Below are 56,543 nucleotides of genomic sequence, written 5' to 3'. Positions count from 1 at the left end.
GGCACGCGATGCAGATTGCGTGCGGCCCGCTCTTCGAGGCCACGCGAGAGGTTGTCGAGCCGTTCGCGGTCGAACGTGGGCCCGAAGGTCCGGCGGCCGCCCCGGATCAGCGCATAGGCCAGGAACGACCAGTACAGCAGGAAGTCGTCGATGAACCGTGCCGGAATGGGGTTGTCGATGACCTCGATGCGGTGGCCGAGACCCTCAAGCAGGGACGCGGTCTGGAGCGTCAGATCGCAAATCTCCGGACTCGACTCCCGCGAAATTGAGCTGGTGCACACCGCGATGCGCAACCGCTGTCGGCCGGGGGCTGCGATGTCCCCCATCGGTGGCAATTTCGGGTTGGCCGACACCTTCTCCATCTCGCGATAGAACGCCGCGGTGTCGCGGACCGACCGCGTCACCACACCGTTGGCGACGATCCGCAGTGGCATCTGGCGCATGTCCCTGTCCAGCGGAAGCCTGCCCCGTGAGGGCTTGAGGCCGACGAGTCCGTTGCAGGAGGCCGGGATTCGGATCGACCCTCCCCCGTCGTTGGCGTGGGCGATCGGCACGACGCCCGCCGCCACGAACGCGCCGGAACCCGAGGACGACGCTCCGGCAGTGTGTCCGGTGTTCCAGGGGTTGCGCACCGCGCCGAGCCGCGGATGTTCGGCGACGGCACTGAACCCGAACTCCGACATTCGCGTCTTACCAAGGGGCGCAAGGCCGGTCGCGAGAAAGGAGCGCGCAAAGTCACCGTCGCCTGTCGCGTGTACCGGGTCCCATGCGTCGGTGCCGTTCATCGTGGGCATTCCGGCGACGGCGACATTGTCTTTGAGGAACGACGGCACCCCGTCGAAGAAGCCGCCATAGGAATGACGAAGGTCGCCGCGTTCCCGGGCCCGGTCGTAGGCTTCGTAGGCCAATCCGTTCAGCGCGGGGTTGACCTTCTCGGTGCGGGCGATCGCGGCCTCGACAACCTCGGCCGCCGAGACCGTCCCGGCACGCATCGCGGCTGCGAGGCCTACCGCGTCGAGATCTCCGAGGGCGTCGTCGGCAAAGGCATCAATGCGATCCATCCGTCCGACGGTACCAAAGCGTACCGGCCGACAGGCGGCTCTTCAGCAGGGGATTCACTCCGCGCGACGCAGTACCGCGCCGACGGTCATCGCCAGGATCTTCCAGTCGAGCCACAGCGACCAGTTCTCGATGTAGAAGTTGTCCCATTCGGCGCGGTCGGCGATCGATGTCTGCCCACGAAGGCCGTGGACCTGAGCCCATCCGGTGATCCCGGCTTTCACGCGGTGGCGGTCGCCGTAGCGCGCGATTTGGACGTTGAACAGATCGACGTATTCGGGCCGTTCCGGGCGCGGGCCGACCAGGCTCATCTCTCCTCGGACCACATTGATCAGCTGAGGGAGTTCGTCCATCGAGGTGGCCCGCATGATCTTGCCGATCGGTGTGCGGCGGTCTTCCCCTTCCACGCCGCCTGGGGCCGAGTCGTCGGTCCGCACGAAAGTGGCATCGGTATCCCGCGGCGGACGCATCGAGCGGAATTTCAGGCAGCCGAACTCGCGCCCGTCGCGGCCGATTCGCGGCTGACTGAAGAAGATCGGCCCGGGGGAACTGAGCCGCACGAGCAGCATGAGAGTGAGGAAGAACGGCGAGATCAGGAGCAGGCCAAGAGCGGCGAAGAAACGATCGGACAGATGCTTCGCGGTGAACTGCCAACTCCGCGGGTCGGTCCGCGGCACCGCGATCAGAGGGAGGCCACCGATGTGCTCGATGTGCGCGTGCACTCCCACGGTGTCGTAGATGCGCGGAACGATCCACACCGCCACACCGCGCTGGTGGGCAGTCTTGACGGCGGCTGTCATCGCCTCGTCCCGGGTGCGTGAGAAGGCGACGATCAGGCATTCCGCACCTGTACGGGTGATGACCTCGTCGAGCATCTCGAGCCTGCCCAGGTACGGAATGGTGGCCGGCTGATCGCGGTCGATGCCCATCATGGGGATCTCGTCGTCGATGATCCCGACGGGACGCAGCCCGTACTCCGGCGTGATCTCGAGTCGATCGACGACCTTCGCGGCGACGCGGCCGTTGCCCACGATCAGCGTCGGGGCGGTCATCCGGTCGTGACGAAAGTGGTGGTTCTTGATAGCGATCCACAGCAATCGTCCCGCTGGGATCAACACCGCGGCGCACATCCACACTTTCGCGACGGCGCTGCCCCGCGGCGCGGTGATTCCGGTATTGAGGACGAGCCCGCTCAGAAGAAGCATCGCCGCCACCGCGGTGATCGCTTCGACCGTCGGGAGCTCGTCTAGGAAGGTCCGCTTCAATGTCCGCCGATACATTCCGCGGAGGGCGCTCAGCGCGACGACGGTCGGCGCGAAGAAGCACAGCATCCACGTCGGTGGCAGATCGGGGTTCGACTGGCTCGCCCACGTCATGCCCAGCGCTACCGCGAGCGACGCCGTCGACAAATCGATCAGCGCGCCCAGGTACGGCTCCCAGGCCTTGTGCTTATGTAGCTGAACGTTCTCGACCGGAGCTACCGCCGGCGTTTCCCCGCTGACATGTGCGTTTGCCGTGCGGGCCGTATCAACCGTGTCGGTCACCGTGACCTGAACCGTTCGCGCAACCCGTCATGGACAGAGATTAACTCGGCAGGTCGTCCGCGGTCGGCAAATGTCTGTTTCAGGTCATGACGGTTGGGCGATATTGATTAGCTGTAAAATTTGCCAGCATTATCACCGGCAGTATCCGGCAAACATCTTCAGCTCATCAACACAACGTCTTACGGCGCGATACGACACTCCTCGGCACTCAAGCAAATAATCATGGCGCCGTGCGTCATTTTCCTGATCTGCCGAACGCGTCATTGTCCGGTTCGCGCACGAAATGCCGGCCGATAAACGAAGCCCCCGAGACCGAGGTCTCGGGGGCTTCGCGACGGGTGTAGATCAGGCCTGGCCGACCTCGAAGCGGGCGAACCGCGTCACGGTGACACCGGCCTCATCGAGGAGAGCCTTGACGGTCTTCTTGTTGTCGGACACCGAAGGCTGATCGAGCAGCACGACATCCTTGTAGAAGCCCGTAACCCGGCCTTCGACGATCTTGGTGAGCGCCTGCTCCGGCTTGCCCTCGGCGCGGGCGGTCTCCTCGGCGATGCGCCGCTCGTTGGCGACGATGTCCTCGGGCACGTCCTCTCGGGTGAGGTACTTGGCCTTGAGCGCGGCGATCTGCAGAGCGACCGCGTGCGCGGCCTGCTTGTCGTCACCGGTGTACTCGACGAGAACACCCACCGCGGGCGGGAGATCCGCCGCGCGCTTGTGCAGGTAGGTCTCGACCTGGCCATCGAAGTACGCGGCGCGACGAAGCTCGAGCTTCTCGCCGATCTTCGCCGACAGGTCGGCCACGAGCTGCTCGACCGTGGACACGCCGACGTGGGCCGCCTTGAGTGATTCGACATCACCGGCCTTGGCGGTCGCGGCGGCGGCCACGATCTCCTCGGCGAGCGCCTGGAACTCGGCGTTCTTGGCGACGAAGTCCGTCTCGGAGTTCAGCTCGATGAGAGCCCCGTCCTTGGCGGCGACCAGGCCCTCGGCGGTGGCGCGCTCGGCGCGCTTGCCGACATCCTTGGCACCTTTGATGCGCAGCAGTTCGACGGCCTTGTCGAAGTCACCCTCGGCTTCGACCAGTGCGTTCTTCGAGTCCAGCATTCCGGCGCCGGTCAGTTCGCGCAGGCGCTTGACGTCGGCAGCGGTGTAGTTAGCCATGAAGCCTTTCCTTTAAAAGACGTCGCGAAAACGGATTAGGAGGACTGCTCGGTGGTGGCAGCCTCGGGCGCAGCAGCTTCGGGTGCGGCGGTGGTGGCACCTGCCAGCAGCTCCTGCTCCCACTCGGCGAGCGGCTCGGCGGCTTCGGACTCCGATTTGTCGGAACCCGCGCCGGCACGGGCCTGCAGACCCTCGGCGACGGCAGAGGCCACCACCTTGGTGAGCAGCGCAGCCGAACGGATGGCGTCATCGTTACCCGGGATCGGGTAGTCGACGAGGTCCGGGTCGCAGTTGGTGTCCAAGATCGCGATGATCGGGATGTTCAGCTTACGAGCCTCGGCGACGGCGAGGTGCTCCTTGTTGGTGTCGACGACCCAGATCGCCGATGGCACCTTCTGCATGTCGCGGATACCACCGAGGCTGCGCTCGAGCTTGTTCTTCTCGCGGGTCAGCATCAGGATTTCTTTCTTGGTGCGACCCTCGAAACCACCGGTCTGCTCCATGGCCTCGAGTTCCTTGAGACGCTGCAGGCGCTTGTGCACGGTGGAGAAGTTGGTGAGCATGCCGCCCAGCCAGCGCTGGTTGACATACGGCATGCCGACGCGGGTCGCCTCTTCGGCGATGGATTCCTGCGCCTGCTTCTTGGTGCCGACGAACATGATGGTGCCGCCGTGCGCGACGGTCTCCTTCACGAACTCGTAGGCCTTGTCGATGTAGGTCAGCGTCTGCTGCAGATCGATGATGTAGATGCCGTTGCGGTCGGTGAAGATGAACCGCTTCATCTTGGGGTTCCAGCGACGGGTCTGATGCCCGAAGTGGGTGCCGCTGTCGAGCAGCTGCTTCATGGTTACAACAGCCATGGTGGTGTGGCCAGCCTCTTTTATTGTCGGTTGTCGCGCGGCGTCGGGTGACGCCGAGCCCTGGCGACTGCTTCGATGCCGGACCCGATTTGGGATCGGGACCGCCCGGCATGCGAGGTGACGGTGCGCCTCAACAGAGGACATCCGTGACGCAGACGCGCGAAGTCAGCCCGCGCAAGCGAGCTGCGGGTAGGAGTTTACACGCTCACAACAGGTGCTTTTACCACCGCGTACAGCCATCCACAGGCGGAGTTCCCCTTCTTCTGCCCGGTCCACAAAATCCGCTGAACTGGGCTAATGCGGATTTTCGCGCTGGTGGTGATGCTGACGCTGGCCGCCGCTGCTCCGGCATCGGCAGACAGCAGACTCACCTGGCCGTTGCATCCCCGTCCTGCGGTGTTGCGTCATTTCGACGCCCCGTCCCCCAACTGGCAACCCGGTCATCGCGGGGTCGATCTGGCTGGAACCATCGGTCAGACGGTCCATGCGGCGGGCCCGGGCACGGTGGTGTTCGCCGGCGAGCTGGCCGGGCGGCCGCTGGTGTCGGTGGCGCACCCTGGCGGCCTGCGCACCACCTACGAACCCGTCCGCCCCGTGGTCGGCCGGGGTCAGTCGGTGGCGGCCGGGACGCCGATCGGGACACTGATGGCCGGGCATGTGGGCTGCGCGGCGACGGCCTGCCTGCACTGGGGTGCGATGTGGGGACCGGCGTCGCGGGCCGATTATGTCGACCCCCTGGGGTTGGTGACGACGACGCCGATTCGCCTGAAGCCGGTGGGATGACCGCGGGTCCCGGGGCCGAACGCCAATTCCGCTCCGCCGCATCACATTGGCGCGTGAAGCGTTGAGGCGCGGTAACTTGACCGGGTGAATCTTTCGGGGGGACGTATTCGCTGGTCGGTCCTCGTCGCGGCCGCGTTCACGGCGTTGTCGGCGGGCGTCGCGGGTGCGCAACCTGTGGACACCGGGCCTTACCCCACCGTGCCCTCGCCGCCGCTGGGAGCAGCCGGCTCCTTGCAAGCCGGAGCACGTGTCGAGGGGCAGCGGATGGCGGATTTCGTCGTAGGTCCGTGGGAAGTCGATCCGACTCTGGTCGGCAAGTTCGACACGAGCGCCGTGGTGATCGACGGTCCGGAGGCCCTGCGCGTGGAGTTGCCCACCGAACTGGCCGACGCCGCAGCGCGTCACAACGCGATCGACGGATTCGGATCCGCGCGGTGGGCCGACGATATCGAGTTGCAGCACATCGTGATTCGTTTCGCCGACGCCGACACCGCGTCGGCGGCAGCGCGCGATCTTGCCAGTGCGCTTGCCGCGCGGACTGTGCCGGGCGGCCCCGTCGTGGCTGCGATCGTTCCCGGGCACCCGGATACCGCGGCGTTCGCCAACCCCGTCGACGAAGAAGATGGCCGGCAGGTGACGTACGTGCGGGCGATCACCGCCCACGGGCCGTATGTCTTCTCGCAGCGGGCGATGGCCGCCGACGGAGTCGACGAGGCTGCGCGACTGATCGCGGGGATGCTGGACCGGCAGCCGGCCCGGATCGACCGGTTCCAGACGACACCGCCCGCCCTGCTCGGCACGCTCGCCGTCGATCCGACCGGATTACTGGCGCGTACTTTGGCACCAGATGCCGCCGATGCCACCGCCGCGGTCCCGGGCAGCTACGGCACCCACGGCGCCCTGCACTTCCAGGACGATCCGGTGCAGTCCGGGCAGGCGTTCGGTAAATATGGAGTCGGCACAGTCGCGTACGGGCAGGCTGCGATCTACCAAGGGCGCGACGTGGGTGCCGCCTCACTGCTGAGGGACCACCTCTTCGAGGAATATGCTCCTTTCGGCGACGAGGCGACGGCGGTGAGCGGGGTTCCGGGCAGCCGCTGCGCCGGGCTCACGTTTCCGACGACGGGGAATTTTCGCGGTTACTGCCTTGCTGCCACCGGTCCCTACGTGGTCGAGGCAGAAGGCGCCACACTCATCGATGCTCAACAGCGGCTGGCGGCGCAGTTCCTCTTGCTGACCCGCTGAGCGATTTAGGCGCGCGGGTGGGCCTGGTCGTGCACCGCGCGCAACCGCGCCACCGTGACATGGGTGTAGAGCTGGGTGGTCGCGAGGGTGGAATGGCCCAGCAGTTCCTGCACCACACGGAGGTCGGCGCCGCCCTCGAGTAGGTGCGTGGCGGCGCTGTGGCGCAGTCCGTGCGGACCGATGTCAGGTGCCCCGGCGACCGCGGCCATCGTCTGGTGCACCACGGTGCGCGCCTGGCGGGGATCGAGTCGCCCGCCGCGGGCGCCGAGTAGCAGCGCGGCCTCCGAGGTGGCCGTGACGAGTTCGGTCCTTCCGTGGGTCAGCCACGCGGTCAGGGCGGCCTGGGCGGGTTGGCCGTAGGGCACGGTGCGCTGCTTGTTGCCCTTGCCCAGCACTCGCAGAAGTCGGCGCGAGGTGTCGACGTCGTCGACGTCGAGTCCGCACAGCTCGCTGACGCGAATGCCGGTCGCATAGAGCATCTCGACGATCAAGCGGTCCCGCAGGGCAAGTGGATCACCCTCCTGCGCACCGCTTTTCGCGGCGTCCATGGCATCGATCGCCTGATCCTGCCGCAGCACCGCGGGCAGGGTGCGACGCGCTTTGGGTACCTGCAGCCGGGCCGCGGGATCGTTGTCGATGAGCCCGCGGCGAAGCGCCCATGCGGTGAAGGTCTTGACCGAAGAGGTGCGGCGGGCCAGCGTGGATCGGGCGGCCCCGGCGCCGGCCTGGCCGGCCAACCAGGACCGCAGCACCGGAAGCGTCAGGCCGCGCAAGCTGGCGGCCGCATCCCGCGCGGCGACGAAGTCGAGCAGAGATCGCAGATCACCCAGATAGGCACGGCGCGTGTGCTCCGAGCGGCCGCGTTCCAGCTCGAGGTACTGGTCGAACTCCTCAAGCAGGGTCTCCACCGACCCACCGTCGCAGACCGTGCCGCAGTGTTCTACAGGACGCGCCGCACCGTGTCCGGAGTGAGATCCGCCAGCGATCGATACCCGTCCACGGCCATGATGAGGTCGGTCTCGGCCAGCAACGACCGCAACACGTGGACGAGTCCGTCCTCGCCGCCCATGGCCAGTCCATAGGCGTAGGGCCTCCCGATGCCGACCGCGGTCGCGCCCAGCGCGAGCGCCTTGACGATGTCGGCGCCGCTGCGGATGCCGGAGTCGAACAGCACGGGCAGGCCGTCGGCGGCCTCGACCACGTCGGGCAGACAGTCGATCGCGGGCAGTCCGCCGTTGGCCTGGCGGCCGCCGTGGGTGGAGCAGTAGATGCCGTCGACCCCACCGTCTTTGGCGCGCCGAACGTCATCGGGGTGACAGAGGCCTTTGAGCAGCAGCGGAAGGTCGGTCAGCGACCGCAGCCACGGCAGGTCGTCCCAGGTCAGAGGATTGCCGAAGAGTCCGGCCCATTGCAGGACCGCAGCCTGCGGGTTCTCCTCGGGCGTCTGGGCGAGCAAGCCACGGAACACCGGGTCGCTCAGGTAGTTCGACAGGCAGCGGCCGCGCAATTGAGGAAAGTTCGCGGTGGACAGGTCGCGGGGACGCCAGCCCGGGATCCAGGTATCGAGGGTGACGACGATCCCCTTGTAGCCCGCGGCTTCGGCGCGGTGGACGAAACTCGCCGCCAGGTCGCGGTCGGTGGGGGTGTACAGCTGGAAGAAACCCGGCGTCTCGCCGAATTCGGTGGCGATGTCCTCGATGGGGTCCTCGGTCAGCGTCGACACCATCATCGGAACGCCGGTGCGGGCGGAGGCGCGCGCCGCCTCCAGGTCGCCGTGCCCGCTCTGCGAACAGATGCCCGCGACGCCTATCGGCGCCATGAAAACCGGCGACGGCAGCGTCAGGCCGAACAGGTCGACGGTCAGATCGCGCTCCTTGGCGCCGACCATCATCCGCGGCATCAGACCCCAGCGATCGAAGGCGGTGCGGTTGGCGCGCTGAGTGTTCTCGTCCCCCGAGCCGCCGGCGACGTACGACCAGACCGACGGAGCCATCGCCGCCTCGGCTTTGGCTTCCCAACTCGCATAGTCCATGGGAAATGTCGGCATGATGCCGGACAGGCCCTGCAGGTAGATCTCGAGCTGATAGTTACCGAAGGTCATGACGTAAGCCTGCCATCGACCGGCCGCGCATCCGTGTTATTTCGACTCTGCCTCAGCGAGTTCCCGCTTCCATTCGCGGAACGTCTCCTCGGTGCGGCCGCGCCGCCAATAACCCGAGATCGACGATGCCCACCGGGCATCGACTCCGCGTTCCTTGCGGATGTAGGGCCGCAGGTTGTGCATCACGGCCTGGGCTTCGCCGTGGATGAATACCTGCACCTGACCGGGAAGCCACGCCGCTTCCTTGACCGCGGTGATCAACGGCGCGTGGTCACCCGCATTGTCTTCGGCCACCAAATCGGCACGGCCGCCGCGATAGATCCACGACACTTCGACACCTGCGGGCGCCTTGAGCTCGACCTGGTCTTCGGGGCCGGCGACCTCGATGAACACCTTACCGATCGCGTTGTCCGGCAGGGCTTCCAGCGCGGTGCTGATCGCCGGCACGGCTGATTCGTCACCGGCGAGCAGATGCCAGTCGGCCTGCGGGTCGGGCGAGTAGGCCCCGCTGGGACCCATGACGAACAACCGTCGACCCGGCGTTGCCGACGCCGCCCACGGACCGGCGATGCCGTGCTCCCCGTGGACGACGAAGTCGATGGTGATCTCCCGCCGGTCCGTATCGGCGTCGCGCACCGTGTACGTGCGCACGGTGGGGCGCTTCTCGGGGGGCAGCTTGGTGAAACTGTCGAGTGTCAGCTGACCGCCGAACGACGTCAACGAGCTGACGTCGATATCGTCGTCCACGAAGACCAGCTTGACATACGAGTCAGTGTTGTCGCTGGGCTTGAATGTGTCGAATCCGTTGCCGCCGAGCACAACTCGAACAACATGCGGGGTCAGCTGCTCGGTGCGCACAACCTCGAAGGTGTGCACGGGACGTCCTGCCACTTCGTTTCCTCCACTGCTTAGCTCTCGTCTCGACTATACGAGCGCCCAGCCCGCCGCAGGCTCCTAGCGTTTTGCCAGCTTCCAACAGCCGTTCTCCTGGATCGCGAGGCCACGCACGTTCAGCATGGTCAGCGGCCCGAGCACCTGCGTCGCGGGTTTTCCGGCAGTGACGGCGATCTCTTCCACGCTGCGCGTGCCACGCCCTGGCAGCGCCTCGTAGACGGCGAGTTCGTCGTCGCTGAGGCCGTCCAGGTCGCTGACCGGGCGTTCATGTTCGGGTGCGAACTCACCGATTCTGCCCACCAGCTCCACGACCTCGGCGGCACGGCTGACGAGGATGGCCTTGCGATCGCGGATCAGGACGTGGCAGCCGATCGACGACGACGACGTGATCGGGCCGGGTACCGCACATACGATTCGCCCCAGCGCGTCGGCCCATCCCGCGGTGTTGGCTGCGCCGCTGCGGATCCCGGCCTCGACGACGACGGTTGCCTTGCCGAGTGCTGCCACCAACCGGTTGCGCGTGAGGAACTGCCTGCGGGTGGGCCGTGTCCCCGGCGGATACTCGCTGACGAGCAGCCCCTGTTTGCCCACCCTGTGCAGCAGCGCGGAATGCCCTGCCGGATAGGGCACGTCGAGGCCTGCGGCGAGCACTGCGACGGTCTCGCCGTCGGATGCCAGCGCGGCGCGATGCGCCGCTCCGTCGATGCCGTAAGCCCCACCCGACACGACCGCGACATCCTTTTCGACCAGACCCGCGGTGAGGTCGGCGGTGGCGTACTCGCCGTAATTGGTCGCCGCACGGGTCCCGACGATGGCGGCGCTGCGATCCTGGATGTCGCTCAGCCTCGACGGTCCGAGAACCCAGAGCACCAGCGGTGGCAGCGCGTGGGGCCGCTTCGTCCGGTCCACGGTGCGAAATGCCTGGAACGCCAGGTACGGCCACTCGTCGTCGCCGTCTGTGAGCAACCGGCCCCCCATCCGGTCGAGGACCTCGAGATCCTCTGCAGCGCAGTCGAGGTCGCGGCGAGCCTCGGTCGCCTTTCGCAACTTGTCGTGGACATCCCCGCGCCGGATCCGTTCCGCCGCCGCCACGACTCCTTCGCCGGCCACCAGGGCGGCCAGCTGTTCGTTCGGGGGTTCGGCGACGCGGGAGACATACGCCCACGCCCGCCGCTCGACCTCGTCCATCACAGACCACCCACTCCTCGAAAGCTCATCGCCGTTGCGACGTCGTCTTTGCCCGGCGAGCCGCGTCCCGCGAGGTCGGCCAACGTCCACGCCACACGCACCGTGCGGTGCATGCCTCGGATGCTCAGCGACCCTCGGTCGACAGCCGTCCGCAGCGGCTTCATCGCCTCAGCGCCCAGCGCGAACTCGCGCCGCAGCAGCGCACCGCTGACCTCGGCGTTGGTCGTGAAGCCGTAGGGACGCCAACGCTCGGCGGCCGCCGCACGAGCGGCCCACACCCGTTTGCGGACAACAGAAGTCGGCTCACCTTCGACGTCGTCGAACGTCCCCTCGCGCGACGCGTGCATCTCGACGCGAAGGTCGACTCTGTCGACGAGGGGACCCGAAAGCTTGGTGCGGTAGCGGCGCCTCTCGGCCGCCCCGCACATACAGTCACGCGGGTCCGGAGGAGCACATGGGCACAGGTTGGCCGCCAGCACAAGCTGGATCCGGCAGAGGTAACGCGCGACCCCTTCTCGGCGAGCGATCCGGATCTCGCCGTCCTCCAGCGGTGTACGCAGTGCCTCAAGGGCATTGGCATTGATCTCGGCGAATTCGTCGAGGAACAGGACGCCGCGGTGGGCGCGGCTGACCGCACCGGGGCGGGCCATCCCCGATCCCCCGCCGACAAGCGCGGCGACACTCGACGTGTGGTGGGGAGCCACGAACGGCGGCCTCGTGATCAACGGCGCGTCACCGGTCAGTGTGCCTGCCACCGAATGGATGGCGGTGACCTCCAGCGACTCGGCATCCGACAATGGCGGCAGCAGGCCGGGAAGACGTTGCGCCAACATCGTTTTCCCTACACCGGGAGGGCCCGTCATCAACAGGTTGTGTGCGCCCGCTGCCGCCACCTCTATCGCATAGCGCGCATGCGTCTGCCCGACGACGTCGGCGAGGTCCACCGCCGCCTCCGGCGCTTCCCGAGGACTGTCGACGCGTGCGTCGAGATCCCCCTTGCCGATCAGCCAGGCCTGCAGCTCGCGGAGACTGCGGGTGCCCCATACCTCGATGCCGTCGACCAGGCTGGCCTCGGCCAGGTTGTCGATCGGCACCACCACCGCCGGCCAGCCTTGACGCTGCGCCGCAAGGACAGCAGGCAGCACACCCTTGATCGGCCTTACCCGACCGTCGAGGGCGAGTTCGCCGAGCAGCACCGTCTTTTCCAGGCGCGGCCACGACTTCTTCGCATTCGCCGACAACACCGCGGCGGCCAGGGCGATGTCGTAGACCGAACCCATCTTCGGCAGGGTCGCCGGCGACAACGCCAGCGTCAGCCGCGCCATCGGCCACGTGAAGTGGCAGTTGGTGATCGCCGCACGCACCCGGTCACGCGACTCCCGCAGCGCCACATCGCCCAGCCCCACCAGATGCACCCCAGGCAGACCCGCGGTGATGTCGGCCTCGATCTCGACGATCTCACCTTCCACACCGCGCACCGCCACCGAGAACGCCCGCCCCAACGACATCACCCCACCCCCCGAATGTGGACGATCTCAGGGTCACGCCTGCGACCCATCCGGACCGTCACGACGTCGACACGCACCGAGGCCCAACTCCCGTCCTGCTGCGCCAACCACAACCCCGCGAGGCGACGCAGCCGACGCACCTTCTCCGGAGTCACGGCCTCAGCGACGCCGCCGAACTGATCACTGGTGCGGGTCTTGACCTCGACGAACACCACGCCGCGTGACGGATCGTCGGCCGCGACGATGTCGAGCTCGCCATAGCGGCACCGCCAGTTGCGCGCGATCACCCGCAAGCCCAAGCCCCGCAGGTAGTCCGCTGCGAGTCGCTCGCCCAACGCCCCGATCTCGGCCCGGCTCTCTGTTCTGGTCATGCCCACACACTGCTGACCGCAGCCGACAACACCGTCGATTCATCCCCAAACCCGAATCCATCCCCAGCACACCGGAATCGCAGTTTCACCAACGTCAAATCCGGGGTACACGCCACCATCAGCCGACCAGGAGGACATGATGGCCACCCGCACCCCAGGGGGATCGATGCCGCGCTCGCTACACGGCGCTGCCGACCGCGCGACCGACAGCAACACCTTGGAGAAACTCGCCCGCATCGGCTTCGCGGCCAGCGGTGTGCTCCACCTTCTCGTCGGCTACATTATCGCCCGGCTCGCGTTCGTGGGAGGCGGCGGCAACGCAGACCAGTCCGGCGCACTGGCCACCCTGGGAAGCCAGACGGGCGGCGCGATCATGCTGTGGGTCGCCACAGCCGGCCTCGTGGCCCTCGGCCTGTGGTACGTCGCCGAGGCGATCATGGGCTCCAAACCCAGAGACGGCGAGGACAAGCCGGGCTGGAAGCGGCTCAAAGCGCTCGGTCTCGCCATCGTCAACTTCGCGATCGCGTTCTCCGCAGCCCGGTTCGCGATGGGCAGCGGCCAGTCGAACGCACAGCAGAACGCCGGTCTGTCCGCCCAGCTGATGCAGTCCACCTGGGGTAAGGCTCTGTTGATCGCCGTGGGCATCGGAGTGGCCGCCGTCGGCGCCTACCACGTTTACAAGGGCGCATCGGAGAAGTTCCTCGACGAGCTGCGCGTCTCGGGCGGTAAGGCCATCACCCCGATCGGCGTCACGGGCTACGTCGCCAAGGGCCTCGTCCTCGCCGGCGCCGGTCTCCTTGTCATCCTCGCCACCATCCAGGCAGACCCGTCGAAGGCGACCGGTCTGGACTCGGCCGTCAAGACACTCGGACAGGCACCCTTTGGCAAGTTCCTGTTGATCGCCGCCGCGGTCGGCATCGCCGCATTCGGCATCTACAGCTTCATCAGGAGCAAATACAGCCGCATGTGAACGAGGTAGCCGATACGGACCTGGGCTGGGCGCCAGTGCCCTAAGGTTATCCTTACCGAATGAGTCGGCTCGTCGATCACCTGCGCAGTCATGGTGACCGGATCGCGGTGCTCACCGGCTCCGATCAGCTGACCTACTCTGCGCTCGCCGACCGCGTCGACGCCTTTGCCGCCGCGCTGGGACCGCGGCGGCAGCTCGTTCTCATCGAGACCCGCAATGACGTCGCCACACTGATCCGCTACCTGGGCGCCCTTGCCGGTCGACATGTCGTCCTTCCCGTTCCCGACGGACGCGATCACGCCGACATCGTCGCCACCTATCGGCCCGACGTCGTCATCGACAGGACGGGCGTTCACCGGCGCGGCGACGCCGGACACGTACTGCACGACGACCTCGCGCTACTGCTCTCCACCTCGGGTAGTACGGGATCCCCGAAGCTCGTGCGCCTTTCGCACTCCAACCTGACCGCCAACGCCGCCTCGATCGCCGAATATCTCGCTATCGACGAAAATGACCGCGCTGCAACCACATTGCCGATGTCCTACTGTTACGGACTCTCGGTCATCCACAGCCATCTCCTGGTCGGCGCGGCACTGATCCTGACCGAACACTCCGTCGCGGACCCTGAATTCTGGGAACTGTTCCGCCGCCACGGCGGCACCTCCTTCGCCGGCGTCCCCTACACCTTCGAACTCCTCGAACGCGTCAACTTCCCCGCGATGAATCTCCCGCGCCTGCGCTACGTCACGCAGGCCGGCGGCAAGATGGCGCCCGACCGCGTGCAGCACTTCGCCACCGTGGCACAACACCACGGCTGGCAGCTGTTCGTGATGTACGGAGCCACCGAGGCGACCGCTCGAATGGCCTACCTGCCACCGCATCTGGCACGGAGCCGCCCCACTGCCATCGGAGTCCCGATACCGGGCGGCGATTTCTCGATCGAGAAGCTCGACGAGTGGCCCGACGACGGTGCGGGGGAACTGGTCTATCACGGACGTAACGTCATGATGGGCTACGCCCGATCCCCTGCCGACCTCACGCTCGGAGCATCACTCGACGCGCTCCGCACCGGAGACATCGCGCGCCGGGCCGACGACGGGCTCTACGAAGTCATCGGCCGTCGAAGCCGTTTCGTCAAGATGTACGGCTTGCGGATCGACCTCCAGCAGCTCGAGACGACGCTGCGTCGCGACGGGCTGCAGACGTTGTGCACCGACCGCGACGAACGGCTCGCCGTGGTCGCGGCCGGTCATCGCGATGCCGACGACGTGCGCCGGGCGGCGGCGACCGCCGCAGGGATCCCGGCCGGGGCCGTCGACGCCGTCGTCGTCGCCGAACTTCCCCAGCTGCCATCCGGAAAGCCCGACTACCCCACGGCGCGCGCCCTGGCGGCCGACGCCGCCGCCGAGGCGGCGGAGCCCGACGGCGACCTGCGCGCGCTGTTCGCCGATGTCCTGCACGTCCCACCCGCCGCCATCGACGACGACGCCAGCTTCGTCGACCTCGGCGGCAACTCCTTGACCTACGTGACGATGTCGGTGCGACTCGAACGGACGCTGGGCTACCTACCCGCCGATTGGCAGCGGAAGTCGTTGCGCGAACTGGCCGCTGCACCCGCACCGATGCGCCGGTGGTGGCAGTCCTGGGGAAGCACGCTCGAAACCAGCGTCGCCCTTCGTGCCGTGGCGATCGTGCTCATCGTCGGATCCCACGCCGACCTGTTCAATATGTGGGGCGGCGCGCACATCCTGCTCGGCGTGGCCGGGTACAACTTCGGCCGGTTCTGCCTGACCCCGTTGCCGCGTACCGTCCGAGTTCAGCACCTCCGCACGACGATCGCGTGGATCGCCGTGCCCTCCCTCGCGTGGATAGCGCTCGCGCTGATGATCACCGATGATTACCACCCGTCGAATCTGCTGCTGGCCAACAAGTTTCTGGGTCCGCATGACAGCATGACCGCCGGCCGGCTGTGGTTCGTCGAGTTGCTGGTGTGGACGTTGATCGCGCTCGCCGCACTGTTCTGGCTACCTGCGATGGACCGGGCGGAGAGACGGTATCCGTTTGGGCTGGCGATGGCTTTCCTCGCTGTGGGTATCGCACTGCGCTATGACGTGCTCGGCCTCGAGCTGGGCCGCGACGCGTGGTTCACGATGTTGGCCTTCTGGTTTTTCGCGGTCGGCTGGGCCGCGGCGAAGGCGAGCACCACGGTCCAGCGCGCAGCGGTGACGGTCGTCCTGGCCGCCTGTCTGCACGGCTACTTCACCACCACCGTGCGCGAACTGCTCGTGCTTGGTGGGCTTGCCCTGCTGATCTGGCTCCCCGCGGTCCGCTGCCCCTCGGGACTCGCCGTCGCCGCGGGCGTGCTCGCGGAGGCGTCGCTGTACGTGTATCTGACCCACTACCAGGTGTATCCGTTGTTCGGCGACCAGCGTCTGGCCGGCGTGGTGGCGTCTCTCGTCGTCGGGGTCGTGCTGGCCGCGATGGTCACCCAGGGGCGTCAGCGGCTGCGGGACCGACGGCTCACAGCGGGGGATTCGGTGCGGGCTCCCGCTCTGCGATGAGTCCTTCCTGGACCATGGTCGCTGCGACGACGCCGTCCTGACGGATCAGGCTGGCGCTCACGACGCCGCGGCCGCGCGCAGCGGCAGGTGAGCGGGCTTCGAGGAGGTTCCACTGATCAGCGCGCACGTGCTGGTGGAACCACACCGACGAATCGGTGGTGCCACTGCGGTGGGTTCGCGAGCGCATCGAGTGGCCGTGTACCCGCAGCGCGGGGTCGATCAGATAGACGTCGGTGACATAGACCGCGATCAGCGTGTGCAGCAGCGGATCCCCGGGCAACTCGACGTCAGCCCTCCACCACAGCCGCCGGACGAATTCGGCGCCGGAGCCTTGGTCGACGACGCGGATGTCGAGTTCGTCGAGAGGCATAGACGGTGCGGGACCCGCGGGACCGGTGGAAGGCAGCGCGTCCGGATCGTCGGGCAGCTGGTCCCGTCGGCCGTGCTCGGGGCCGGGCAGCGGCGCGGCGAAAGACACGGTAGCGGTGGTCAGTAGACGCCCGCCCTGGGACGCGTCGACGCGGCGCGACGCCGCGGTCCGACCGTCGTAGGTCTGGACGACGCCGTAGTCGACGGGGTCGCCGGCCTCGCCGCCGCGCAGGAATTGCAGATGCATCGCGGTCGGCGCCTTCGCGCGGTCGACGGTGCGGGCGGCTGCGGCCAGGCTCTGTGCGACCAGCTGGCCACCGTACGCGCGCTTGCCTTCCGGACCGCTGGCCGCACCACGCCATGTCTGCGCTCCGGCGTCGGCGACATCGAGGAGGTCGAGCAACCTGCTCATGCCACCGTGCCCGATCCGCGCAGTTCGTCGATCTGGGCGCTGTCGAGTGACAGCCAATCCGCCAGCACCGCGTCGGTGTCGTCGCCGAGGGCAGGCGCCGGGACCGCCTTCGGATAGACGCCGTCGATCGACACCGGCATCCCGGCGGCGTGGTGACGGCCCACTCGCGGCTGATCTAGCTCGGTGAACAGCGGGTTGTCGGTGACGCGAGGATCCGAGGCCGTCTCCGCGAAACTCTGATAGCGCTCCCAGAGCACCGACGTGGCCGACAGCGCCGCCGCGATCTCCGCGCCGGTGTGGGTGCTGAACCATTCCGCGTACAGCGCGCTGAGCGCATCGCGGTGACGATAACGCTCCCCTTCGTCGGAGAGGTCGGCACCGAGTGACTCCGCCAGTGCCGCTACGGCTTCCGTCGTCTCGGTCAGGGTGTTGAGGTCGCGGAAGTGCCTGCCTGTGAGCGCCACGACCATGAACGCGACACCGTCGCTGCTGGTGAAATTCTGCCCGTAGGTGCCATACACGGCATTGCCGATGCGCTGACGGGAGGTGCCGTTGATCATCGCCTCGGTCAGCAGGCCCAGGTTGCCCGCCGTCGCGAGGGCGACGTTCTCAAGCGGGATGCTGATCTGCTGGCCCTCGCCGGTGGCGTCGCGGTGGTGCAGTGCCGTGACCACCGACAGCGCCGCATAGAGCCCGCAGCTGACATCCCAGGCGGGAAGCACGTGGTTGACGGGGGTAGCCAGCCCCGCCGGGCCGGTGACGAGCGGGAACCCGATGGCCGCGTTGACGGTGTAGTCGACGCCGGTACCGCCGTCGGCCCGCCCGGAGATCTCCACGTGGATGAGATCCTGCCGACGCCCGCGCAGTGCTTCGTAGGAATGCCATTGACGGCCAGCGACATTCGTGATGAACACACCGCTGTCGGCGACCAGCTTCGCGACCAGGTCCTGGCCGTCGTCGGAGCGCATGTCGACCGCCAGCGATCGCTTGCCCTTGTTCAGTCCCGCCCAGTAGATGCTGTCGCCGGCCTCGGTGAGCGGCCAGCGTTTGTAGTCCGCGGCACCGCCGACGGGGTCGACGCGCAGCACCTCGGCGCCGAGCTGGGCCAAGGTCATGCCGGCCAGCGGAACGGCGACGAAACTGGAGATCTCGACGATCCGCACGCCGGCCAGTGGCCGCGCCGGATCAGGCCCTGGTTCGGTCATCCGCTCAAGCTAGCAAGCTCACCCTTCGGTGCTCAGATGAGCTCGATCGCCTCGGCGATGGAAGGCAGAACTCGGCTCGGCCGGAACGGGTAGCGCTCGACATCGTCGATCGTGGTCGACCCGGTGAGGACCAGGATGGTCTCCAGCCCGGCTTCGATGCCCGCGACGACATCGGTGTCCATGCGGTCGCCGACCATGACCGTGCTCTCCGAGTGGGCCTCGATCCTGTTGAGCGCGCTGCGGAACATCATCGGGTTGGGCTTGCCGACGAAGTAGGGTTCGCGCCCGGTGGCCTTGGTGATCATTGCGGCGACGGATCCGGTGGCGGGTAACGGACCTTCGGCGGACGGCCCGCTGACGTCGGGGTTGGTCGCGATGAAGCGGGCCCCGCCCAGGATCAGGCGGACGGCCTTGGTGATCGCCTCGAATGAATAGGTGCGCGTCTCGCCGAGCACGACGAAGTCGGGAGCGACGTCGGTCAGCGTGTAGCCGGCTTCGTGCATTGCGGTGGTCAGACCGGCCTCACCGATGACGTAGGCCGAGCCGCCTGGCAGTTGATCGGCGAGGAATGTCGCGGTCGCCAGCGCCGACGTCCAGATGGCGTTCTCGGGGACAACGAGGCCCGATCGGGCCAGCCTCGCGGCGAGGTCGCGTGGCGTGAAGATCGCATTGTTGGTGAGCACAAGGAAGGGACGCTCACGATCGACGAGGCGTTGCAGGAACTCGGCGGCCCCGGGAGGGCGTGTTCCTCGCGGACGAGTACCCCGTCCATGTCGGTGAGCCAGCACAGCGGTGTGGTGCGCACGAGTTCAGTCTGTCAGCTGCGGACGGGCACTGCGAGCTCGCAATGATCCGCATCGTGGTCCTGACCCCAAAGCTCCACTGGGACAGTGGAAGAGTCTCAGAAAGAGTTCAAAAAAATCCAGGAATCAGGACTAGCACTCGCCGGACTCGAGTGCTAATCTCGGCATCGCACAGTGATTTGGTCGCCCGCCAGGGTGGCGGGCTCTGAGACATAGGAGGTGGATTACTGTGCTTCGTTTTGATCCGTTCAGTGACATCGACGCTCTGACCCGGGGCCTGCTCGCCAGCCAGAGCGGATCGAATCGTGCGCCCCGGTTCATGCCGATGGACCTCTGCAAGATCGACGACCACTACGTGCTGACTGCCGACCTGCCCGGTGTCGACCCCGGTTCGGTCGACATCGATGTCGACAGCGGCACATTGACGATCTCGGCGCACCGCACCGCCCGATCCGAGGACTCGGCGCAATGGCTGGCCAACGAGCGGTTCTTCGGCCGATACCGCCGCCAGCTCTCGCTCGGCGACAACGTGGACACCGGAGCCATCACCGCGACGTACGAGAACGGAGTTCTGACGGTGACGATCCCTGTGGCCGAACGCGCCAAACCACGCAAGATCGAGGTCAGTCGCGCCGGCTCGCAGACATCGATCGAACCCAACACCGTCGACGCCGACTGATTTTCAAACCTGCTGTCGCCCAGGGCGGTTCGGCACCGCCGGACCGCCTTGGGCCCGTTATCGGCGCAGGGATCGGGCGTATCGCGGGATCCCCGCGGCTAATCCCGGCAGACCCTGGTACGTCCGAGGGTTGAGCACGGCGGGCCAAGAGCTGCTGTCGTGGCGGTGATCGCGCGCGCGGAATCTGCGCTCGAGCCACCGCAGGCTCAGCGGGACCGCGAACGGATACAGCAGGAGATGGTCCGCCAATGGATCGCGGTGATACTTCACCGTCGCTCCGCCCTGGGTGTAGTAGCGGACCAGCGCATCGACGTCGGCTACGTCGACGATTCTGTCGTGTACGCCCTGGATCATGAGTACCGGCATAGCAGGCGTGGACTGACCAAGACGTGTCATCTCGAACACGCGCCGCAGTTCGGGCAGCGCGAACAATTCGTCCAGCGTCATATCGACGTAGTCGGCGATATCGGCATTGCGCAGCCGCCGAATGGCCGCCCCGGTCGACATCTGCTCGATCTCGGTCAGCAGTGCCTTCCCCGAGTCGGTGGCGTGCTCGTCGACCACCTTCTGCGCCTCGGGGAAGACGTGGACCAGCGACGCGATCATGAGTGCGGCCAGACCGGCCCACGCTGTGGAGTTCAGCCGTCGCGCAACGTTTTCCGGATCCACCACCGGTGAGCCGAGCACCGCACCGACCAGCGTCAGCTCCGGCGCGTAGTCGGCAGCCGCCTCGGCTGCCCACCCGGTGGCCAGGCCACCGCCCGAGTAACCCCACATCGCCATCGGCGCCTCAGGCGACAGACCGAGTTCGGCATGTCCCACGGCCGCGCGCAGACCGTCGAGGACCCGGAAACCGGCCTCGTACGGTGCGCCCCACATACCCTGCAGCCCTTCGTGATCCGGGATCGACACGGCCCATCCGCGCGCAAGCGCGGCTGCCACGAAAAGGAATTCGGCCTGTACCGAAGCGCCCACCACCTGCGAACCGAGGCGAAGGGCATAGGACGGGAAGCAGCGCGCGGCGACGGCGTCGATCGCGCACTGGTACGACAGGATCGGGCAGGTCTCCGGCGCACGGCCCCGTGGGACGACCACCGTGGTGACGGCGGCCTCCGGTACACCGTGGGCGTCGGTGCTGCGATACATCAGCTGCACGGCCGAGCCATGCCGGACGCGGCCGAAGAACGCCAAGGGAACACGTCGACACCTCAGTACCGTGCCCGGCGCGAGGTCGCCCAGGCCCGGTGGAGGCGCGTAGAAGTCGTCGTCGCCGGGCATCGGCACAGCGCCATTACTCATGTCGCCCACTGGTGCGGGAGCAGGCATTCGACCGAACCCGCATCGCGAGACCGCTACTCCGGAAGCCGCAGCTCGGGCTGCTCGACCTCTTCGATGTTGACGTCCTTGAACGTGATGACCCGGACCTGCTTGACGAACCGCGCGGGCCGGTACATGTCCCACACCCAGGCGTCGCCGAGGCGCAGCTCGAAGTAGACCTCGCCGTCAGCGTTGCGGGGCACCATCTCGACACTGTTCGCGAGATAGAACCGTCGTTCCGTTTCGACGACGTAGCTGAACTGCCCGACGATGTCCTTGTACTCGCGGTAGAGCGAGAGCTCCATCTCGGTTTCGTACTTTTCGAGATCTTCGGCACTCATCGGCTCAGCTGTCCTTCACGTAGTACGCCGTCTCCAGGCATGTCCACAGGCATTTTCCCGCACTCCAGTTCACCACGCTCCCCGGGTTCCCCGTCTACGACCAGCCGCCGCACGTTGATGAAAGAGAATCGGTGCTGGCTCGACGGACCCAGCCGGTTCAGCGCCGCGCTGTGGGCCCGCGTGCTGTAACCCTTGTGGTCGGCGAACCCGTAGCCGGGGTGGTCGTTCTCCATCGCGACCATCAGCCGGTCGCGGCTGACCTTGGCCAGCACACTGGCCGCGGCGATGCAGGCCGCGGCGGCATCGCCGCCCACCACGGGCAACGACGGCATCGGCAGGCCCGGTACCCGGAAGCCGTCGGACAGCACGTACCCTGGCCGCACCGGCAGGCCCGCAACGGCCCGGCGCATCCCTTCGATATTAGCCACGTGCACGCCGCGGCGGTCGACCTCCATCGACGGGATGAACACGACGTGGTAGGCCAGCGCGTAACGCCGGATGATCGGAAACAGCCGCTCCCGCTCGGCCTCGTTCAATTTCTTCGAATCATCGAGCGCCGACAGGCTTTCCAGCCGATTGGGCCCCAGCACACACGCCGCGACGACGAGCGGGCCGGCACAGGCGCCTCGGCCGACCTCATCGACACCGGCGACCGGACCGAGACCGGCACGGTACAACGCGGATTCCAGCGTGCGCAGGCCCGACGATTTGCGGATGACGGCCCTTGGGGGCCACGCAGCCGGCAAGTGTCAGCGTCTCCTTCCGAGCTGGTCGATGCCGACCGTCAGCTCTGGGGGTTGACCGAGGACACGCCACCCCACCGGCCCGGCGGCCAGGCGATGAACTGTGCCTTCCCGATCACATTCTCCACCGGGATGGTTCCCGCCGTCGGATCGCCGGTGCACAGCAGACCCTTCTGCGCGTCCGCGGGCACATTGGTGCAGTGGGTGCGCGAATCGGCGGAATGGGTGCGGTTGTCGCCCATCACCCACAGTCTGCCCTCGGGGACGGTGACCGGGCCGAATTCGTTGCCGAGGCACGGGTAGACCGCGGGATCGGCCATCATCGTCTCGGCGTTCAGGTAGGGCTCGTTGAGCTTCTTGCCGTCGACGGTGAGCCCGGTGTCGAGCCGGCACTGCACCGTCTGTCCGCCGGTGGCGATGATGCGCTTCACGAGATCGTTCTCGTCGGGCGGGACGAACCCGACCACCGACAGCGCGTTCTGCACCCAGCGGATCGCGGTGTTGTCCGAGCGGATCGACTTGTAGCCGATGCTCCAGTTCGGCGGCCCCTTGAAGACGATGACGTCGCCGGGTTCGGGTGCACCCCACCGGTAGGACAGCTTGTCGACCATGATGCGGTCACCGACGCAGCCGTTGCAGCCGTGCAGGGTCGGTTCCATCGACTCCGACGGGATCAGATACGGCCGGGCGATGAACGTCAGCATCACGTAATAGAGCACGAGAGCGATGCTGATAAGGATCGCGAACTCTTTGAGAGCCCCACGCTTCTTCTTGCCGGACGTCTCGTCCTGCGCGTCCTCGTCGCTGTCGACCGGGTCTTCGAGCGTGCGCTCGGTGGACGAATCGTCGGACGGGTCGGGATTGCCGGAGGGCCCTGAGGACAGCGTCACGTGATCAGACTAGCCAGAGCACCGTCAGACCACGCACGACCTGGAGCGTCAGCGCTTTTCCTTGATCTTGGCCTTCTTGCCGCGGAGCTCACGCAGGTAGTACAGCTTCGCTCGGCGCACATCACCGCGAGTGACGATGTCGATGTGGTCGATGTTGGGCGAGTGCACCGGGAAGGTGCGCTCGACACCCACGCCGTAGCTCTCTTTGCGCACCGTGAAGGTCTCGCGCACGCCACCACCCTGGCGGCGGATCACCACGCCCTTGAAGACCTGGATGCGCTCCTTGGAGCCCTCGATGACCTTCACGTGGACATTGACGGTGTCGCCGGGGCCGAAAGCCGGGACATCGTCGCGCAACGACGTCTGGTCGACGAAATCCAGCGTGTTCATCGGTGACACTTCCTTGTTGTTCGCGGCCCGTGCCGGCGTCCTGAGGACGCACGCAGAGCCGATGTGTTCGGACGTCTTGGTCGAGTCGTGCGACCGAACCGGGGCATGCCACCCCAGCCGTGCACAGACAACTGCCCAATTGTGCCAGACGGAGTCCCGTTCCCCGAAATCCGGTGAACCGGGCTCCGCGGCCCGCTTCGCCAACAACGCGGGGCGCGCCGGCAGCAGTTACCCTGGACGAGCCCGGGTGTGCGTCGATACGCAGCCCGATCTGGGGGGACAGCGTCGGCCCACACATTCTGGAGGAACGAGCGATGCGACGGCCGTTGAGGCTGTTCACCAGTGGCGCGGCGGTGTCACTTCTCGCCGCCTGCACGGCGACGGGCTACGGCGCTCAGCCCGTCTCCCCGAGCCCTCCTCTGACGGTCACCGCTCCGCTGGGCACAATGGCGCCGCGGCCCGAGATCCCCCCCGACGAGCCTGCCCCGACGTTCGCCGGGCTGGCCGATCGCGGACGGCAGGCCACCACCCAGGCGGCAGCGGCGGGTGCCGACATCACCGCGGCGGTGCTCGACCGCAACACCGGTCAACTCGTCACGAACGGCAACACCATGCCCATCGCCATCGCCTCCGTGGTGAAGCTGTTCATCGCCGACGATCTGCTGTTGCAGGTCGCCCAGGGCAAGACCACGCTGACCCCTGAGGACCACCGATCGCTCGACGTGATGCTGCGTTCCTCCGACGACAGTGCAGCCGAGGTGTTCTGGAACCGCAGCGGCGGCACCGCGATCATCGATCGGATCGTCAGACGCTACGGTCTCACCTCCACCAGGCGGCCCAGCGACGGCCGCTGGTTCAACACCATCAGCACGGCCCCCGACCTGGTGCGCTACTACGACATGCTGCTGTCGGGGACGGGCGGACTTCCCAGAGAACAGGTCAACCTCATCCTCTCCGACCTGTCCGCGTCCACGCCGACCGCACCCGACGGCATGGTGCCCGGCGGCGTCTACCCCCAGCGGTTCGGCATCCCCGAGGGACTTTTCGCCGAACCGGTCGCCGTCAAGCAGGGGTGGATGTGCTGCATCGGCTCGGACTGGATGCACCTGTCCACCGGCGTGATCGGCCCTGACCGTCGCTACATCATGGTGATCGGATCGATGCAGGCCGTCGGCGACGACGCCGCGCGACAGACCATCACCGATGCCGTGAAGACGATGTTCCCGGCCGGGAAGATCTAGCGGCCCTGCTCGCCGAGCAGGTCGGGACGGCGCTCACGGGTCCGCTGCAGCCCCTGCTCACGGCGCCACGCGGCGATGCGCGCGTGGTCACCGGACAGCAGCACATCGGGGACGTCCAGTCCCCGCCAGTGGGCGGGCCGCGTGTAGCTGGGCCCTTCCAGGAGGCCACCGACCGACTCGGAATGCGAATCGTCCCGATGTGACGCGGGATTGCCGAGCACATCGGGTAGCAAGCGGACGACGGCCTCGATCATCACCACCGCAGCCGATTCGCCGCCGGGCAGCACATAGTCACCGATGGAGACCTCTTCCACCCGCATCCGGGTCGCAGCGTCCTCGACCACCCGCTGGTCGATGCCCTCGTACCGGCCGCAGGCGAACACGAGGTGCCGCTCCCCCGACCAGCGCTGCGCCGCGGCCTGGTTGAACAGGCGACCTGCGGGCGACGGGACCACGAGAAGCGTTTCCTCAGAACAGATGTCGTCGAGTGCGGGGCCCCACACAGGCGCCTTCATCACCATCCCCGGGCCGCCACCGTACGGCGAATCGTCGACCGACCGGTGCACGTCATGGGTCCAGTTCCGCAGGTCGTGTACGGCGAGTTCCACGATGCCCGCGTCGATCGCCCTGCCCGGCAACGACTGTCGGAGCGCGTCGAGGAACGCCGGGAAAATGGTCACCACATCGATCTTCACGGGCTGTGCATCCTCAGAGTTCGAGTAGGCCCTCGGGCGGATCGATGACGATGGCCTGGTCTTTCAACGACACCGACACGACGATCGCCGACACGAACGGCACGAGCACCTCGGCGCCATCTGCATTCCGCACGGCGAGCAATTCGCCTGCAGCCGTGTGCAATACCTCGGCCACCGTGCCCACGGTCCCACCCTCGGACGTCGCGACCGTCATGCCTTCGAGCTGATGGTCGTAGAACTCGTCGGGGTCGTCGATCGCGGGAAGGTCGCCCGAGTCGACCAGGAAAAGGGTGCCTCGCAGCCCGTCGGCCGCATCGCGGTCACCGACGCCTTTGAGGCGGACCAGCAGCCGATCACCATGCGCCCGAACGGATTCGATGACGAATTCGCGTTCGGCGCCGCCACGGCCGGGACGGCCCCGCAGGGTGACCCCCGGCGCGAACCTGCCCTCCGGGTCGTCGGTGCGGACCTCGACGGCCAGTTCGCCCGTCACGCCATGAGCTTTGCTGACGCGCCCCACAACCAGATCCATCAGGCAGGGCCCTTCGGTTGTTACTGGTCGGTGTCCACCACGTCGACACGGATTCCGCGACCGCCGATGCCCGCCACCAGGGTGCGCAGCGCGGTCGCCGTACGACCGCCGCGTCCGATGACCTTGCCCAGATCATCTGGATGAACGTGGACCTCGACGGTGCGGCCGCGGCGGTTGGTCACCATGTCGACGCGAACATCGTCAGGGTTGTCGACGATTCCGCGCACCAGGTGCTCGACGGCGTCGACGACGACAGAACTCACTGCCGACTCAGCTTTCAGCCGGAGTCTCGGCGGCGACCTCGGCGGAGGCCTCTGTCGCCTCGGCGCTCTCGGCCGGCTGCTCGTCCTTCTTGGCCGGAGCCTTCTTCTTCTTCGGGGTGGTGGCCTCGGTCGAGGGGCCGTCCGCGTCCGCGAGGGCGGCATTGAACAGGTCGAGCTTGCTGGGCTTGGGCTCCTTGACCCTCAGCGTTCCCTTGGCGCCGGGCAGACCCTTGAACTTCTGCCAGTCACCGGTGATCTTGAGCAGCTGCAGAACCGGTTCGGTGGGCTGAGCGCCGACGCCGAGCCAGTATTGGGCGCGCTCCGAGTCGATCTCGATGAGGCTCGGCTCTTCCTTCGGGTGGTACCGGCCGATGACCTCGATCGAGCGGCCGTCGCGGCGGGTGCGCGAGTCGGCGACCGAGATGCGGTACTGAGGATTGCGGATCTTCCCGAGGCGGGTGAGCTTGATCTTGACAGCCATGATTGAGCGATCTCTCCTGTGATTGCCACGCTGCAATTCAGCGATCGCGGCGGGATGCCGGATCCGGTTTTGCCTTACGTGTGTGACGCGGCACGGCGCATCCTTGCGGAAGCCGTGCTCGGACAGCCGCCTATTGTGCCAGACCTGCGCCCATCGGCGAAAATCACGCTCGCGGCCGGGTGCCCGACCTTTACAAGATGAGCCGCAAATGTCACCTTCTAGGGCATGGACGACGCTGCCTCGCTGCTGGAGATCGAGTCGATCAAACAGGTGAAGGCACGCTACTGCCGATTCTTGGACACCAAGGACTGGGAGGCGTGGCGGTCGCTGTTCAGCGACGGCTTCCACAGCGACACCTCGCAGGCCGGCGGCAAGGTCATCGTCGGCGCGGACGAGTTCGTCGCGTTCACCCGGCGCAGCCTGCGTGGCAATGCCACCGTGCACCAGGTGCACGCGCCCGAGATCGAGCTGACCTCAGCCACCACCGCAGAAGGGGTGTGGGCGCTCGAAGACGTGGTACGGCTGGCACCGGGGGTGAACCTGCGCGGCTACGGGCACTACCGCGAGAAGTACGAGAAGATCGACGGGCGCTGGTTGATCACCGCCTCGACGCTGACGCGGCTTCGCGAGGACATCTTCAACGTCGCGTTCTCGCTCTACGTGTCCGACCGCATCAAGCGCACCGCGGCGAAGGTGGCCCGGCGCGCCACCCGCTGACAGGTCACACGATCTTGTCGAAGCACTTCTCTTCGACGCGCTTGCTCATCCGCCACCCCTGTTCGGTGCGGACGAACTCGTCGACGTACCAGATGCCGACGAAGTAGACCTGGGCGGAGTCCTGCCCCTCGCCGCCGCCCATCACCATCGGGTTGAAACAGATCGCACGGGAGGTGGCCGTGTCGCCCGAGACCCGAACATCTGCGTTGCCGACCAGGTGGTAGTAGGCCGGGAAGCTGGGCAGCACCTCCTTGAGCCACGCCTTCACCTCAGGGAAGCTCCCGTCGATGCCGCCCGCCACGCGGTAGTCGATGTAGGCGTCCGGGGTGAAGACCGCGTCGAGGTCGTCGAACCGTCGTCGGTCGATCGCCGTGGAGTAGTCGATCAGCAATTGCTGGATTTCAAGCCGGTCCGAGATCTCCTCGATGCTCAACATGGGTCTGATTGAACACGATGAGCCGGCCGCATCGGCCTTGAATAGACCCCGGTTCGACCCCCGTTAGACTCAGCCGCCATGACAAGGCTTCTCGCGGGCCTCGCGGCCACGCTGTGCCTGGTCGCTGCGGGGCCGTCCATCTCTCCCCCGTCGGCGTCGGCCTTACCTGCATCGGGAATCGTTCAGCCCGCGGGCTCGGTTCCTGTCCCCGACGGCCCGGCGCAGGCCTGGGTTCTCGCCGACATGGACACCGGAGCAGTGCTGGCCGGGCGTGACGAGAACAACCGCTTCGCTCCGGCCAGCACCATCAAGATCCTGCTGGCGATGGTGGTCCTCGACGAACTGCCGCTGGACGCGACGATCGTCGCCAACGAGGCCGACACGTTGGTGGAGTGCAACTGTGCGGGGGTGGCCCCTGGCATCACCTACACGACCCGCCAACTCCTCGAAGGACTGCTGCTGGTGTCGGGCAACGACGCCGCCAACACGTTGGCGACGATGCTGGGCGGTCGCGAGGCGGCGGTCACGAAGATGAACGCCAAAGCCGCGATGGTCGGCGCCTACGGCACCAACGCCGGATCGCCTTCCGGTATCGACGGCCCCGGCATCGACATCTGGTCCACCCCCCACGACCTGGCCGTCATCTTCCGCGCCGCGATGGCCTACCCGGTGTTCGCGCAGATCACCGCCCAACCCAGCGCCGTGTTCCCCACCAAGACCGGCGACGTCGTGCTGGTGAACCAGGATGAGCTGCTGCATCGCTACCCCGGCGCGTTCGGCGGCAAAACCGGCTACACCGACCTCGCCCGCAAGACGTTCGTCGCGGGGGCCTCGCGCAACGGCAGACATCTGGTGGTCGCGCTGATGTACGGGCTGGTCAAGGAGGGCGGACCGACGTACTGGGATCAAGCCTCGGCGCTGCTGGACTGGGGCTTCGCGCTCGGCCCGAACCCCGGTATCAGCAGGCTCTAAACCGGCCGAGACCGGATGGATACCTGATCGCGCGCAAGTCGAGTCCTGACGCGATTAGCGTCGCCAATCGTGCGAAGACAACTCGCGGGGCTGGCGCTCGCCCTCGGCGCGCTGCTACCTGCCATGTCGGTGTCCATCGCACCTACGGCCCTGGCTCAACCGGCTGTCGAACCGGCTGCGGCACAACCCCTTCCGGACGGCCCCGCCAAAGCTTGGCTGGTCGCCGACCTGGACACCGGCCGCGTGCTCGCCAGCAAGGACCCGTACGGCACCTACGCTCCCGCGAGCACGATCAAGGTGCTGCTCGCGATGACCGTGCTCGATCATCTCCGCCCCGACAACTTCGCGCGGGCCAACGAGTCTCACACCAAAATCGAATGTTCCTGTGTCGGACTCAAACCCGGGCAGGCCTACACCACGGCTCAACTGGTGGCGGCGATCCTGATGGTCTCGGGCAACGACGCCGCGACGATGCTGGGCGACATGCTCGGCGGGCAACAGGTCGCCGTCGCCGCGATGAACCGCAAGGCCGCCCTTGTCGGCGCCCGCAGCACCAAGGCGTCGTCGACGTCCGGGTTGGACGGTCCGGGGTGGGAATCGGTCACGACGCCACACGATCTGGCGGTCATCATGCGCGCGGCGCTGAAATATCCCCTGATCGCCCAGATCATGCGGTCGCCGTCGGCTCCGTTCCCGGGCAAGACGCTCCACAACCAGAACGAGCTGTTGAGCCGCTATCCGGGTGATCTCGGCGGCAAGACCGGTTTCACCAACCTCGCCCGCAAGACCTACGTCGGTGCGGCACAACGCGGGAACCGGCGGCTGGTCGTGGTGCAGATGTACGGCAGCGGCGACCTGTACGGGCAGGCGATCGACCTGCTGGACTACGGATTCAGCCAGCCGTAGGGATTTGCGTGACGTAGTGGCGCAATTCGGTCCCGAAAATCGCCGCGGCGTCACGTAATCGGCTCAATCCTCCACTTCGGCGAACGCGCGCACCGGGAACGTCCCGAAACCTTCGATGGCGGGCGGAGCCGCGGTGAACCGCGCGCCCGTCTCGGGCAAGGCGCCCAAGTTCGTGAGGTGCTCCACGATGTGCACCCCGGCGCCGAGCAGGAGCGTATGCACCGGGCGCCGGCCACCCGACTCGGTGTCGTCGATGTTGACCGAGTCGATCCCGACGAGGACGGCGCCCGCGTCGGCGAGATACTGCGCCGCTTCGGCGGTCACGAACGGCGCACCCGAACCGTATGCCTCGGAGCCGAAGTGCCTGTCCCATCCGGTGTGCAGCAGGACAGCACAGCCGCGCACCTCACGACCCGAGAGATGAGCGACGGTGATGGCGCGCACTCCTTCGAGGTGGAACACCTCAGCGGGCAGTCCCACCAGGGTCGCGAGGTCCAGGCCCGCGAGGTCGGCCCCGTCGGCGTACCGGTGGAACGGCGAATCCAGATAGGTGCCGGTGTTGCCGATCATCGTGATGATGTCCATCGCGAATTCGGTTCCGGGAGCGTACTTCTCACGGGAGTCATGGCGGGTCAGGTGAGCAGTGATGACAGGTGCGGGCAGGCCCGGGTAAGTGATGAGACCGGCCCGGATGCGGTGGCTCAGATCGACGAAGCGCGCCATGTCAATAGACGACTCCGCGCAGGATCACCGTGGCCGGGTTCCCCAGCACGCCGGCCCCCGTGCGCGGATCCTCGGCGAAGCACACCAGGTCGGCCGATGCGCCGTGTTCGAGGGAAGGCCGCCGCAGCCATTCACGGGCGTCCCAGCACGCGGCGCCGAGCGCCTCGGTGGGTGACATCCCGATCCCCTTGAGCGCGTCGACCTCCTCGGCGATTCGGCCGTGCGCGACCGCGCTGCCCGCATCCGAGCCCGCGTAGATCGGCACCCCGGCTTCACGGGCGGCACCGATTCTGGCCGAGCAGGTTTGGTACAACGACCGCATGTGCTTCTGGTAGTCCGGATACTTGTGCGCCGCTGCGGCGATGTCCGGAAAGTTCTCGATGTTGATCAACGTCGGAACCAGGGCGGTGCCGTACTCGACCATCAGGTCGATGGTGTCCTCGGTGAGGCCGGTGCCGTGCTCGATGCAGTCGATGCCCGCCTTGATCAGACCGGCCAACGCATCCTCGCCGAACACGTGGGCGGTGACGCGGGCGCCGTTGGCGTGTGCGGCGTCGATCGCAGCGTGGAGGACATCGTCGGACCACAGTGGCGCCAAGTCCCCGGTCTCGCGGTCGATCCAGTCCCCGACCAGCTTCACCCAGCCGTCGCCCCACCGGGCCTGCTGCGCCGCCGCGTCGGGCAGCTGCCACTGCTCGTCGAGTTCTGAGGCGAAGCCGCGCTGATACCGCTTCGGGCGGGCCAGATGGCGTCCCGCCCGAATCAGCCGCGGCAGGTCCGGTCGATCGTCGAAACTGCGTGTGTCGGTGGGTGATCCGGCATCGCGTAGCAGCAGCGCGCCGACGCCGCGTTCGGTCTCGGCCTGCGCGACGGCTTCGTCGAGTTCGATCTCTCCGCCGGGCCCCAACCCGACATGACAGTGGGCGTCGACGAGACCGGGAAGCACCCAGCCGCCATCGAACACCGTCTCGGCGCCGGCCACGGGTTCAGCGGACAGGCGCCCCTGGACGATCCACCATTCGACGGGCTCGCCGTCGGGCAAACCACGGCCCCGGACGCGCAGAGGCGTGCTCATCGCTAGTTCTTCGGGAACTTCAGCTTCGACAAGTCGATGTCGGCAAGACCCGGCGGCAGCTCGTCGAGCCCCTTCGGCATGTTCGACAGGTCGGGGAATCCGGGGGGCATCCCCGCCATGCCCGGCATTCCGGCGCCGAGCGGGTTGCGGTTCTTGGGGGGCGTCGGCCCCCTGCCGCCCTTCTTCTTGCCTGCCTGCTTGTTCTTACCCTTCGCAGCCTTGCGAGAGTTCTTGCGCCCGAACGGCATTCCCATCTGTCCGGCCATCTGCGACATCATCTTGCGGGCTTCGAAGAACCGGTCGACGAGCTGATTGACCTCGGCGACGGTGACTCCGGAGCCGTTGGCTATGCGCAGCCGCCGGGAGGCGTTGATGATCTTGGGGTCCGCCCGCTCCTGCGGAGTCATCCCTCGGATGATCGCCTGCACCCGGTCGAGCTGGCTGTCGTCGACAGCAGCCAGCGCATCCTTCATCTGCCCCGCCCCCGGCAGCATCCCGAGCAGATTGCCGATCGGGCCCATCTTGCGGATCGCCAGCATCTGCTCGAGAAAGTCCTCAAGGGTGAGCTCGCCGCTGCCGATCTTGGCGGCGGTGGCCTCGGCCTGCTCGGCATCGAAGACCTGCTCAGCCTGCTCGATGAGGGTCAGCACGTCACCCATGCCCAGGATCCGGCTGGCCATCCGGTCGGGATGGAAGACGTCGAAGTCTTCGAGCTTCTCCCCCGCCGACGCGAACATGATGGGCTGGCCGGTGACCTCCCGGACCGACAGCGCGGCACCACCGCGGGCGTCGCCGTCGAGTTTGGTGAGCACGACGCCGGTGAATCCGACGCCTTCGCGGAAGGCGTCGGCGGTGGTCACGGCGTCCTGGCCGATCATCGCGTCGAGGACGAACAGCACTTCGTCGGGATTGACGGCGTCGCGGATCGCCGCCGCCTGAGCCATCAGCTCCTGGTCGATACCGAGCCGGCCGGCGGTGTCGACGATGACGACGTCGTAGTGCTTAAACCTGGCCTCGGCAAGGCCGCCGGCGGCCACGGCCACGGGATCGCCGGGGGCCGTGTCGTCGGAGCCTTCGACCGTGCCCGCATGCGGGGCGAAGACGTGCACTCCTGCGCGCTCGCCGACGATCCGCAGCTGATTGACCGCGCCGGGGCGCTGCAGGTCACAGGCCACCAGGAGCGGCGTATGCCCCTGCCCCTTGAGCCATTTCGCCAGCTTGCCCGCCAGGGTGGTCTTGCCCGAGCCCTGCAGACCCGCCAGCATGATGACCGTCGGTGGGTTCCTGGCGAACGACAGCTGGCGCGTCTCGCCGCCGAGGATCCCGATGAGCTCCTCGTTGACGATCTTGACGACCCGCTGCGCGGGGTTGAGCGCCGCGGACACCTCGGCGCCCTTGGCGCGGTCCTTGATGCGCCCGATGAATTCGCGCACGACAGGCAGCGAGACATCGGCCTCCAGCAGTGCAAGTCGGATCTCGCGCGCGGTGGCGTCGATGTCGGCATCGGTCAGCCGGCCTTTGCCCCGCAAGCCCGAAAGGGCGCCGGTCAACCGGTCGGACAGGGATTCAAACACGAGGCCAAGCCTATCGCGGGTGCCGGGAAGCCCTGACCTGGGCGCTACTGCGCACTCAGCCGTTCTGGATGATCTGGCCGGCGACTTCCACGGCACGGTCGATCGGCACGGCGAACCCGATGCCGATGTTGCCGGCCTCCGGGCCGCCGACGGTGGCGATCGCAGTGTTCATGCCGATCACCTGGCCGTCGAGGTTGGCCAACGGCCCTCCCGAATTCCCCGGGTTGATGGACGCGTCGGTCTGCAACAGCTGCTGGCCAGGGCTGGGGCCCAGGCGGGCGGTCCGGTCGACGGCGCTGATGATGCCGGCCGTGACCGTGCTGTTGAGCCCCAGCGGCGCGCCGACTGCGATGACGGGCTGCCCGATGGCCAGGCCGTCGCTGACCCCCAGCGCCGCGGCCGGCGGCGGCGTACCGCTGATCTCGAGCACCGCGACGTCCGTGGCGGGATCGGTTCCCACGACGCGCGCGGCGCTGCGCCGACCGTCGGCCATCCTGACCAGAACCCGCGAATAGCCGTCGATCACATGACTGTTCGTCATGATCCGGCCCTGTGCGTCGATGGCGAAGCCGGATCCGATGCTGTTGCCCGCGCTGATCTGGACGACGCTGGGCAGAAGCGCCTGAGACGCGCTCTGGGTGCTGCCGCCTTGCGCCGCCGGCGCGGCCGCCGACGGCAAGCTCTGTCGGAAGACGGGTCCCCGGTCGGTGTCGGCCGCCAGGAAGCCCGCGCCTCCACCCGCGGCCGCACCGACAAGCAGGCAGGCACCGACGAGCAGCGCCGACACCCCGGAACGCCGGGGCGCCGCCGGTACCGCGAGGGGGTCAGGTACCGGCGGCGCGGCCTGGGGCGCCGTCCCGACGTGAACCCGCGTCGGGACAGCGGCGGCCGGCTCGGGCCGCGGTGATGCGGCGGCCGTCGTCGCCGGCGGCAGGAACGTCGGACCTGAGGGCCTGCCGCCGAGGTCGAAGCGCTGTTCGAAGGTCATGGGTGCTCCTGTCAGACGAGGCGGGCAAACCAGCGCATGGACAGGCCGGCGGCGACGATGCCGCAGACCAGAGCGATACCCGCCACCAGCGGGGTGACCTCGCGCCACTCGGTGCGCCAGCCGATGGAGGTGCTGATGTCCCGGTAGACCGCGTCCAACTCATCACTGCTCTCCGCGGAGTAGGCGACACCGCCGGTCGCTTCTGCCAGCGCTGCCAACGTCTCTGAGTCCACCGGCACCGGCACCTCGTAGCCGCCGCTGTCGAAGACGCCATCGGGTGTTCCGTAGGCGATGGTCGAGACCGGCACTCCCGCTGCGACCGCCGCGAGCGCGGCGTCATCGGTGTCGCGACCGCTGGTGTTGGTGCCGTCGGAGAGCAACACCACGTGGGCCGGCACCCGGTCCTGACCCTCCTCGGGTTCCTGGGTGATCGCCAGGATCTGATCGAGCGAGGTGAACACGCCTTCGCCGATCGCCGTCCGCGACTGCGTCGTCAGCATCTGCAGGCTGTCCTTGGCCGACTCACGGTCGGTGTCGGGCGCATGCACGACCGCCGTCGTCCCGGCGAACGTCACCACCCCCACGTTGAACGTCGGCGGTAGCTGATCGATGAAGTCACCAGCGGCGGCCACCGCTGCCGTCAGCCGGTCGGGGCTCACGTCCTCGGCGCGCATCGACTCCGACGTGTCGATCGCCACCATGATGGTGGCGCGTTCGTAGGGCACCCGCACCGGCATCTCGGGCCGCGCGACAGCGAGCGCACACAGCGTGAACGCCGCGAGCAGGAACACCGCGGGTAGATGGCGCCGCCACTTCGGACGTTCCGGAATCACCTTGTCCAGCAGCGGAAGTGCCGCATAGCGGACCGCGTAGCGCTGGCGTCGACGGACGGCGACGACGTAGGTCGCCGCGAGGAGGCCGACCGGCAGGAGCATCAGCAGCCCGAGCGGGAACAGGAACGTCACCGCCGGCCCCTTCCCCGGGTGGTGCGCATCGTGCGCTGCCGTTCGCGCAGGAACTTCGCGAGGTCGCGCACCCAGTCGCCGGCAGTGGAGGCCCGCAGGTGGTCGGCGCCCGAGGCGGCGATCGCCGCGGCCACCGCACTCCGGTGAGCGGCGGCCGCCTCCCGATAGCGTCTGCGCAGCCCTGCGTCGGACGTCCACACCTGACGCTGACGTCCCGACTCGGGATCGACGAGCGTCACGGCGCCGACGTTGGGGAGGTCGAGTTCGCGGGGGTCGAGGATCTCGACGGCGACGACATCGTGGCGTGCGGCCAGTCTGCGCAGCGGCACCTGCCAGTCGAAGGGAGCCTCGTTGGCACCGTTTGGCTCCAGGAAGTCCGATACGACGACCCGCAGACCCGGGCCACCCCGGCGCGTACCGAACGCCGCCAATGCGCCCGCGAGCGTGGGCGAACCGGCGCCGCTGCGGGCGCCGCCGAAGGTAAGCGTCCGCGCTGCTCTCGACGCAGCGAGCCGCGCGCGCTCGGGGCGATACCAGCGGACTCCGTCGGGTCCGAAGGTGGCCATCCCCAACGTGTTTCCCGGGGCATCGGTGAGCAAGCCGAGCGCCGCGACGATCCGTGCAGCCAGCTCTGCCTTCTCGTCGGCGACGGTGCCGAACGCCATGCTCGGCGTCATGTCGACCAGCACCTGGGTGTCGAGCCGGTTGTCCGCGCGGGGCCGCCAGACGTGCGGCTCGCCGGCGCGCGCAGTGATGTTCCAGTCGATGCGGCGCACATCGTCTCCCGGCTGATATCGGGCGAGCTCCTCGCGCTCTGTGCCGACACCGAGCCGCAGCCCCTCGTGGTCCCCCGCCATCAGGCTGTCCACCCGTCGGCGCACCCGCAGGTCGAGCGCCCGCCACGGGTACCCGCTCACGACGCCACCTCGGCGAGGTCGTGGCTGTTGGGCGCGATCTGAGGCGGAGCAACGCATTGCAGGACGCGCGCGACGACCGATCGCGGGTCCACACCGTCGGCGACGGCGTCGAACGTCAGCACCAGCCGGTGGGCGAGCACGTCGGGGGCGATGTCGGCGACGTCGGCGGGCAGCACGTAATCGCGCCCCCTGAGCATCGCCAGCGCCCGGCTCGCAGACAGCAGCCCCAACGATCCGCGGGGCCCGACACCGTAGTCGAGTACACCTCCGATCGCGGCGGCGCCGTACTCGGCGGGCTCGCGGGTCGCCATCACCAGCCGCACGATGTAATGCGCGACCGCGTGGTGCACGAACACCTGCTCGGTGATGCGTTGCAGGCGCAGCACGTCGGCGGGGGTCATCAACGCTCGGGCCGTGGGTGGTTGTGCTCCCATCCTGGCTAGGATCGCCAACTCTTCGAGTTCGTTGGGGTGGGTCAGGTCGATCTTGAGCAGGAAGCGGTCGCGTTGGGCTTCCGGCAGGTGGTAGACGCCGTCGGTCTCGATCGGGTTCTGGGTGGCCAGCACGAGGAAGGGCTCCGGCAGCGCGAACGTGCGCCCGCCGATGCTGACCTGGCGCTCGGCCATCGCCTCCAGAAGCGCCGACTGCACCTTTGCGGGCGCACGGTTGATCTCGTCGGCGAGCACCAGGTTGGCGAAGATCGGCCCCAACTCGATGTCGAAGGTCTCCGTGGACGGCCTCCACACCCGGGTGCCGAGGATGTCGGCAGGCATCAGATCCGGTGTGAACTGCAACCGGTGAAACGTCCCGCCGACCACGGTCGCCGCCGTGCGTACCGCCAGGGTCTTGGCCAACCCCGGGACACCTTCGAGCAGCACATGGCCGCCAGCGAGAAGCCCTACCAACAACCGCTCCAACATCGAGTCCTGGCCGACGACAACATGTTTCATTTCGAACAGGGCGCGTTCGATGAGCGCCCCCGCGCTGTGTTCGCCCTCGTTGTTGCTCATGGCCCCCAGTCGACCATCGCGGTGCGAAAACCCCAGGAAACTGCGGCGAAAGCGGACCGAAAGCACAGTGGTCGGTCCGCGGTCGCGGCGCTACCCTCGGCGTACATGCGGATTCTGATCGTCGAGGACGAAGAAGGGCTGGTCAGCGCCCTCCGCATCGGCCTACAGCGCGAGGGCTACGCCGTCGACGCCGCCATGACCGAAGCCGAGGCTGTCGAGCGGCTCACCGTGAACGCCTACGACGTGGCGCTCGTCGACGTCAACCTTCCCGACGGCGACGGGCTCGAATTGGCCCGCCGGTTGCGGACCGGCGACCTCGCCTCGCCGGTGGGACGCGAGATCCGCATTGTCATGCTGACGGCGCGGGGCACCCTGCCCGACCGGGTCCGCGGCCTCGACGCAGGGGCGGACGACTATATCGTCAAGCCGTTCGCGCTGGCGGAGCTCACGGCCAGGCTGCGCGCGGTCCTTCGCCGCGAGGTCTCCGGCGACTCGTCGGTGTTGCGGCTCGGCGACATCTCCGTCGACACCGCGCGCCAGATCGTGCGCCGCGGCGGGCGGGAGGTCGATCTGACACTCAAGGAGTTCTCGGTACTGCGCTATCTGATGACACGGCCTGACCATGTCGTGTCCGCCGAACAGATCCTCGAACACGTCTGGGACGAGAACGCCGACCCGTTCACCCAGACCGTGCGGGTGACGGTGGGGACGCTGCGCCGCAAGCTCACCGTCGGCGGCGAACAGCAGGTATTGCACACACTCGTCGGCCGCGGATACCGGCTCCGCACTCCCGCGGAGCAGCCCTCGACGAAAACGTCCTGATGCGCACCATCCGCGTGCGGCTGGCACTGACCACCTCGCTGTGGTTGTCGGCCATCTCCGCGGCCATCCTCGCCGGGGTGTACCTGGCGCTGACCGCCACGATCGACGCCGCGCCGCTGGACCCGGTGACCGTCAAGAAGTTCGACCGCAAGTCCGACGGCACCATGGTCTACCGCGTCGGTGAGAGCTTCCAGGCGGCGGACCTCGAAAGTGTCCAGCGCGCAGTCAATTACTCGACGCTGGAGAGCTTGCGCAACTACTCCATGCTGGCTCTCGGGGTCATCTTCCTCGTCAGCCTCGTCGTCGGCTGGTTTGTCGCGGGGCGCCTTCTGCGTCCGGTCGGCGAGATCACCGCCACGGCCAATCGTCTTTCGGCCAGCGATCTCTCGCAGCGCATCAACGCCACCGGCCCGAAAGACGAACTGCGCACGCTGGCCGACACCATCGACAGCATGCTCGACAGGCTCGACGACGCTTTCCGCACCGAACGCGCTCTGGTGGAAGATGTTTCGCACGAACTGCGTAACCCGGTCGCGGTGGTGCAGGCCAACGTCGAAGCGGTCCTCGCCGATGAGCGGGCCACAGCGGAGGAACGCGCGCACGCGCTGGCCGTCATCTCGCGAGCCACCACTCGGATGTCGCGGCTTCTCGAGGATCTGCTGGCCACCGCCCGCCGCCGGTCGGGATCCTTCGCCGACCAGAAGGTCGACCTGAGCACCTTCGTCGGCGAAGTCGTCGACGAGCACCGTCTCCTCGCGGCCGAACGGCCGCTGCGGGTCACCACCAGGCTCTCCCCCGGGCCGGTCGTCTACGCCGACCCGGAATCCCTCGCCCGTGCGCTGGCCAATCTGCTGTCGAACGCAATCCGCCTGGCGCCCAGCGATTCCGAATTGACCATCGGTAGCGGGAGCAGCGCCGGCTGGGCGTGGATCGCGGTGCGCGACGAGGGACCCGGTATCGCCGAGGGCGATCAGCAGCGGGTGTTCGACAGGTTCCGCCAGGGCGGCACGGCCAGCGAGAGAAGAGGAGGCCGCGGGTCGGGCCTAGGGCTGGCGATCGCCAGGCAGATCGTGGAGAGCCATGAGGGAAAGATGGCGTTGTTCAGCACTTTCGGGGCCGGAAGCACGTTCGTGATCTGGCTGCCCGACCGCGCCATCGCCGACCGCCCGGAACGTACCGACCAGCCGCCGCAGGCCTGCCCGATCTGATCAGCTGGCCTCCTCGACCGGCTTCGGCCGCGGCGGCGGAGCGGGCAGCACCGCGAACAGTTCACGCTCCAGGTTCTGCCGTACCTCGGTGGTGGCGTCGGGCAGCACGATTCCGAAGGCGTCCACCACCGAGGACCCCAACGTCGTCACCTTCGCCCACTCGATGTCGGCTCCCGCGCGTTCGAAGACGCCGGTGAGCACGGCGAGCAGCCCCGCGCGGTCGGTGGCACGGATCTCGGCGACGGCTCGTCCGGCGGCGGCGCCGTCGTGCCACAGCACCCGCGGCGGTGCGGCGGGAGCGTTGATCGGGACAGCGGCGCGGACTTCGCCGGCGCGGCCCGTGGTCGCGCTCTCCGCCTCCTTCTTCTCCAGTGCAGCCACGACGTCGAGATCGCCGTCGATGGCCAAAATCAGCTGTTGGCGCAGCAGTTCGGCCGCGGGCGGCGATCCGAAGTGCGGGGACACCACGAAGGTGTTGATGGCGGAGCCCTCATGTCCGTTGACCGACGCAGAGTGCACGCGCAGTGAGTTCAGCGCCAGCACCCCGGCGGCTTTCGAGAGCAGCCCGCGGCTGTCGGGCGCGATCATGGTCACGTTGAAGATGTGCGCGGTGTCGGCAGGGGTCAGCTCGACGTGCACCCCGCCGCGTGCGAGCGAAAGGAACCGGGGCTCGACGGGATCGGGATGTGGTAGCGGCTCGCCCGCCATCACGAGCCGGCAGCGGCGGACCAGGTCGCCGATCAGCGAGGCCTTCCAGTCACCCCACACACCCGGACCGGTGGCCAGCGAATCCGCCTCGGCGAGCACGTGGAGCAGTTCGAGGACGACCAGATCGCCGTCGAGCGCATCGACCACCGCGGCGATGGTGGCCGGATCCTGGAGATCGCGCCGGGTCGCGGTGTGCGGCAACAACAGATGGTGACGAACGACCTGGGACAGGATCCTGATGTCGGACGGCCACAGGCCGAGCCGGCCGCCGATCTGCTGCGCGAGCTCCGAACCGATGACGCTGTGGTCGCCACCGCGGCCCTTGCCGATGTCGTGCACCAGCGCGCCCAGTAGCAGCAGGTCGGGTCGCGACACCCTCGTGGTGAAAGCACTTGCCCTTGACACTGTTTCGACGAGGTGGCGGTCGACCGTCCAGATGTGCACCACATCCCGCGGCGGCAGGTCGCGGACCGCACCCCACTCGGGGAAGAGCCTGCCCCACAATCCGGTGCGGTCGAGTGCTTCGATGGTGCCGACCGCGGACGGGCCAGCGGCGAGCATCACCAGGAGATCCTTGAGTGCCTGCCGCGGCCACGGGGTGCGCAGTTCGGGGGCCGCCTCGACAAGTCGGCTCAGCGTCGACGACGCGATGGGCAGCGCGGTGGTGGCAGAGGCGGCGGCGACCCTCAGGATCAGCCCGGGGTCGCGTTCCGGGCGGGCGTCCCGGGCGAGGATCACCTCACCGGCGAACTCGATGACGCCTTCGTCGAGCGGGCGGCGCACCGGACGCCGCAGCGCGGAGAGCCCGCGACGCGGCAAAGCATTTGCCGCCGTCCGGATTCCGGCGTCGACGTAGAAGCTGACCGTGCGCGCCGCATCGGACAGCGTGCGCGCAAGGTCGAAGCGGTCCCCGATGCGCAGCGAGGCGCCGATCTCGTCGGCGTGCTGTGCGAGGAGCAGCTCGCGGTCGCGACCCGCGACGCGGTGCAGTTCGGTCCGAACATTGAGCAGTGAAAGATGAGCTTCACCAAGCGTTTCGGTCGGTGAAGCGAGCGACCGGCTCGGGTAGACGTCCGCGAGTTGCGCGATGGCGAGGGCGTTGAGGAGTTGGACGTCACGCAGACCGCCTCGGCCGCACTTGAGATCCGGCTCGGCGCGGTGGGCGATTTGGCCGCTGCGCTGCCACCGCGCCCTGGTGTGCTCGACCAGTTCGTCGAACCGTGACGCGATGCCGGTGCGCCACTGGCGTCGCGCCCCGCCGATGAGCAGTGCGGAGAGGTCTCCGTCTCCGGCGATGTGCCGCGCCTCGAGCATCGCCAGCCCTGCGGAGATGTCCTCTCCGCCGACGCGTAGTGCCTCCGGCACGGTGCGTACGCTGTGATCGATGCGAATGTTGGCGTCCCACAACGGGTACCAGAGCAGCTCGGCAACCTCTGCGACGATCTCGGCCGGCATGTTGTCGTGCAGCAGCATCAGGTCCAGGTCGGAGTACGGCAACAGCTCGCCGCGGCCGAGGCTGCCTGTGGCGACGATCGCGAACCCACTCGTCGGGGTGATCCCGATCTCGGTTGCCTTGGTGTTGAGCCAGAAGTCGTGCAGATCGAGCAGAGCCTCACGCAGCGCTGCCGAGTCGAGTTGACGTGCGCTACCCGACAGCAGCTGCTCCGCCGCGGCCTTGAGATCGGTTGCCGGACGGGACGATACCGCCGCCGGACGCTCCCATCGGGAAGCGCCGGCGGCGGACCGCGAATTCGAATCCTTCATGAGTTGTCCTCCCGGCACTTGACGATCCAGCACTCACACGGCGCAACTGCCGGGAGACGACCTCTCATTCCACGATGCGGGTCAAAGGGCGTCAGCCCCGCGCTCGCCGGTGCGAACCCGGACGACGGTCTCGACCGGGCTGACCCAGACCTTGCCGTCACCGATCTTGCCGGTGCGCGCCGCCTGCACGATGACGTCCACCACCTTGTCGACGGCTGCATCGTCCACGACGACTTCCACGCGGACCTTGGGGACGAAGTCGACCGAGTACTCCGCGCCGCGGTAGACCTCGGTGTGGCCCTTCTGCCGCCCGTAGCCCTGCACCTCGCTCACGGTCATTCCGAGAATGCCCGTCTGCTCAAGGCCTGTCTTGACATCTTCCAGCGTGAACGGCTTGACGATCGCTGTTATCAGCTTCATGTGTAGATGATCCCTTCCGATCAAATTGTCGCCGGTCAGGCGAGCTCGTAAGCCGTTTCGGCGTGTTCGGTCTCATCAATACCAGTGTCCTCGTCCTCCTTGGACACCCGCCAGCCCAGTGGCTTGACGATGAACGCGATGATCGCGGTCAAGACGGCCGTGAAGATGACGGCGACGAGCGCGATCACGACCTGCACGACGAGCTGCTGGATTCCGCCGCCGTAGAACAGGCCGGTTTCGAGGGCCAGGAAGCCGATGCCGATGGTGCCCCACAGGCCTGCGACGAGGTGCACGCCGACGACATCGAGCGAATCGTCATAGCCGAACTTGTACTTCAGCGCGATGGCGAGCGCCGACAGGACACCGGCGATGGCACCGAGGATCAGCGACCCGATGGCGCTCAGCGAGCCGCAGGCGGGGGTGATGGCGACCAGGCCCGCGACGATGCCCGACGCGGCGCCGACGCTGGTGGCGTGACCGTCGCGGATCCTTTCCACGAGGAGCCAGCCCAGCATCGCGGCCGCGGTGGCGGCGGTGGTGTTGACCCACACCGAGCCGGCAATCATGTCGGCGGCACCTTCGGATCCCACGTTGAACCCGAACCATCCGAACCACAGGATGGCGGCGCCGAGCATCACGAATGGGATGTTGTGCGGACGGTACGGGGTCTTGCCGAAGCCGGCGCGCTTGCCGAGCAGGATCGCCAAGACGAGCGCGGCCATGCCCGCGTTGATGTGGACCACGGTGCCACCGGCGAAGTCGATCGGCGACACGTTGGCCACGCCTTCCTCGTCGACACCGAAAAGCTTTGCGGCGATGCCGTCTTCGGAGCCCGAGAGCAGACCGCCACCCCAAACCATGTGCGACAGCGGGAAGTACACCAGCGTGACCCAGAGCCCGCCGAAGACCAGCCAGGTGCCGAACTTCATCCGCTCGGCGACCGCGCCGCTGATCAGCGCCACGGTGATCACGGCGAATGTCAGCTGGAACGCCACCCAGACGATGGCAGGCACCGTTCCGAACCCGCCGGAGACGAAGGTCTCGACGCCGTCGATCTCACGGACTTCGGTCAGTTGGCTGAGGCCGAACAGGGAGAACGGGTTGTCGAAGACCCCGAAGAAGTCGCTCTCGCCGGTGTGCGCCGATGCGAAGGACATCGAGTAGCCCCAGAGCACGTAGATGACGCTGACGACACCGATCGAGCCGAACGACATCATCATCATGTTTAGGACGGACTTCTGGCGGGACAGGCCGCCGTAGAAGAACGCGAGCCCCGGTGTCATGAACAGCACGAGTGCGGCCGATGTCAGCACCCAGGCCGTGTCGCCGGCGCTGAGGCCGCCCTCCGCGAACGGCAGAAAATTCTCGTCCGGTATGGCCAGGACCGCATCGTGTAAGCCGAATGCCACTTTGTGTGAACCTCCTTGGGATGGCGGCCGACCGTGATCGGCCTCCCGAAGAGACTCTTTTGCAAGCGTTTCACCTGTGATTCTGTTGTGTTTCACCCAGGTGAACGGACACGCCTATGCCGTTACGCTCGTGTTTCATCGGCATGAACAGCGAAAATTTCACACCGGCACACCGGAATTCGGCGACTAACCGAGCAGCGCGTCGACGAACGCGGCCGGCTCGAACGGCGCCAGATCGTCGGGGCCCTCCCCCAGCCCGACGAGCTTGACCGGGACGCCGAGTTCCTGTTGCACGCGGAACACGATGCCGCCCTTGGCCGTCCCGTCGAGTTTGGTGAGCACCACGCCGGTGATGTCGACGACTTCGGCGAAGACGCGCGCCTGCGGCAGGCTGTTCTGGCCGATCGTTGCGTCCAGCACCAGGAGCACCTCGTCGACCTCGGCGCGCTTGGCGACCACGCGTTTGACCTTGCCCAGTTCGTCCATCAGGCCGGTCTTGGTGTGCAGCCGGCCCGCGGTGTCGACCACGACCACATCGGCCCCCGTGGCGATTCCCGTGTCCACGGCGTCGAACGCCACCGAGGCGGGATCGGCGCCCTCGGGGCCCCGCACCACCTGCGCACCCACGCGCGAAGCCCAGGACTGCAACTGGTCGGCCGCCGCGGCGCGGAAGGTGTCGGCCGCGCCGAGCACGACACGGCGCCCGTCGGCAACCAGAACGCGGGCGAGCTTGCCCACCGTGGTCGTCTTGCCGGTGCCGTTGACTCCGACGACGAGCAGGACCGAAGGCTTGTCGGCGTGCGGCAGTGCCCGGATCGAACGCTCCAGGTCGGGCTGGAGTTCGGCGATCAGCACCTCCCGCAGCACGGCGCGCGCATCGGCCTCCGTGCGTACCCGGCTGCTCGCCATCTTGGCCCGCAGGGAGGTGATGACGGACTCGGTCACCACCGGCCCGAGATCGGCGATGAGCAGCGTGTCTTCGACCTCTTCCCAGGAGTCCTCGTCGAGATCGCCGCCGCCGAGCAGGCCCAGCATGCTGCGGCCCAGGGTGTTCTGGGACTTGGACAGCCGCCCGCGCAGGCGGTCGAGGCGGCCTTCCGGAGGCGCGATCGTGTCGATCTCCGGCGCGGCGGGGGCCTGCACCTCGGTGACGGGTTCTGCGACCTCACGGGCCGGCTCAGGGGCCTCCGCGGGCGGTACGACGAGATCCTCGGCCGGCGGCGGCTCGGGCGCCGCCGGGATGTCGCGGGGCTCGCGCTCGACAACCGGCGGTTCGGGCAGTCTGACGTCTGCGATGGGCCGTTTGGGCGCGTCGCGCGGGATGGTGGCATCATCGCCGACGGCAGGTAAGCCGCTGGTGTCCAGCCGCTGCGGGCGCTCGGGCGCCCTGGGCGGGGTCGCCGGGGCTTTGGGGGGTGCCGACTGGGTAAACGTGATGCTTGACGAGGCGGTGTAGCCGCCCGAGCGATCGACGGGAGTAGCAGTGTCCGGTTCCGACAGGCTGATCCTGCGGCGGCGGTACCGCACCAGGCCCACGACGAGCGCGACGACGAGCAGAACGGCGATGACCGCGATCGCGATCCAGAGACCCTCACTCACCGTGCCATTGTCTCAGGGGGCATAACCCGTGACGCCTGACCCCGGGTCCGCGCTGCGGCACCGCAAGCGCCGCCACATCGACGTCTGCCTGACCGAACCGGTCGACTACCAGACGCTGACCACCGGCTTCGAGCGCTATCGGCTGCCGTACAACGCGCTGACCCAGACCAACCTCGACGGCGTCGACCTCAGCACGGAGTTCCTCGGCTCGCGCCTGCGGGCGCCGGTGCTCATCGGCGCGATGACCGGCGGCGCCGAACTGTCGGGCATCATCAACCGCAACCTGGCCGCGGCAGCTCAGCAACTCGGCGTCGGCATGATGCTGGGCTCGCAGCGCGTGATGATCGACGACGCCGTCGCCGCGGCGAGCTTCGACGTCCGCGGGGCGGCTCCTGACGTGCTGCTGATCGGCAACATCGGCATGGCCCAACTACAGGCGTCGCCGGCGCCGGTACTTGCGGGGATGCTGGATCGGGTCGGCGCGAACGGCCTTGCCGTGCACACCAACCCGTTGCAGGAGGCGATGCAGCACAACGGCGACACCGACTTCTCGGGTTCGATGGTGCGTCTGCGCGAGATCGCCGGCTCGCTCGGCTACCCCGTCATGCTAAAAGAGGTGGGGCACGGAATCGGGGCGGCGGCGGTCGCCGAACTCGCCGACTGCCCGGTCGCCGCCATCGACGTCGCCGGCGCGGGCGGGACGTCGTGGGCACGCATCGAGCAGTTCGTCCGCTACGGCGAAGTGCGCTACCCCGCGCTCGCCGAATGGGGCATCCCGACCGCTCAGGCCCTCACCGAGGTCAGAGCGCAGCTTCCGCGCATGCCGCTCGTCGCCTCCGGCGGCATCCGCACCGGCATGGACGCCGCCAAGGCGATCGCCATGGGCGCCGAAGTGGTGGCGATCGCCCGCCCGCTGCTGGCTCCAGCGGTCGAATCTGCTGCGGCCGTTGCGGATTGGCTTCAAGGGTTCATCGAGGAGCTGTTGGTCTGCCTGCACGGGTGTGGCGCCGCCAACCTCGCCGAGCTGCGGAAGCGCGGTGTGACGGAGGTCTGAACGGGGCGACCGTCAGGTCGGGCTGGCGACCAGCTCCTGGCCGCGCATCCGCTGCGAGATGACCGTCGTGATGCCGTCGCCGCGCATCGTCACGCCGTAGAGGGCGTCGGCGACCTCCATCGTCGGCTTCTGGTGTGTGATGACGATCAGCTGCGACCGCTCGCGCAACTGCTCGAACAGACTGATGAGCCGGCGCAGGTTCACGTCGTCGAGGGCGGCCTCGACCTCGTCCATCACGTAAAACGGTGACGGCCGCGCACGGAATATCGCGACCAGCATCGCCACCGCCGTCAGTGACTTCTCGCCACCGGACAGCAGCGACAGGCGCTTGATCTTCTTGCCCGGCGGACGGGCTTCGACCTCGATGCCGGTGGTGAGCATGTCGCCCGGATTGGTCAGCAGCAGCCTGCCCTCACCGCCGGGGAACAGCGTCGAGAACACCTGGGTGAACTCGCGTTCCACGTCCATGTAGGCCTCGGTGAATACCTGCAGGATCCGCGTGTCCACGTCGGCGATGACGTCGAGCAGATCCTTTCTGGCGGCCTTGACGTCTTCGAGCTGGGTAGAGAGGAAGTTGTAGCGCTCCTCCAGTGCCGCGAACTCCTCCAGCGCAAGGGGATTCACGCGGCCCAGTTCCCTGAGCTCCTTCTCGGCGCGTTTGGCCCGCCGCTCCTGTGTGGCCCGGTCGTAGGGCATCGGGGCCGGCGCGGTGACCTGTTCGCCGCGTTCCTTCGCCTGCTCGTATTCGGCGATCTCCAGCTCGGACGGTGGCAACGCGACGTCGGGCCCGTACTCGGCGATCAGGTCGGCCACCGCCATGCCGAACTGTTCGAGCACCTGCTGCTCGAGTTGCTCGATGCGAAGCGCCGCTTGGGCTTTGGCCACCTCGTCGCGGTGCAGAGCGTCGGTGAGGGCGGTGATCCGCGAGGTGAGCTCGGCAACCGATTCGCGCGCCTTCGTCAATGCGGCGGCGCGAACCTGGCGCTCGGCGGCGACCTCGTCGCGAATGCGCGACGCCACGGCCACCGCCTCGCCCAAACGTTGCGCGACGATCCTGCCCGATTCCGCGACCGCGGCCGCCACCTCGGCCGCGCGCACGCGTGCCTCGCGGGCACGCTGGGCCCGCGCCCGTGCCTCGCGTTCGGCCACCGCGGCCCGGCGTAGCGAATCCGCCCGCCCGCGAACGGCATTGGCGCGCTCCTCTGCGGTGCGGACTGTCAGGCGCGCCTCGACCTCGGCCGACCGGGCTGCCTCGGCAGCAGCGGTCGACTCGGTGCGGTCGACGACCTCGACGTCGAACATCGGCTCCTGCTGGGCGTTGTGCAGCCGCGTTTCGAGTTCGGCGAGCTCCTCCACCGTGCGGTTGCGGCTCGCCTCGAGCTCGTCACGCTGTTTGATCAGCCGCTGCCATTCGTCGTCGGCGGCGCGCGCATCCTGCCCGAGCCGGCCGAGCTGCTCGTAGATGGACGAGATCGCCGCGTCGGACTCGTTGAGGGCGGCCAGGGCCTGCTCTGCGGCGTCCTGACGTGCCGACTGTTCGGCCAGCGCGCCGGCCAGTGCTGCCGACAGCTCGCCGGTCTGCCGCTCGGCGTCGGCGAGTTCGGTGCGCGCCTTGTCGACTTCGGAGGTGATCTCCAGTGTGCTGGGCTTCCGGTCGGAGCCGCCGTTGACCCAGCCCGCCCCCACCAGGTCCCCATCGGCGGAGACGGCACGCAACTGTGGTTGTGCGGCAACGAGTTCCAGTGCCGAGGCGAGGTCGTGTACTACGGCCACACCGGCCAGCATCGCAGCGACGGCGCCCTGCACACGCGGTGCCGGTTCCACCAGATCCACGGCCCACAGCGCCCCGGCGGGCAGCTGAGCCGACACCGGCGCCTGAGACGGCCAGTCGCCCAGCACGATCGCGGCACGGCCACCGTCGGATTCCTTGAGCGCGGCGACCGCCGCCTGCGCGGCGCCGAAGTTCTCGGCCGCGAGGGCGTCCGCTGCGGCGCCGAGCACTGCCGCGATCGCCGCCTCGTGCCCCGAGCGCACCTTGACCAGATCGGCGATCGACCCGAAAAGTCCTGCACCGCCGTGATTTTCCTGCAGCCAGGCGGCGCCGTCCTTGCGGTCGAGGCCCACCGACAGGGCGTCGATACGCGCCTGGAGAGACGCGACCTGCCGTTCGGCGGCCCTTTCGGCCGACTGGAGCTCGGCAACGCGCTCATCGGCAAGCCGCAGCGCACTGACGGTGCGATCGTGGTGCTCGTCGAGACCGACCTCGCCTGCGTCGAGCTCCCCGACGCGGCCCTGCACCGTCTCGAACTCGGCCTGGGTCTGCTGGGCGCGGGCCGCGGCCTCATCGATGTTCGCGGTCAACCGCGCGACGGTCTCGTCGACCGACTCGACCCGGGTGCGCATCGTGTCGACCTGACCGGACAGCCGCGCCAGTCCTTCGCGGCGGTCGGCTTCGGCGCGGGCGGCGGCCATATGCGCGCGCTCGGCTTCGGCGGCGGCCTGCTCGCGTTCGGACAGTTCGGCGCGCGCCGATTCGAGCCTGGCCTGCGATTCGGCCAGCTCGTCGAGCAGCTGGCGTTCCTGCTCGGCGACGGCGTCTGCCTGGGCTTCCAAATCGTCGGGGTCGGGCCCGGCGGAGAAGTCGGGTTCGCCGTCGAGGTGCTGGGCGCGCTCACTGGCGATGCGCACCGTCGCACTCACCCGCTCGGCCAGCGCGGAAAGCCGGAACCAGCGCTGTTGAGCGGAATCAGCCCGCTCACTGAGGTCTTCGACGGCGCTCTCGTGAGCGTCGAGTTCCACTGTCCTGGATTCCAGCTGCTCGCTGAGCTCTTCGTGCTCGCGGCGCAGCGTCGTCTCGGCCTGGTTGGTGTCGTCGAACTCGGTCTTGCGCGCGACGAGGTCGTCGGCGGCCAGCCGCAACCGCGAATCGCGGAGGTCGGCCTGGATCGTCTGGGCGCGGCGGGCCATCTCGGCCTGCCGTCCCAGGGGTTTGAGCTGGCGACGCAGCTCGGTGGTCAGATCGGTGAGCCGCGCCAGGTTGGCCGACATCGAGTCGAGCTTGCGGACGGCCTTCTCTTTGCGCTTGCGATGTTTGAGGACGCCCGCCGCCTCCTCGATGAACGCGCGACGGTCTTCCGGCCGCGATTCGAGGATCTCCGAGAGCTTGCCCTGACCCACGATGACGTGCATCTCGCGGCCGATGCCGGAGTCGCTGAGCAACTCCTGCACGTCCGCCAAACGGCAACGGCTGCCGTTGATCTCGTACTCGCCGGCACCGTCGCGGAACATCCGCCGGGTGATCGACACCTCGGAGTACTCGATCGGCAGTGCGTTGTCGGAGTTGTCGATCGTCAGCGTCACCTCGGCGCGGCCGAGTGGCGCCCGCGAGGACGTCCCGGCGAAGATGACGTCTTCCATCTTTCCGCCGCGCAGCGTCTTGGCGCCTTGCTCGCCCATCACCCAGGTGAGGGCGTCGACCACGTTCGACTTGCCGGACCCGTTGGGGCCGACCACGCAGGTGATGCCCGGCTCGAAACGCAGAGTCGTCGGCGAAGCGAAGGACTTGAAGCCCTTCAGCGTCAGACTCTTCAGATGCATGACGCGTTACCCTACCGCCGAAAACGTCACCTCTCGGTGAAGCCCGCGATCGCGTCGGCAGGTTCTGACCAGTCGGAGATCACCTTGTCGACCCGGCCGGGCGTACTCCCACCTTCCACAGGTCAAGCAGGCTTTCGCAGGCATCCCGACGCCCCTGGGCGACCACCTGGACGCGCCCGTCGGACTTGTTGGCCGCGTACCCGGTCAGCCCCAGTTCGAGCGCGCGCGAGCGCGTCCACCAGCGGAAACCCACCCCCTGCACCTGTCCGTGCACCCATGCGGTGAGCCGAACGTCATTTTCCCCCAGCATTTTTCACCTCAGAAACCTCAAAAGTCACATCGGTACCAGACTTTAACGTCCGTCCCACCGTGCACACCGTGTCGATCGCGCGCTCGACGACGGTGAGCAGTCGCGCCTTGTCCTCGTCGCCGAGTCCCGACAGATCGACTTCGAGTACTTCGTCGAGCAGCGGGTAGCGCTCCTGCTCTCGATCGGCGGCCCCGGACACCCGGATCGTCGCCTGGTAGTCGTCGCCGAGCCGGCGACGCAGCGGCTGATCGCTGGACATCCCGCTGCAGGCGGCCAGCGCGATCTTCATCAGCTCGCCGGGCGTGAACACGCCCTCGACATCCTCGGAACCCACCAGCACCTCGGCACCGCGCGTGCTGCGGCCCGTATAACGGCGCACCCCGGTGCGCTCCACCCACAGTTCGGTCACGCCCTATTTCTACAACGTCCGCCGAACTGAGATTCCCGGTCGTGAAATCGGCGCATTTCGCAGCCCGGAATCTCAGTTCGGCGAAAGTCAGACGCGCGGGCGGGGCTGGCAGCGCGGGCAGTAGAACGACGAGCGGTTCATGAACTTGTCGCGACGCATGATCGCGCCGCAGCGCCGGCACGGTTCGCCCTCGCGGCCGTAGGCGTCCAGCGAGCGGTCGAAGTAGCCGGACTCGCCGTTGACGTTGACGTACAGCGAGTCGAAGGACGTGCCTCCCTGCCCCAGCGCGTCGGTCATCACCTCGGCGGCCGCATCGAGCAGCTGGGCGAGCTTGGCCTTCGAGATTCCCGACGCCAGCCGCGCGCCGTTGATCTTCGCGCGCCACAACGACTCGTCGGCGTAGATGTTGCCGATCCCCGAGACGACAGTCTGGTCGAGGAGCTGACGCTTGATCTCAGAGTGCTTGCGCCGCAACACGTTCACCACTGCACCCCGGTCGAAGAGCGGATCCAGCGGGTCGCGGGCAATGTGCGCGACGGGGGCCGGGACATCGGTGCCGTCGACGTCGACGAGGTCGGCGAGCATCCATCCGCCGAACGTGCGCTGGTCGACGAAGCTCAGCGTGGTGCCGTCGTCGAGCAGGGCGGCGATGCGCAGATGGTTCTCGTTGGGCACCTCACCGAGCAGCATCTGGCCACTCATCCCGAGGTGGACCACCAACGCGTTCTGGTCCGAGAGCGTCAGCCACAGGTACTTCCCGCGCCTGCCCGTTCCGGTGATCGTCGAGTCCAGCAGTCGTGCGGTCAGGTCTGCGGGCCCGGCCTCGTGACGTCGCACCGCACGCGGATGATGTACGCGCACAGCGGTGATCGTCTTGTCGGTGACGTGCTCGGCCAAGCCCCGACGCACGACCTCGACCTCGGGGAGTTCAGGCATCCTGTTGCGACATCAGCGCGTTCCACGCCGCCGCCGCGGCTTTGAGCTCGGCCTCTTTCTTGGTCCTGCCAACGCCGCGGCCGTACTCCGTCTCCCCGATCAGCACGACGGCGGTGAACTCCTTGTCGTGGTCGGGCCCCGTCGACGTCACCAGATACGCCGGCGCCCCCAACCCCCGCGACGCCGTCAACTCCTGCAGGCTGCTCTTCCAGTCCAATCCTGCGCCGAGCGTCGGCGCGGTGTCCAACAGGGCGGCGAACAACCGCAGGATGACCTCCCTGGCGACCTCCACCCCATGCTCCAGATAGATTGCGCCCAACAGTGATTCGACACCGTCGGCCAGGATGCTCGACTTGCCGGCGCCGCCGGAGTTCTCCTCACCCCTGCCGAGGAGCAGGTAGGCGCCGAGGCCGTGGGTCGTCAGGTGGCGGCCGACGTCGGCCAGTGCCTGCGTGTTGACGATGCTGGCACGCAGCTTGGCCAGATCACCTTCGGAACGGTCGGGGTGCCGGTGGTAGAGCTCTTCGGTGATCGTGAGCCCCAGCACCGAATCGCCGAGGAATTCCAGGCGCTCGTTGGTGGGCACGCCGCCGTTCTCGTAGGAGTAGCTGCGGTGGGTCAGCGCAGTGGTCAACAACTCCTCGGGCAGCTCGACCCCGAGCGCTTCGAGCAGAAGCGCGCGGTCGACCGTCACGAGTCGTCCTCGGTGGCACTCTGCTCGCGAAGCTCGGCCAGCTTGGCCCACCGCGGATCGATCTTCTCGTGGTGGTGGCCGGGCTCGGCATCGGCCAGCGGCACCCCGCAGTCGGCGCACAGCCCCGCACAATCCGGACCACACAGCGGCGAGAACGGCAGCGCGAGCCCGACGGCGTCGATGATCGGCTGCTCGAGATCGACGGTCTCGGCACCGCCGTCGCGACCCACGCGGGGGACCTCGTCGGCTTCGGTCGTCTCATCGGTGGTGCTGTCCGGATAGGCGAACAGTTCGGTGAGGTCGATCTCCACCTCACCGGTTATGGGCCGCAGGCAGCGTGCGCATTCACCGGAGGTGGGGGCTGACACGGTGCCGGTCACCAACACCCCCTCCGACACGGACTCCAGGCGCAGGTTGAGCTCCATCGGAGCGCCTTCGTCGATCGCGATCAACTCGACCCCGATGCGCGCGGGACTGGGAACGGTGGATTCGACGGTGATCATCGAACCCGGACGCCGACCGAGCCGGGAGATGTCGATCACCAGGGGCGACCGTGAATTTCGGTGCGCCGCCGCGTTAACGTGCGTCGCCATGCCCGTATCGTACGGTCACCTCAGCTACAGATCTTCGGCCGTGCCTGTCTTGAGGTCGCAGGGGGTTACCGGGCCGCGTAATCGTGCATGCCCGCCGACGTGCGCAGCTGATGACGGCCGCGGCCGACCGACCGGATCGTGCCGTTGAGGAAGTCCTCGAACTCCGCCAGCTTGCTGTCGACGTAGATGTCGCATTCCCCGCGGAGCCGGTCGGCTTCGGCGTGGGCAGAGTCGATCATCCGGGTGGCCTCGGCAGTGGCGGTCGCGACGACCTCGGTCTGCGACACCAGGCGCTGCTGCTCCTTGATGCCTTCCTGGACCGCCTTCTCGTAAGCCAGATTGCCGCTCTCGATGAGCCGGTCGGCCTCGGACTTCGCGCGCCCCGTGCTGGCCTCGTACTCCCGCTTGGCCGTTGCGTTGAGCCGGGCAGCCTCGTCGCGCGCCTCGGTGACCATGCGCTCGCTGTGCTGGCGTGCCTCGGCGACCATCCGGTCGGCCTGCGACTTGGCATCGGCGAGCAGTCGGTCGGCTTCCGCCCTGGCATGGTTGACCATCGAATCGGCCTCGGCGTTGGCCGTCGACACCATCGACTCGGCGTGCTCCTTCGCCTCGCGCAGCACGGAGTCACGCGCGTCGAGGACGTCCTGGGCGTCGTCGAGCTCTCCCGGGATCGCGTCCTTGATGTCGTCGATCAATTCGAGGACATCACCGCGGGGCACCACGCAGCCGGCCGTCATCGGCACACCGCGGGCTTCTTCGACGATCGCACCCAATTCATCGAGAGCTTCAAAAACTCGGTACACGGCGACACCCTCCAGGCCTAGTTGACAGTGACCAGTGTGCCTGGTGTTACGCCTGTGACTCGATTTCGCAGCCGGTGTGTCGCGTACGAATAGTGCGAAAGCCGGATCCGGCCGGCACCCTCGATGCGGGCTCAGCCCCGTTCGGCCAGCTTCTCCGTCAGGCGCGCATTGACCGGCGCGGGCAGTAACGCCGACACGTCGCCGCCGAGGGTTGCGACCTCCTTGGCCAAGGACGACGACACGAACGAATACCGGGGCGTGGTGGCGACGAAGAAGGTGTCCACGCCGGCCACGTGCTTGTTCATCTGCGCCATCTGCAGCTCGTACTCGAAGTCCGCGCCGGTGCGGAGCCCCTTGACGATCGCGGTGAGCCCCCGCTGCCGGACGAAGTCGACGATGAGGCCCTGCCCCGATTCGACACGCACATTCGGCAGGTGTGTGGTGGACTCCTCGATCAACCCGATCCGCTCGTCGAGGGTGAACATGCCCTTCTTGTTCGGGTTGACCATGACGGCCACGACGAGTTCGTCGAATTGGGCAGCCGCCCGCTCGAAGATGTCGACGTGACCCAAGGTCACCGGATCGAAAGATCCTGGACACACCGCACCGCTCATGAGGTGTGACCGTAGCAGGCGAGCGAGCGCGCTAGGCGTTTCGGCGGCGACGCACCCGCGCGCCGACGGGCCCTGCCGCGACCATCGTGAACGGCACCTCTACCGGGAATCGCGTTGCCAGAGAGGTTATCTCGATATCACGCACGATGGTGGCCAACGCCAGTGTCGCTTCGAGCATGGCGAAATGGTCTCCGATGCACGACCGCTGCCCCGCCCCGAAGGGCAGGTACTGCCAGCGGTTGTGCCGCGTGGCCGCGCCGTCGGCGAACCGATCGGGATCGAACGTCAGCGGGTCGTCCCACAGCGCCGGATCACGCTGCACCGCATAGATGCCGACGAGCAGCATGGTGCCCGCGTCGACTCGATGGCCGTCAATCGCCATGTCGTGCAGCGCTACCCGGCTGGTGGCCGGGGCCGGCGGACAGAGCCGCAGCGCTTCGCGCAGCACGGCGACCGTGTATCCGAGCTGCGCGACGTCGGCTGGGCCGAGGCTGCCGCAGTCCCCCACCGCGACAGCCTCGGCCATAACCTTGTCCTGCAACTCCGGATGCCTGCCCAACTGCCAGAGGGCGTAGGCGAGTGTCGTTGCAGTGGTGTCGTGTCCGGCAATCATGAAGGCCACCAGATCATCGGCGATCTCGTGGTCGGACAACGGCGCACCGGTGTTCGGATCGACGGCGTCCATCATCGCGCGCACCAGCGCCGCGTCGTGCGACGGATCCTCCCGGCACGCCTGCACAATGCTGGCGGCAAGTTCACGCAGGACGGCGCCGGCCGCCCGTGCCCGGCGCCGTGCAGGTGTCGGCAGCCAGCGCGGCGGTCTGATGGGCGACGCAGTCCGGTTCGCCAGATACGACAGCGCAATCTCGATCGGAGCCGCGATCGAATCAGCCTTCTCGTCGAGACCGACGCCCAGCACCGACCGCCCGAGCGCCCGCAGCGTGAGCCGACGACACTGCCCGTCGAGATCGATCTCGGCGCGGTCGGACCACCCGCCGGAGATCGTCTCGGCCGCCTGAGCCATGTGGCTGCCGAACTCCGCCACCCGCTTCTTGGTGAACACCGATTGCACGGCACGTCGCCGTGGCAGCCAATCGTCGTGCTCCAGGTCGAAGAGGTTGTTGCCCAACAGGTGTCGCATCTCGGCGTGCAAGACCGTCTTGTCGACCACTGTGCCGGGACGGCCCAGGATGTCACGGATGCCACGTGGCGAGGTCGCGACCACCACCGGAGGCATCAACCACCGCGGGGCGAGCTCCAGCCGGGTCACCGGGCCTCCGGCATCGCGAAGCACCTCGGGCCCTGTGTGAAAGTTGCGCACCGCTTCTATCTGTCGCCGCCGCGGCAGCGGATTGCGGGGTACCGGCGGCAGCGAGTGGATCGCCGGCTCTTGGACCGTCGTCGAAATCGGCATAGCGGACAGCCAACAACGTATCGGCGGGCACGTCGTCAACCGAACGGATGAGATCGGTGTTCCGCACGAAAGCAGCGAATACGGATTACAGTCACTTCACTACCAGCAGTCCGGGGGGTATCTGTGATGGTGGCGATCGAGGATTTCTCGCGCATGGTGTCCGGCGTCTACGGCGCGGCGGCCGCACCGGACAGGTGGGCTTCGGCCATGGCCGAGATACGCGCCGTATTCGGAGGTCTCACGGCCGCGATGATCGAAAACGACGGCGTCGACCGAGTCGTGAAGAGTGCCAACCTCTCCGACGATGCCGCCGCAACCTACGTGGGCTACTACCGGACGATCGACTACGTCTTGTCAGCGGTCGAGCACAGCCCTGTCGGGTTGGTCCGAGGCGGCCGCGAATTGATCGAACTGCAGCCGCGATCGGAGTTCGACGCCGATTGGATGCGGCCCAACCACCTCAATGACGGCCTCTTCGTTCGGCTCTCGGGAGCCGGTCACACCACGAGCTTCCTTGTCGCCGGAGACCGCACCCGCGACGATTTCGACACACCTGAGCGCACCGCGTTGCTCGACAGCTTCATCCCTCACCTGCAGCAGGCGCTGCGAACCGAACGCTCCCTGCGCAACCATGCCGTCGGCCGCGAAGCCTTGGTTTCGGTGATTGACACCGTGCGCCACGGGGTTGTTGTCATCGGAATGAATAGTGTTGTGCAGCAGATCAACCACGCCGCCGAGCGGATGGTCCGCGACGCCGATGGGATCGCGCTGCACTCGGGTGCACTCTCGGCCTCAGACCCCGTCGCCGCACGGAGGCTCGCGCGAGGGGTCGCCGGGGCTCTGGGGCACACCGGTGACAGGGTTCGCCGCGGCGATTCGCTGCTGTGTCCTCGGCCTTCGGGATTGCGTCCCTACGTGGTGCACGTCCTGCCGTCAGATGACGACGGCATGACTGGGTGCGCCGTGGCGGTCGTCATCGATCCAGAGCTGATTCCTGAACCGCCGATCGCCATGCTGCGCCGGCTCTACGAGCTCACGCACAGCGAAGCGCTCGTCGCGACCCACGTGCTACGCGGAGAGGGAATCCGCGCGATAGCCGAGGAACTGTCTGTTTCGCCGGCGACCGTCAAAACCCATGTGCAGCACGTCTTCGCCAAGACAGGTACGCATCGGCAGTCCGAGCTGGTGCGTCTCCTGCTCTCGATCAGTCGCTGACGGAGGCCAGCTCGATGCGGGTGTCGCCGTATTTGCGTGACTTCCACACCGACCATCCGTCGGGCCAGTCGATCGCGGCACCGGA

At 67.7% G+C, this 56,543-nt stretch carries 55 protein-coding genes and 2 pseudogenes (2 of these 57 running past the window's edge); 13 read left to right on the top strand and 44 right to left on the bottom strand.

Features of this window, described 5'->3' with window-relative positions:
• From ACAG24_RS15050 to rpsB, 4 genes are all read right to left on the bottom strand, one after another.
• A protein-coding gene (locus ACAG24_RS15050) for an amidase (protein WP_370473014.1) crosses the window boundary here: on the bottom strand, positions 1-1,061 show its 5' portion. Its footprint begins 346 nt before the window's first position; 1,061 of the gene's 1,407 nt are visible here — the first part of the coding sequence; the start codon lies at positions 1,059-1,061; the stop codon falls past the left edge of the window.
• Positions 1,062-1,115: 54 nt separating this feature from the next.
• Positions 1,116-2,603, bottom strand: a complete 1,488-nt coding sequence (locus tag ACAG24_RS15045; RefSeq protein WP_370473013.1) for a sugar transferase — start codon at positions 2,601-2,603, stop codon at positions 1,116-1,118.
• A gap of 345 nt (positions 2,604-2,948) precedes the next feature.
• Positions 2,949-3,764: a translation elongation factor Ts gene (gene tsf / locus ACAG24_RS15040; RefSeq protein ID WP_370473012.1), complete on the bottom strand. Its 816-nt coding sequence runs from the start codon at positions 3,762-3,764 to the stop codon at positions 2,949-2,951.
• A 35-nt stretch (positions 3,765-3,799) separates the two neighbouring features.
• Positions 3,800-4,624, bottom strand: a complete 825-nt coding sequence (gene rpsB / locus ACAG24_RS15035) for a 30S ribosomal protein S2 (protein ID WP_370473011.1) — start codon at positions 4,622-4,624, stop codon at positions 3,800-3,802.
• Between the two features lie 297 nt (positions 4,625-4,921).
• Between rpsB and ACAG24_RS15030 the strand changes: the two genes are divergently transcribed.
• Positions 4,922-5,407 (top strand): murein hydrolase activator EnvC family protein, encoded by a 486-nt coding sequence (locus tag ACAG24_RS15030; protein WP_370473010.1) that lies wholly within the window; start codon positions 4,922-4,924, stop codon positions 5,405-5,407.
• 84 nt (positions 5,408-5,491) lie between these two features.
• Positions 5,492-6,652 (top strand): DUF7373 family lipoprotein, encoded by a 1,161-nt coding sequence (locus tag ACAG24_RS15025; protein ID WP_370473009.1) that lies wholly within the window; start codon positions 5,492-5,494, stop codon positions 6,650-6,652.
• A gap of 5 nt (positions 6,653-6,657) precedes the next feature.
• Here the strand turns inward: ACAG24_RS15025 and ACAG24_RS15020 are convergent, their stop codons facing one another.
• From ACAG24_RS15020 to ACAG24_RS14995, 6 genes are all read right to left on the bottom strand, one after another.
• Entirely contained in the window at positions 6,658-7,560 is a 903-nt protein-coding gene (locus ACAG24_RS15020; RefSeq protein ID WP_370473008.1) for a tyrosine recombinase XerC, read from the bottom strand.
• 32 nt (positions 7,561-7,592) lie between these two features.
• The gene (locus ACAG24_RS15015) at positions 7,593-8,753 is read right to left on the bottom strand and encodes a lactate 2-monooxygenase (RefSeq protein WP_370473007.1); all 1,161 of its coding nucleotides are present in this window, start codon (positions 8,751-8,753) and stop codon (positions 7,593-7,595) included.
• A gap of 36 nt (positions 8,754-8,789) precedes the next feature.
• Complete coding sequence (locus tag ACAG24_RS15010) at positions 8,790-9,644, bottom strand: siderophore-interacting protein (RefSeq protein ID WP_370473006.1); 855 nt, start codon at positions 9,642-9,644, stop codon at positions 8,790-8,792.
• A 63-nt stretch (positions 9,645-9,707) separates the two neighbouring features.
• Complete coding sequence (dprA, locus tag ACAG24_RS15005; protein WP_370473005.1) at positions 9,708-10,835, bottom strand: DNA-processing protein DprA; 1,128 nt, start codon at positions 10,833-10,835, stop codon at positions 9,708-9,710.
• A complete protein-coding gene (locus ACAG24_RS15000; RefSeq protein ID WP_370473004.1) occupies positions 10,835-12,343 on the bottom strand; it encodes a YifB family Mg chelatase-like AAA ATPase in 1,509 nt (502 codons plus the stop codon). The genes dprA and ACAG24_RS15000 overlap by 1 nt, the downstream gene beginning before the upstream one ends.
• The gene (locus tag ACAG24_RS14995; protein ID WP_370473003.1) at positions 12,343-12,714 is read right to left on the bottom strand and encodes a YraN family protein; all 372 of its coding nucleotides are present in this window, start codon (positions 12,712-12,714) and stop codon (positions 12,343-12,345) included. The genes ACAG24_RS15000 and ACAG24_RS14995 overlap by 1 nt, the downstream gene beginning before the upstream one ends.
• 139 nt (positions 12,715-12,853) lie before the next feature.
• Between ACAG24_RS14995 and ACAG24_RS14990 the strand changes: the two genes are divergently transcribed.
• Positions 12,854-13,684, top strand: a complete 831-nt coding sequence (locus tag ACAG24_RS14990) for a DUF1206 domain-containing protein (protein WP_370473002.1) — start codon at positions 12,854-12,856, stop codon at positions 13,682-13,684.
• 59 nt (positions 13,685-13,743) lie between these two features.
• Positions 13,744-16,245, top strand: coding sequence for an AMP-binding protein (locus ACAG24_RS14985; RefSeq protein ID WP_370473001.1), 2,502 nt, complete (start codon positions 13,744-13,746; stop codon positions 16,243-16,245).
• Here ACAG24_RS14985 and ACAG24_RS14980 read toward each other — a convergent pair.
• The 3 genes and pseudogenes from ACAG24_RS14980 to ACAG24_RS14970 all read right to left on the bottom strand — a co-directional run bounded on the left by ACAG24_RS14980 (position 16,205) and on the right by ACAG24_RS14970 (position 19,003).
• On the bottom strand, positions 16,205-17,026 hold the full coding sequence (locus ACAG24_RS14980; protein WP_370473000.1) for an acyl-CoA thioesterase: 822 nt from the start codon (positions 17,024-17,026) through the stop codon (positions 16,205-16,207). The two genes, ACAG24_RS14985 and ACAG24_RS14980, sit on opposite strands and share 41 nt — an antisense overlap.
• A complete protein-coding gene (locus ACAG24_RS14975; protein WP_370472999.1) occupies positions 17,023-18,231 on the bottom strand; it encodes a CoA transferase in 1,209 nt (402 codons plus the stop codon). The genes ACAG24_RS14980 and ACAG24_RS14975 overlap by 4 nt, the downstream gene beginning before the upstream one ends.
• Before the next feature lie 32 nt (positions 18,232-18,263).
• Positions 18,264-19,003: pseudogene (locus tag ACAG24_RS14970) on the bottom strand (HAD-IIA family hydrolase).
• 260 nt (positions 19,004-19,263) lie between these two features.
• Between ACAG24_RS14970 and ACAG24_RS14965 the strand changes: the two are divergent.
• Positions 19,264-19,713, top strand: coding sequence for an Hsp20/alpha crystallin family protein (locus ACAG24_RS14965; protein WP_370472998.1), 450 nt, complete (start codon positions 19,264-19,266; stop codon positions 19,711-19,713).
• Between the two features lie 57 nt (positions 19,714-19,770).
• On the opposite strand, the gene ACAG24_RS14960 is transcribed toward ACAG24_RS14965, so the two are convergent.
• Genes ACAG24_RS14960 through rplS form a run of 5 tightly spaced genes read right to left on the bottom strand, consistent with a single transcriptional unit; the run spans position 19,771 to position 23,394 of the window.
• Positions 19,771-21,012 carry a lipase family protein gene (locus ACAG24_RS14960; RefSeq protein ID WP_370472997.1) on the bottom strand — a complete coding sequence of 414 codons (1,242 nt, stop codon included), beginning with the start codon at positions 21,010-21,012 and terminating at the stop codon, positions 19,771-19,773.
• A 53-nt stretch (positions 21,013-21,065) separates the two neighbouring features.
• A complete protein-coding gene (locus ACAG24_RS14955) occupies positions 21,066-21,371 on the bottom strand; it encodes a DUF2469 domain-containing protein (RefSeq protein ID WP_370472996.1) in 306 nt (101 codons plus the stop codon).
• Positions 21,368-22,117 carry a ribonuclease HII gene (locus ACAG24_RS14950; protein ID WP_370472995.1) on the bottom strand — a complete coding sequence of 250 codons (750 nt, stop codon included), beginning with the start codon at positions 22,115-22,117 and terminating at the stop codon, positions 21,368-21,370. The genes ACAG24_RS14955 and ACAG24_RS14950 overlap by 4 nt, the downstream gene beginning before the upstream one ends.
• Before the next feature lie 38 nt (positions 22,118-22,155).
• Positions 22,156-23,004 carry a signal peptidase I gene (gene lepB / locus ACAG24_RS14945; protein ID WP_370472994.1) on the bottom strand — a complete coding sequence of 283 codons (849 nt, stop codon included), beginning with the start codon at positions 23,002-23,004 and terminating at the stop codon, positions 22,156-22,158.
• Positions 23,005-23,052: 48 nt separating this feature from the next.
• Entirely contained in the window at positions 23,053-23,394 is a 342-nt protein-coding gene (gene rplS, locus ACAG24_RS14940) for a 50S ribosomal protein L19 (RefSeq protein ID WP_024447038.1), read from the bottom strand.
• Positions 23,395-23,708: 314 nt separating this feature from the next.
• Here rplS and ACAG24_RS14935 point away from each other — a divergent pair, with 314 nt between their 5' ends.
• Entirely contained in the window at positions 23,709-24,635 is a 927-nt protein-coding gene (locus ACAG24_RS14935; RefSeq protein WP_370472993.1) for a serine hydrolase, read from the top strand.
• Here the strand turns inward: ACAG24_RS14935 and trmD are convergent.
• Genes trmD through rpsP form a run of 4 tightly spaced genes read right to left on the bottom strand, consistent with a single transcriptional unit; the run spans position 24,632 to position 26,606 of the window.
• A complete protein-coding gene (gene trmD, locus ACAG24_RS14930) occupies positions 24,632-25,330 on the bottom strand; it encodes a tRNA (guanosine(37)-N1)-methyltransferase TrmD (protein WP_370472992.1) in 699 nt (232 codons plus the stop codon). The genes ACAG24_RS14935 and trmD overlap by 4 nt on opposite strands.
• 13 nt (positions 25,331-25,343) lie before the next feature.
• Positions 25,344-25,862, bottom strand: a complete 519-nt coding sequence (gene rimM, locus ACAG24_RS14925) for a ribosome maturation factor RimM (RefSeq protein WP_370472991.1) — start codon at positions 25,860-25,862, stop codon at positions 25,344-25,346.
• Between the two features lie 20 nt (positions 25,863-25,882).
• A complete protein-coding gene (locus ACAG24_RS14920; RefSeq protein ID WP_003928628.1) occupies positions 25,883-26,125 on the bottom strand; it encodes an RNA-binding protein in 243 nt (80 codons plus the stop codon).
• 7 nt (positions 26,126-26,132) lie between these two features.
• Positions 26,133-26,606 carry a 30S ribosomal protein S16 gene (gene rpsP / locus ACAG24_RS14915; RefSeq protein ID WP_370472990.1) on the bottom strand — a complete coding sequence of 158 codons (474 nt, stop codon included), beginning with the start codon at positions 26,604-26,606 and terminating at the stop codon, positions 26,133-26,135.
• 225 nt (positions 26,607-26,831) lie between these two features.
• On the opposite strand from rpsP, the gene ACAG24_RS14910 reads away from it, so the two are divergent.
• On the top strand, positions 26,832-27,323 hold the full coding sequence (locus ACAG24_RS14910) for a nuclear transport factor 2 family protein (protein WP_370472989.1): 492 nt from the start codon (positions 26,832-26,834) through the stop codon (positions 27,321-27,323).
• A 4-nt stretch (positions 27,324-27,327) separates the two neighbouring features.
• On the opposite strand, the gene ACAG24_RS14905 is transcribed toward ACAG24_RS14910, so the two are convergent.
• Entirely contained in the window at positions 27,328-27,759 is a 432-nt protein-coding gene (locus ACAG24_RS14905) for a nuclear transport factor 2 family protein (protein WP_370472988.1), read from the bottom strand.
• 78 nt (positions 27,760-27,837) lie between these two features.
• Here ACAG24_RS14905 and ACAG24_RS14900 point away from each other — a divergent pair, with 78 nt between their 5' ends.
• Both ACAG24_RS14900 and ACAG24_RS14895 read left to right on the top strand, forming a co-directional pair.
• Positions 27,838-28,731 carry a D-alanyl-D-alanine carboxypeptidase family protein gene (locus tag ACAG24_RS14900; RefSeq protein ID WP_370472987.1) on the top strand — a complete coding sequence of 298 codons (894 nt, stop codon included), beginning with the start codon at positions 27,838-27,840 and terminating at the stop codon, positions 28,729-28,731.
• A gap of 123 nt (positions 28,732-28,854) precedes the next feature.
• Positions 28,855-29,637: a D-alanyl-D-alanine carboxypeptidase family protein gene (locus ACAG24_RS14895; protein WP_370473089.1), complete on the top strand. Its 783-nt coding sequence runs from the start codon at positions 28,855-28,857 to the stop codon at positions 29,635-29,637.
• Between the two features lie 63 nt (positions 29,638-29,700).
• Here ACAG24_RS14895 and ACAG24_RS14890 read toward each other — a convergent pair whose 3' ends face one another.
• From ACAG24_RS14890 to ACAG24_RS14860, 7 genes are read right to left on the bottom strand one after another with little or no spacing between them, the layout of a single operon-like run.
• Positions 29,701-30,360 carry a cyclase family protein gene (locus ACAG24_RS14890; protein ID WP_370472986.1) on the bottom strand — a complete coding sequence of 220 codons (660 nt, stop codon included), beginning with the start codon at positions 30,358-30,360 and terminating at the stop codon, positions 29,701-29,703.
• 1 nt (position 30,361) lies between these two features.
• Positions 30,362-31,435: a metal-dependent hydrolase family protein gene (locus tag ACAG24_RS14885; RefSeq protein ID WP_370472985.1), complete on the bottom strand. Its 1,074-nt coding sequence runs from the start codon at positions 31,433-31,435 to the stop codon at positions 30,362-30,364.
• Positions 31,436-31,437: 2 nt separating this feature from the next.
• Positions 31,438-33,009: a signal recognition particle protein gene (ffh, locus tag ACAG24_RS14880; protein WP_370472984.1), complete on the bottom strand. Its 1,572-nt coding sequence runs from the start codon at positions 33,007-33,009 to the stop codon at positions 31,438-31,440.
• 55 nt (positions 33,010-33,064) lie between these two features.
• The gene (locus ACAG24_RS14875; protein ID WP_370472983.1) at positions 33,065-33,997 is read right to left on the bottom strand and encodes a S1C family serine protease; all 933 of its coding nucleotides are present in this window, start codon (positions 33,995-33,997) and stop codon (positions 33,065-33,067) included.
• Positions 33,998-34,008: 11 nt separating this feature from the next.
• The gene (locus ACAG24_RS14870) at positions 34,009-34,962 is read right to left on the bottom strand and encodes a VWA domain-containing protein (protein WP_370472982.1); all 954 of its coding nucleotides are present in this window, start codon (positions 34,960-34,962) and stop codon (positions 34,009-34,011) included.
• Positions 34,959-35,879, bottom strand: coding sequence for a DUF58 domain-containing protein (locus ACAG24_RS14865; protein WP_370472981.1), 921 nt, complete (start codon positions 35,877-35,879; stop codon positions 34,959-34,961). Before ACAG24_RS14865 ends, ACAG24_RS14870 begins: the two co-directional genes overlap by 4 nt.
• Positions 35,876-36,889, bottom strand: a complete 1,014-nt coding sequence (locus tag ACAG24_RS14860; RefSeq protein WP_370472980.1) for an AAA family ATPase — start codon at positions 36,887-36,889, stop codon at positions 35,876-35,878. The genes ACAG24_RS14865 and ACAG24_RS14860 overlap by 4 nt, the downstream gene beginning before the upstream one ends.
• A gap of 105 nt (positions 36,890-36,994) precedes the next feature.
• Here ACAG24_RS14860 and ACAG24_RS14855 point away from each other — a divergent pair, with 105 nt between their 5' ends.
• Positions 36,995-37,711, top strand: a complete 717-nt coding sequence (locus ACAG24_RS14855) for a response regulator transcription factor (protein WP_370472979.1) — start codon at positions 36,995-36,997, stop codon at positions 37,709-37,711.
• Positions 37,711-38,919, top strand: coding sequence for a HAMP domain-containing sensor histidine kinase (locus ACAG24_RS14850; protein ID WP_370472978.1), 1,209 nt, complete (start codon positions 37,711-37,713; stop codon positions 38,917-38,919). The genes ACAG24_RS14855 and ACAG24_RS14850 overlap by 1 nt, the downstream gene beginning before the upstream one ends.
• Here ACAG24_RS14850 and ACAG24_RS14845 read toward each other — a convergent pair whose 3' ends face one another.
• From ACAG24_RS14845 to ftsY, 4 genes are all read right to left on the bottom strand, one after another.
• Positions 38,920-41,391, bottom strand: coding sequence for a [protein-PII] uridylyltransferase (locus ACAG24_RS14845; protein WP_370472977.1), 2,472 nt, complete (start codon positions 41,389-41,391; stop codon positions 38,920-38,922).
• An 81-nt stretch (positions 41,392-41,472) separates the two neighbouring features.
• Positions 41,473-41,811: a P-II family nitrogen regulator gene (locus ACAG24_RS14840; protein WP_011779408.1), complete on the bottom strand. Its 339-nt coding sequence runs from the start codon at positions 41,809-41,811 to the stop codon at positions 41,473-41,475.
• Between the two features lie 35 nt (positions 41,812-41,846).
• Positions 41,847-43,220 carry an ammonium transporter gene (locus tag ACAG24_RS14835; protein ID WP_370472976.1) on the bottom strand — a complete coding sequence of 458 codons (1,374 nt, stop codon included), beginning with the start codon at positions 43,218-43,220 and terminating at the stop codon, positions 41,847-41,849.
• Positions 43,221-43,406: 186 nt separating this feature from the next.
• The gene (ftsY, locus tag ACAG24_RS14830; RefSeq protein WP_370472975.1) at positions 43,407-44,819 is read right to left on the bottom strand and encodes a signal recognition particle-docking protein FtsY; all 1,413 of its coding nucleotides are present in this window, start codon (positions 44,817-44,819) and stop codon (positions 43,407-43,409) included.
• Positions 44,820-44,847: 28 nt separating this feature from the next.
• Between ftsY and fni the strand changes: the two genes are divergently transcribed.
• Entirely contained in the window at positions 44,848-45,873 is a 1,026-nt protein-coding gene (fni, locus tag ACAG24_RS14825) for a type 2 isopentenyl-diphosphate Delta-isomerase (RefSeq protein ID WP_370472974.1), read from the top strand.
• Positions 45,874-45,885: 12 nt separating this feature from the next.
• Here fni and smc read toward each other — a convergent pair whose 3' ends face one another.
• The 9 genes and pseudogenes from smc to ACAG24_RS14780 form a co-directional block, all read right to left on the bottom strand.
• Positions 45,886-49,470, bottom strand: coding sequence for a chromosome segregation protein SMC (smc, locus tag ACAG24_RS14820; RefSeq protein ID WP_370472973.1), 3,585 nt, complete (start codon positions 49,468-49,470; stop codon positions 45,886-45,888).
• A gap of 26 nt (positions 49,471-49,496) precedes the next feature.
• Positions 49,497-49,780 (bottom strand): annotated as a pseudogene (locus ACAG24_RS14815) (acylphosphatase).
• Complete coding sequence (locus ACAG24_RS14810; RefSeq protein WP_370472972.1) at positions 49,764-50,189, bottom strand: OsmC family protein; 426 nt, start codon at positions 50,187-50,189, stop codon at positions 49,764-49,766. The pseudogene ACAG24_RS14815 and the gene ACAG24_RS14810 overlap by 17 nt, the downstream one beginning before the upstream one ends.
• A gap of 87 nt (positions 50,190-50,276) precedes the next feature.
• Entirely contained in the window at positions 50,277-51,125 is an 849-nt protein-coding gene (gene mutM / locus ACAG24_RS14805) for a bifunctional DNA-formamidopyrimidine glycosylase/DNA-(apurinic or apyrimidinic site) lyase (RefSeq protein WP_370472971.1), read from the bottom strand.
• The gene (gene rnc, locus ACAG24_RS14800; RefSeq protein ID WP_370472970.1) at positions 51,118-51,819 is read right to left on the bottom strand and encodes a ribonuclease III; all 702 of its coding nucleotides are present in this window, start codon (positions 51,817-51,819) and stop codon (positions 51,118-51,120) included. Before rnc ends, mutM begins: the two co-directional genes overlap by 8 nt.
• A complete protein-coding gene (locus ACAG24_RS14795; protein WP_370472969.1) occupies positions 51,816-52,412 on the bottom strand; it encodes a YceD family protein in 597 nt (198 codons plus the stop codon). The genes rnc and ACAG24_RS14795 overlap by 4 nt, the downstream gene beginning before the upstream one ends.
• 65 nt (positions 52,413-52,477) lie before the next feature.
• Positions 52,478-53,215, bottom strand: a complete 738-nt coding sequence (gene sepIVA / locus ACAG24_RS14790) for a cell division protein SepIVA (RefSeq protein WP_370472968.1) — start codon at positions 53,213-53,215, stop codon at positions 52,478-52,480.
• Positions 53,216-53,346: 131 nt separating this feature from the next.
• On the bottom strand, positions 53,347-53,829 hold the full coding sequence (gene coaD / locus ACAG24_RS14785) for a pantetheine-phosphate adenylyltransferase (protein WP_370472967.1): 483 nt from the start codon (positions 53,827-53,829) through the stop codon (positions 53,347-53,349).
• 31 nt (positions 53,830-53,860) lie between these two features.
• The gene (locus tag ACAG24_RS14780) at positions 53,861-55,243 is read right to left on the bottom strand and encodes a cytochrome P450 (RefSeq protein ID WP_370472966.1); all 1,383 of its coding nucleotides are present in this window, start codon (positions 55,241-55,243) and stop codon (positions 53,861-53,863) included.
• A 126-nt stretch (positions 55,244-55,369) separates the two neighbouring features.
• Here ACAG24_RS14780 and ACAG24_RS14775 point away from each other — a divergent pair, with 126 nt between their 5' ends.
• The gene (locus tag ACAG24_RS14775; RefSeq protein ID WP_370472965.1) at positions 55,370-56,458 is read left to right on the top strand and encodes a helix-turn-helix transcriptional regulator; all 1,089 of its coding nucleotides are present in this window, start codon (positions 55,370-55,372) and stop codon (positions 56,456-56,458) included.
• Here the strand turns inward: ACAG24_RS14775 and rsmD are convergent.
• Positions 56,448-56,543: the 3' portion of a 16S rRNA (guanine(966)-N(2))-methyltransferase RsmD gene (gene rsmD, locus ACAG24_RS14770; RefSeq protein ID WP_370473088.1), read on the bottom strand. It continues 474 nt past the right edge of the window; the window shows 96 of its 570 coding nt (coding positions 475-570); its start codon lies beyond the right edge, outside the window; it ends in the stop codon at positions 56,448-56,450. The genes ACAG24_RS14775 and rsmD overlap by 11 nt on opposite strands.

It is taken from the genome of Mycobacterium bulgaricum (assembly GCF_041287165.2).
GTDB classification, from domain to species: Bacteria; Actinomycetota; Actinomycetes; order Mycobacteriales; family Mycobacteriaceae; genus Mycobacterium; species Mycobacterium bulgaricum.
Note: the sequence above shows the minus strand (reverse complement) of the source record. Positions and strands in the feature narration are given on the sequence as shown.

Excerpts from the sequence above, each read along its gene's own strand:
- tsf (WP_370473012.1), bottom strand. The coding sequence starts at position 3,764 with ATGGCTAACTACACCGCTGCCGACGTCAAGCGCCTGCGCGAACTGACC.
- rpsB (WP_370473011.1), bottom strand. The coding sequence starts at position 4,624 with ATGGCTGTTGTAACCATGAAGCAGCTGCTCGACAGCGGCACCCACTTC.
- ACAG24_RS15030 (WP_370473010.1), top strand. The coding sequence starts at position 4,922 with ATGCGGATTTTCGCGCTGGTGGTGATGCTGACGCTGGCCGCCGCTGCT.
- ACAG24_RS15015 (WP_370473007.1), bottom strand. The coding sequence starts at position 8,753 with ATGACCTTCGGTAACTATCAGCTCGAGATCTACCTGCAGGGCCTGTCC.
- dprA (WP_370473005.1), bottom strand. The coding sequence starts at position 10,835 with ATGGACGAGGTCGAGCGGCGGGCGTGGGCGTATGTCTCCCGCGTCGCC.
- ACAG24_RS15000 (WP_370473004.1), bottom strand. The coding sequence starts at position 12,343 with ATGTCGTTGGGGCGGGCGTTCTCGGTGGCGGTGCGCGGTGTGGAAGGT.
- ACAG24_RS14995 (WP_370473003.1), bottom strand. The coding sequence starts at position 12,714 with ATGACCAGAACAGAGAGCCGGGCCGAGATCGGGGCGTTGGGCGAGCGA.
- ACAG24_RS14990 (WP_370473002.1), top strand. The coding sequence starts at position 12,854 with ATGGCCACCCGCACCCCAGGGGGATCGATGCCGCGCTCGCTACACGGC.
- ACAG24_RS14985 (WP_370473001.1), top strand. The coding sequence starts at position 13,744 with ATGAGTCGGCTCGTCGATCACCTGCGCAGTCATGGTGACCGGATCGCG.
- ACAG24_RS14980 (WP_370473000.1), bottom strand. The coding sequence starts at position 17,026 with ATGAGCAGGTTGCTCGACCTCCTCGATGTCGCCGACGCCGGAGCGCAG.
- ACAG24_RS14975 (WP_370472999.1), bottom strand. The coding sequence starts at position 18,231 with ATGACCGAACCAGGGCCTGATCCGGCGCGGCCACTGGCCGGCGTGCGG.
- ACAG24_RS14960 (WP_370472997.1), bottom strand. The coding sequence starts at position 21,012 with ATGAGTAATGGCGCTGTGCCGATGCCCGGCGACGACGACTTCTACGCG.
- ACAG24_RS14955 (WP_370472996.1), bottom strand. The coding sequence starts at position 21,371 with ATGAGTGCCGAAGATCTCGAAAAGTACGAAACCGAGATGGAGCTCTCG.
- rplS (WP_024447038.1), bottom strand. The coding sequence starts at position 23,394 with ATGAACACGCTGGATTTCGTCGACCAGACGTCGTTGCGCGACGATGTC.
- ACAG24_RS14935 (WP_370472993.1), top strand. The coding sequence starts at position 23,709 with ATGCGACGGCCGTTGAGGCTGTTCACCAGTGGCGCGGCGGTGTCACTT.
- rimM (WP_370472991.1), bottom strand. The coding sequence starts at position 25,862 with ATGGATCTGGTTGTGGGGCGCGTCAGCAAAGCTCATGGCGTGACGGGC.
- rpsP (WP_370472990.1), bottom strand. The coding sequence starts at position 26,606 with ATGGCTGTCAAGATCAAGCTCACCCGCCTCGGGAAGATCCGCAATCCT.
- ACAG24_RS14910 (WP_370472989.1), top strand. The coding sequence starts at position 26,832 with ATGGACGACGCTGCCTCGCTGCTGGAGATCGAGTCGATCAAACAGGTG.
- ACAG24_RS14905 (WP_370472988.1), bottom strand. The coding sequence starts at position 27,759 with ATGTTGAGCATCGAGGAGATCTCGGACCGGCTTGAAATCCAGCAATTG.
- ACAG24_RS14900 (WP_370472987.1), top strand. The coding sequence starts at position 27,838 with ATGACAAGGCTTCTCGCGGGCCTCGCGGCCACGCTGTGCCTGGTCGCT.
- ACAG24_RS14895 (WP_370473089.1), top strand. The coding sequence starts at position 28,855 with ATGTCGGTGTCCATCGCACCTACGGCCCTGGCTCAACCGGCTGTCGAA.
- ACAG24_RS14890 (WP_370472986.1), bottom strand. The coding sequence starts at position 30,360 with ATGGCGCGCTTCGTCGATCTGAGCCACCGCATCCGGGCCGGTCTCATC.
- ACAG24_RS14885 (WP_370472985.1), bottom strand. The coding sequence starts at position 31,435 with ATGAGCACGCCTCTGCGCGTCCGGGGCCGTGGTTTGCCCGACGGCGAG.
- ACAG24_RS14875 (WP_370472983.1), bottom strand. The coding sequence starts at position 33,997 with ATGACCTTCGAACAGCGCTTCGACCTCGGCGGCAGGCCCTCAGGTCCG.
- ACAG24_RS14860 (WP_370472980.1), bottom strand. The coding sequence starts at position 36,889 with ATGAGCAACAACGAGGGCGAACACAGCGCGGGGGCGCTCATCGAACGC.
- ACAG24_RS14855 (WP_370472979.1), top strand. The coding sequence starts at position 36,995 with ATGCGGATTCTGATCGTCGAGGACGAAGAAGGGCTGGTCAGCGCCCTC.
- ACAG24_RS14850 (WP_370472978.1), top strand. The coding sequence starts at position 37,711 with ATGCGCACCATCCGCGTGCGGCTGGCACTGACCACCTCGCTGTGGTTG.
- ACAG24_RS14845 (WP_370472977.1), bottom strand. The coding sequence starts at position 41,391 with ATGAAGGATTCGAATTCGCGGTCCGCCGCCGGCGCTTCCCGATGGGAG.
- ACAG24_RS14840 (WP_011779408.1), bottom strand. The coding sequence starts at position 41,811 with ATGAAGCTGATAACAGCGATCGTCAAGCCGTTCACGCTGGAAGATGTC.
- smc (WP_370472973.1), bottom strand. The coding sequence starts at position 49,470 with ATGCATCTGAAGAGTCTGACGCTGAAGGGCTTCAAGTCCTTCGCTTCG.
- mutM (WP_370472971.1), bottom strand. The coding sequence starts at position 51,125 with ATGCCTGAACTCCCCGAGGTCGAGGTCGTGCGTCGGGGCTTGGCCGAG.
- ACAG24_RS14795 (WP_370472969.1), bottom strand. The coding sequence starts at position 52,412 with ATGGCGACGCACGTTAACGCGGCGGCGCACCGAAATTCACGGTCGCCC.
- coaD (WP_370472967.1), bottom strand. The coding sequence starts at position 53,829 with ATGAGCGGTGCGGTGTGTCCAGGATCTTTCGATCCGGTGACCTTGGGT.
- ACAG24_RS14780 (WP_370472966.1), bottom strand. The coding sequence starts at position 55,243 with ATGCCGATTTCGACGACGGTCCAAGAGCCGGCGATCCACTCGCTGCCG.
- ACAG24_RS14775 (WP_370472965.1), top strand. The coding sequence starts at position 55,370 with ATGGTGGCGATCGAGGATTTCTCGCGCATGGTGTCCGGCGTCTACGGC.